At 70.5% G+C, this 57,671-nt stretch carries 46 protein-coding genes and 1 pseudogene (2 of these 47 cut by a window edge); 25 read left to right on the forward strand and 22 right to left on the reverse strand.

Features of this window, described 5'->3' with window-relative positions; genetic code table 11:
• Positions 1-2,751: the 5' portion of a carbohydrate-binding protein gene (locus AW272_RS05480; RefSeq protein WP_083958040.1), read on the reverse strand. It extends 468 nt beyond the left edge of the window; only the first 2,751 of its 3,219 coding nucleotides appear in the window; its start codon is at positions 2,749-2,751; the stop codon falls past the left edge of the window.
• A 361-nt stretch (positions 2,752-3,112) separates the two neighbouring features.
• Here AW272_RS05480 and AW272_RS05485 point away from each other — a divergent pair, with 361 nt between their 5' ends.
• The 5 genes from AW272_RS05485 to AW272_RS05505 all read left to right on the forward strand — a co-directional run bounded on the left by AW272_RS05485 (position 3,113) and on the right by AW272_RS05505 (position 8,312).
• Positions 3,113-4,396 carry an ROK family transcriptional regulator gene (locus AW272_RS05485; RefSeq protein ID WP_245657203.1) on the forward strand — a complete coding sequence of 428 codons (1,284 nt, stop codon included), beginning with the start codon at positions 3,113-3,115 and terminating at the stop codon, positions 4,394-4,396.
• Positions 4,397-4,535: 139 nt separating this feature from the next.
• On the forward strand, positions 4,536-5,984 hold the full coding sequence (locus tag AW272_RS05490) for a DUF2079 domain-containing protein (protein ID WP_245657204.1): 1,449 nt from the start codon (positions 4,536-4,538) through the stop codon (positions 5,982-5,984).
• Positions 5,985-6,148: 164 nt separating this feature from the next.
• On the forward strand, positions 6,149-7,510 hold the full coding sequence (locus AW272_RS05495) for a S8 family serine peptidase (protein WP_066361502.1): 1,362 nt from the start codon (positions 6,149-6,151) through the stop codon (positions 7,508-7,510).
• Entirely contained in the window at positions 7,510-7,758 is a 249-nt protein-coding gene (locus tag AW272_RS05500; RefSeq protein WP_066361503.1) for a hypothetical protein, read from the forward strand. The genes AW272_RS05495 and AW272_RS05500 overlap by 1 nt, the downstream gene beginning before the upstream one ends.
• Positions 7,755-8,312: a P-loop nucleotide/nucleoside kinase family protein gene (locus AW272_RS05505; protein WP_066361504.1), complete on the forward strand. Its 558-nt coding sequence runs from the start codon at positions 7,755-7,757 to the stop codon at positions 8,310-8,312. The genes AW272_RS05500 and AW272_RS05505 overlap by 4 nt, the downstream gene beginning before the upstream one ends.
• Before the next feature lie 29 nt (positions 8,313-8,341).
• On the opposite strand, the gene AW272_RS05510 is transcribed toward AW272_RS05505, so the two are convergent.
• The gene (locus tag AW272_RS05510; protein ID WP_066361505.1) at positions 8,342-9,256 is read right to left on the reverse strand and encodes an IS982 family transposase; all 915 of its coding nucleotides are present in this window, start codon (positions 9,254-9,256) and stop codon (positions 8,342-8,344) included.
• Between the two features lie 119 nt (positions 9,257-9,375).
• Between AW272_RS05510 and AW272_RS05515 the strand changes: the two genes are divergently transcribed.
• Positions 9,376-10,578: a low temperature requirement protein A gene (locus AW272_RS05515; protein ID WP_066361506.1), complete on the forward strand. Its 1,203-nt coding sequence runs from the start codon at positions 9,376-9,378 to the stop codon at positions 10,576-10,578.
• On the opposite strand, the gene AW272_RS05520 is transcribed toward AW272_RS05515, so the two are convergent.
• Positions 10,544-11,302, reverse strand: a complete 759-nt coding sequence (locus tag AW272_RS05520) for an ion transporter (RefSeq protein ID WP_066361508.1) — start codon at positions 11,300-11,302, stop codon at positions 10,544-10,546. The two genes, AW272_RS05515 and AW272_RS05520, sit on opposite strands and share 35 nt — an antisense overlap.
• A 104-nt stretch (positions 11,303-11,406) precedes the next feature.
• Positions 11,407-12,021, reverse strand: coding sequence for a 30S ribosomal protein S4 (rpsD, locus tag AW272_RS05525; protein ID WP_066362499.1), 615 nt, complete (start codon positions 12,019-12,021; stop codon positions 11,407-11,409).
• Between the two features lie 79 nt (positions 12,022-12,100).
• Between rpsD and AW272_RS05530 the strand changes: the two genes are divergently transcribed.
• Positions 12,101-12,826 carry a DUF2470 domain-containing protein gene (locus AW272_RS05530; protein WP_066361510.1) on the forward strand — a complete coding sequence of 242 codons (726 nt, stop codon included), beginning with the start codon at positions 12,101-12,103 and terminating at the stop codon, positions 12,824-12,826.
• Here the strand turns inward: AW272_RS05530 and AW272_RS05535 are convergent.
• Positions 12,747-13,418, reverse strand: coding sequence for a hypothetical protein (locus AW272_RS05535; RefSeq protein WP_066361511.1), 672 nt, complete (start codon positions 13,416-13,418; stop codon positions 12,747-12,749). The two genes, AW272_RS05530 and AW272_RS05535, sit on opposite strands and share 80 nt — an antisense overlap.
• A gap of 40 nt (positions 13,419-13,458) precedes the next feature.
• Between AW272_RS05535 and AW272_RS05540 the strand changes: the two genes are divergently transcribed.
• The gene (locus AW272_RS05540) at positions 13,459-14,142 is read left to right on the forward strand and encodes a MerR family transcriptional regulator (protein ID WP_066361512.1); all 684 of its coding nucleotides are present in this window, start codon (positions 13,459-13,461) and stop codon (positions 14,140-14,142) included.
• A 4-nt stretch (positions 14,143-14,146) separates the two neighbouring features.
• Here the strand turns inward: AW272_RS05540 and AW272_RS05545 are convergent, their stop codons facing one another.
• Entirely contained in the window at positions 14,147-14,809 is a 663-nt protein-coding gene (locus tag AW272_RS05545) for a neutral zinc metallopeptidase (RefSeq protein WP_083958043.1), read from the reverse strand.
• Between the two features lie 391 nt (positions 14,810-15,200).
• On the opposite strand from AW272_RS05545, the pseudogene AW272_RS45950 reads away from it, so the two are divergent.
• Positions 15,201-15,449, forward strand: a pseudogene (locus AW272_RS45950) (transposase); the annotation flags it as partial.
• A 131-nt stretch (positions 15,450-15,580) separates the two neighbouring features.
• Positions 15,581-15,838 carry a DUF6221 family protein gene (locus AW272_RS44835; protein ID WP_066361514.1) on the forward strand — a complete coding sequence of 86 codons (258 nt, stop codon included), beginning with the start codon at positions 15,581-15,583 and terminating at the stop codon, positions 15,836-15,838.
• A gap of 234 nt (positions 15,839-16,072) precedes the next feature.
• Here the strand turns inward: AW272_RS44835 and AW272_RS05555 are convergent, their stop codons facing one another.
• Positions 16,073-17,206, reverse strand: a complete 1,134-nt coding sequence (locus AW272_RS05555) for an ROK family transcriptional regulator (RefSeq protein WP_157518439.1) — start codon at positions 17,204-17,206, stop codon at positions 16,073-16,075.
• Between the two features lie 133 nt (positions 17,207-17,339).
• On the opposite strand from AW272_RS05555, the gene edd reads away from it, so the two are divergent.
• Genes edd through eda form a run of 3 tightly spaced genes read left to right on the forward strand, consistent with a single transcriptional unit; the run spans position 17,340 to position 20,734 of the window.
• Positions 17,340-19,163 (forward strand): phosphogluconate dehydratase, encoded by a 1,824-nt coding sequence (gene edd / locus AW272_RS05560; protein ID WP_066361516.1) that lies wholly within the window; start codon positions 17,340-17,342, stop codon positions 19,161-19,163.
• A complete protein-coding gene (locus AW272_RS05565) occupies positions 19,164-20,123 on the forward strand; it encodes a glucokinase (protein WP_066361518.1) in 960 nt (319 codons plus the stop codon). It begins immediately after the preceding gene.
• Complete coding sequence (eda, locus tag AW272_RS05570; protein ID WP_066361519.1) at positions 20,120-20,734, forward strand: bifunctional 4-hydroxy-2-oxoglutarate aldolase/2-dehydro-3-deoxy-phosphogluconate aldolase; 615 nt, start codon at positions 20,120-20,122, stop codon at positions 20,732-20,734. The genes AW272_RS05565 and eda overlap by 4 nt, the downstream gene beginning before the upstream one ends.
• Positions 20,735-20,846: 112 nt before the next feature.
• On the opposite strand, the gene AW272_RS05575 is transcribed toward eda, so the two are convergent.
• Positions 20,847-21,860: a LacI family DNA-binding transcriptional regulator gene (locus AW272_RS05575; RefSeq protein ID WP_066361520.1), complete on the reverse strand. Its 1,014-nt coding sequence runs from the start codon at positions 21,858-21,860 to the stop codon at positions 20,847-20,849.
• A 428-nt stretch (positions 21,861-22,288) separates the two neighbouring features.
• Between AW272_RS05575 and AW272_RS05580 the strand changes: the two genes are divergently transcribed.
• Positions 22,289-23,575 carry an ABC transporter ATP-binding protein gene (locus AW272_RS05580; RefSeq protein ID WP_066361521.1) on the forward strand — a complete coding sequence of 429 codons (1,287 nt, stop codon included), beginning with the start codon at positions 22,289-22,291 and terminating at the stop codon, positions 23,573-23,575.
• On the opposite strand, the gene AW272_RS05585 is transcribed toward AW272_RS05580, so the two are convergent.
• Positions 23,576-24,190 (reverse strand): ACT domain-containing protein, encoded by a 615-nt coding sequence (locus AW272_RS05585; RefSeq protein ID WP_066361522.1) that lies wholly within the window; start codon positions 24,188-24,190, stop codon positions 23,576-23,578.
• A 221-nt stretch (positions 24,191-24,411) separates the two neighbouring features.
• On the opposite strand from AW272_RS05585, the gene AW272_RS05590 reads away from it, so the two are divergent.
• Complete coding sequence (locus AW272_RS05590) at positions 24,412-25,773, forward strand: sensor histidine kinase (protein WP_066361524.1); 1,362 nt, start codon at positions 24,412-24,414, stop codon at positions 25,771-25,773.
• Here the strand turns inward: AW272_RS05590 and AW272_RS05595 are convergent.
• Positions 25,718-30,886: a non-ribosomal peptide synthetase/MFS transporter gene (locus AW272_RS05595; RefSeq protein WP_066361526.1), complete on the reverse strand. Its 5,169-nt coding sequence runs from the start codon at positions 30,884-30,886 to the stop codon at positions 25,718-25,720. The two genes, AW272_RS05590 and AW272_RS05595, sit on opposite strands and share 56 nt — an antisense overlap.
• A 207-nt stretch (positions 30,887-31,093) precedes the next feature.
• Here AW272_RS05595 and AW272_RS05600 point away from each other — a divergent pair, with 207 nt between their 5' ends.
• Entirely contained in the window at positions 31,094-36,892 is a 5,799-nt protein-coding gene (locus AW272_RS05600) for a non-ribosomal peptide synthetase (protein ID WP_066361527.1), read from the forward strand.
• Positions 36,889-38,361 carry a hypothetical protein gene (locus AW272_RS05605; RefSeq protein WP_066361528.1) on the forward strand — a complete coding sequence of 491 codons (1,473 nt, stop codon included), beginning with the start codon at positions 36,889-36,891 and terminating at the stop codon, positions 38,359-38,361. The genes AW272_RS05600 and AW272_RS05605 overlap by 4 nt, the downstream gene beginning before the upstream one ends.
• A 47-nt stretch (positions 38,362-38,408) precedes the next feature.
• Here AW272_RS05605 and AW272_RS05610 read toward each other — a convergent pair whose 3' ends face one another.
• Positions 38,409-39,254, reverse strand: coding sequence for an alpha/beta hydrolase (locus AW272_RS05610; protein WP_169807496.1), 846 nt, complete (start codon positions 39,252-39,254; stop codon positions 38,409-38,411).
• Positions 39,255-39,611: 357 nt separating this feature from the next.
• On the opposite strand from AW272_RS05610, the gene AW272_RS40385 reads away from it, so the two are divergent.
• Genes AW272_RS40385 through AW272_RS05625 form a run of 3 tightly spaced genes read left to right on the forward strand, consistent with a single transcriptional unit; the run spans position 39,612 to position 43,875 of the window.
• On the forward strand, positions 39,612-41,663 hold the full coding sequence (locus tag AW272_RS40385; RefSeq protein ID WP_083958045.1) for an N-acetylneuraminate synthase family protein: 2,052 nt from the start codon (positions 39,612-39,614) through the stop codon (positions 41,661-41,663).
• Positions 41,660-42,598 carry a glycosyltransferase family 2 protein gene (locus AW272_RS05620; RefSeq protein WP_066361531.1) on the forward strand — a complete coding sequence of 313 codons (939 nt, stop codon included), beginning with the start codon at positions 41,660-41,662 and terminating at the stop codon, positions 42,596-42,598. Before AW272_RS40385 ends, AW272_RS05620 begins: the two co-directional genes overlap by 4 nt.
• Positions 42,595-43,875, forward strand: coding sequence for a polysialyltransferase family glycosyltransferase (locus AW272_RS05625; RefSeq protein WP_066361532.1), 1,281 nt, complete (start codon positions 42,595-42,597; stop codon positions 43,873-43,875). The genes AW272_RS05620 and AW272_RS05625 overlap by 4 nt, the downstream gene beginning before the upstream one ends.
• 66 nt (positions 43,876-43,941) lie before the next feature.
• On the opposite strand, the gene AW272_RS05630 is transcribed toward AW272_RS05625, so the two are convergent.
• Both AW272_RS05630 and AW272_RS05635 read right to left on the reverse strand, forming a co-directional pair.
• Positions 43,942-44,568, reverse strand: coding sequence for a hypothetical protein (locus tag AW272_RS05630; protein ID WP_169807497.1), 627 nt, complete (start codon positions 44,566-44,568; stop codon positions 43,942-43,944).
• Positions 44,569-44,658: 90 nt separating this feature from the next.
• Positions 44,659-45,729 (reverse strand): cellulose binding domain-containing protein, encoded by a 1,071-nt coding sequence (locus tag AW272_RS05635; protein WP_157518358.1) that lies wholly within the window; start codon positions 45,727-45,729, stop codon positions 44,659-44,661.
• 229 nt (positions 45,730-45,958) lie between these two features.
• Here AW272_RS05635 and AW272_RS05640 point away from each other — a divergent pair, with 229 nt between their 5' ends.
• From AW272_RS05640 to AW272_RS05660, 5 genes are all read left to right on the forward strand, one after another.
• On the forward strand, positions 45,959-47,278 hold the full coding sequence (locus AW272_RS05640) for a CHAP domain-containing protein (RefSeq protein ID WP_066361537.1): 1,320 nt from the start codon (positions 45,959-45,961) through the stop codon (positions 47,276-47,278).
• Positions 47,279-47,348: 70 nt separating this feature from the next.
• Positions 47,349-47,576 (forward strand): ribbon-helix-helix domain-containing protein, encoded by a 228-nt coding sequence (locus tag AW272_RS05645; protein ID WP_066361538.1) that lies wholly within the window; start codon positions 47,349-47,351, stop codon positions 47,574-47,576.
• Complete coding sequence (locus tag AW272_RS05650; protein ID WP_066361540.1) at positions 47,573-48,007, forward strand: PIN domain-containing protein; 435 nt, start codon at positions 47,573-47,575, stop codon at positions 48,005-48,007. The genes AW272_RS05645 and AW272_RS05650 overlap by 4 nt, the downstream gene beginning before the upstream one ends.
• A 206-nt stretch (positions 48,008-48,213) precedes the next feature.
• Positions 48,214-49,095 carry an AMIN-like domain-containing (lipo)protein gene (locus tag AW272_RS05655; RefSeq protein WP_066361541.1) on the forward strand — a complete coding sequence of 294 codons (882 nt, stop codon included), beginning with the start codon at positions 48,214-48,216 and terminating at the stop codon, positions 49,093-49,095.
• A 74-nt stretch (positions 49,096-49,169) separates the two neighbouring features.
• Complete coding sequence (locus AW272_RS05660) at positions 49,170-49,676, forward strand: calcium-binding protein (protein ID WP_066361543.1); 507 nt, start codon at positions 49,170-49,172, stop codon at positions 49,674-49,676.
• 24 nt (positions 49,677-49,700) lie between these two features.
• On the opposite strand, the gene AW272_RS05665 is transcribed toward AW272_RS05660, so the two are convergent.
• From AW272_RS05665 to AW272_RS05705, 9 genes are all read right to left on the reverse strand, one after another.
• The gene (locus AW272_RS05665; RefSeq protein WP_066361545.1) at positions 49,701-50,744 is read right to left on the reverse strand and encodes an MSMEG_0565 family glycosyltransferase; all 1,044 of its coding nucleotides are present in this window, start codon (positions 50,742-50,744) and stop codon (positions 49,701-49,703) included.
• Positions 50,741-51,562 (reverse strand): carbon-nitrogen hydrolase family protein, encoded by an 822-nt coding sequence (locus AW272_RS05670; RefSeq protein ID WP_066361547.1) that lies wholly within the window; start codon positions 51,560-51,562, stop codon positions 50,741-50,743. The genes AW272_RS05665 and AW272_RS05670 overlap by 4 nt, the downstream gene beginning before the upstream one ends.
• Positions 51,563-51,565: 3 nt before the next feature.
• Positions 51,566-52,390, reverse strand: a complete 825-nt coding sequence (locus AW272_RS05675; RefSeq protein WP_066361549.1) for a carbon-nitrogen hydrolase family protein — start codon at positions 52,388-52,390, stop codon at positions 51,566-51,568.
• A gap of 9 nt (positions 52,391-52,399) precedes the next feature.
• Positions 52,400-53,809 (reverse strand): MSMEG_0567/sll0787 family protein, encoded by a 1,410-nt coding sequence (locus tag AW272_RS05680; RefSeq protein ID WP_083958047.1) that lies wholly within the window; start codon positions 53,807-53,809, stop codon positions 52,400-52,402.
• Between the two features lie 25 nt (positions 53,810-53,834).
• Positions 53,835-54,890 carry an MSMEG_0568 family radical SAM protein gene (locus AW272_RS05685; RefSeq protein ID WP_066361550.1) on the reverse strand — a complete coding sequence of 352 codons (1,056 nt, stop codon included), beginning with the start codon at positions 54,888-54,890 and terminating at the stop codon, positions 53,835-53,837.
• The gene (locus AW272_RS05690) at positions 54,890-55,411 is read right to left on the reverse strand and encodes an MSMEG_0572/Sll0783 family nitrogen starvation response protein (protein ID WP_066361552.1); all 522 of its coding nucleotides are present in this window, start codon (positions 55,409-55,411) and stop codon (positions 54,890-54,892) included. Before AW272_RS05690 ends, AW272_RS05685 begins: the two co-directional genes overlap by 1 nt.
• 9 nt (positions 55,412-55,420) lie before the next feature.
• Positions 55,421-56,236, reverse strand: coding sequence for an amidohydrolase family protein (locus AW272_RS05695; RefSeq protein WP_174551796.1), 816 nt, complete (start codon positions 56,234-56,236; stop codon positions 55,421-55,423).
• Positions 56,236-57,513, reverse strand: a complete 1,278-nt coding sequence (locus AW272_RS05700; protein ID WP_066361556.1) for an MSMEG_0569 family flavin-dependent oxidoreductase — start codon at positions 57,511-57,513, stop codon at positions 56,236-56,238. Before AW272_RS05700 ends, AW272_RS05695 begins: the two co-directional genes overlap by 1 nt.
• A 91-nt stretch (positions 57,514-57,604) precedes the next feature.
• Positions 57,605-57,671, reverse strand: the end of a protein-coding gene (locus tag AW272_RS05705; protein ID WP_245657206.1) for a DUF6716 putative glycosyltransferase. Its footprint extends 1,133 nt past the window's final position; only the last 67 of its 1,200 coding nucleotides appear in the window; its start codon lies off the right edge, out of view — the gene reads right to left on this strand; the stop codon is at positions 57,605-57,607.

The raw sequence follows: 57,671 nt of genomic DNA on the forward strand, positions 1-57,671 counted from the left end.
GGTGCCGTTGCCGTTGAGCGTGGTGGAGACGTTGGCGAAGGTGTCGAAGCTGCCGGTGTTCGCGACGGCGACCGTACCGAGGACCGTGCCGGTCTGGCTGCCGGAGCGGATGGTGATGGTGCCGCCGGGGCCGCCCGAGGAGACGCGCGCCGTGAAGGAGGTCTTCCCGGACGTGCTCACCTGGGAGTAGCCGGCCCAGTCGCCGTTGTCGATGTAGCCGACGGTCTGGCCACCGGAGGCGGCGGCGTGCCCGGCGGTCTGGACGCCGGAGTTCGACGTGAACGCCTCGCCCTCGATCGTCCCGGCGGGCGGCTGGCTGGTGCCGCCGTTGATGGTGAACGCGTCGAGGTCGAACAGGTTGCCCTGGCCGGTGGCGCCCTTGAAGACCAGGAACAGCGTGGTCGTCGCGGTCGGCACGTTGGTCAGGTTGGCGGTGACGTTGGTGAAGGTGTCCCAGCTGCCGGTGTTGGCGACCGTGGCGGTGCCCAGCAGGGTGCCGGTCGCCGAGCCCGCGCGCACTTCCAGGGTGCCGCCGACGCCACCGGAGGAGACCCGGGCGACGAAGGAGGTGGCGCCCGTCAGGTTGTACGGGGTGAAGGAGATCCAGTCGTTGTTGTCGACGAACCCGACCGTGGTGCCGCCTTCGGCCGCCGCGTGCGTGGCCACCTGGACGCCGTTCTGGGCGCCCCAGTGCTCGCCCTGGCGGTGCCGGGGCTGGAGGGTGCGGGTGACCGTGCTGGTCAGGCCGCCGTTGTCGGTGTACTCGGCGGTGAAGACGCCGTAGATGTTGGCGGCGGCGTCGTGCTCACCGTCGGACGGCACGGTGATGGTGCCCGAGCAGCCGTTCTTCGAGGTGATCTGGTGCGAGTGGCTGTCGTGGCCGAGGAAGTAGGTGAACTTCACCCGGGTGCAGTCGATCGAGCCGTCCTGCGGGTCGCTGACGGAGATCGAGTACGGGATCGTGTCGCCGAAGTTGAACAGGGCGCCGCTGACCGGCGTGTTCAGGGTGACCGTGGGGGCGGTGTTGCCGACCGTGATCGTCACGTTCGCGGTGCCCGTCAGGTTCCCGCTGTCGCGGACCGTCAGCGTCACGTTGTAAGTGCCGTTGGCGGTGTAGGTCTTGCTCGGGTTGGCCGCCGTGGAGGTGGTGCCGTCACCGAAGTTCCACGAGTAGGTCAGCGCCGAGCCCTCGGGGTCGGACGAGCCCGCCGAGGAGAAGGTCACCGCGAGCGGGGCCACACCGGAGGTCGGCGTCGCCGCGGCCTTGGCCACCGGGTTGCGGTTCGCGCCGCCGATGTACTCGATGCGGTACAGGGCCTGGTTGCCCGAGCCGGTGCCGTAGTCGAGGACGTACAGGGCGCCGTCGGGGCCGAAGGCCATGTCCATGACCTGGGTGCCGGTCCACGGGAAGCCGCTGATCTCGCCGACGCCGCCGGAGCTGGTGACCGCGATGGCCTTGATCCAGCGGCGGCCGTACTCACCGGCGAAGAAGCGGCCGTCGAGCGACTGCGGGAACTTGACCGTCGAGGTGCTGTTCGCGTCGTAGCGGTAGACGGGGCCGCCCATCGGGGACTCCGAGCCGCCGCCGAACTCCGCCGGGCCGCCGGCCTCGCCGCCGTAGCGGATCCAGGCCGCGCGGGGCGCGGGCAGGGTCTGCAGGCCGGTGTTGCGGAAGGAGTTGTTCGTCGGACCGGTGGCGCAGTTGTACTTGGCCTGCGACGGACCGCTCGGGAACGTGTACTCGTTGTAGGTCTCGGCCGTGGTGTTGTTGCCCGTGCAGTAGGGCCAGCCGTAGTTGCCCGCCGAGGTGATGCGGTTGAACTCGACCTGGCCGCCGGGGCCCCGGTTGGCGTCCGCGCCGCCGGCGTCCGGGCCGTAGTCGCCCAGGTAGACGATGCCGGTGGCCTTGTCGACGCTCATCCGGAACGGGTTGCGCAGGCCCATCGCGTAGATCTCGGGACGGGTGTTCGCCGTCCCCGGCGCGAAGAGGTTGCCCGACGGGATCGTGTACGTCCCGTTGGCGGCCGGCTTGATGCGCAGGACCTTGCCGCGCAGGTCGTTGGTGTTGCCGGAGGAGCGCTGCGCGTCGAACTGCGGGTTGCGGTTGGTGCGCTCGTCGAGCGGGCTGTAGCTGTTCGACTCGAACGGGTTGGTGTCGTCACCCGTGGTCAGGTAGAGGTTCCCGGCCGCGTCGAAGTCGATGTCACCGCCCGCGTGGCAGCACTGGCCGCGGTCGTTGTCCACCCGCAGGGTGATCACTTCGCTGGCCATGTTGAGGGTGTTGTTGGTGTTCAGGGTGAACCGCGACAGGTAGAACTGGCCCTTCCAGGTGTTCCAGGTGTTCTGGTCACCGGTGGTGGGGGCGTCGCCGTCCGGGGTGCTCAGCCGGGGCGAGTAGTAGAGCCAGATGTAGCGGTTGGTGGCGAAGCCGGGGTCGACCGCCACGCCCTGGAGGCCCTCCTCGTCGTGCGTGTACACGTTGAGGGTGCCCGCGAGGGAGGTGTTGCCGTTGACGTCGGTGATCCGCAGCTGCCCGCCACGGGCGGTGTGCAGCACCGAGCGGTTCGGCAGCACCGCCAGGGACATCGCCTCACCGAGCTCGCCAGGTCCGGTGGCAAGCGCGACTTGCTGATAGTCCGAGGCCGGGATGTCGGCCGCGTGGGCGCTCTGGGGCGTCGCGACGACGCCCGTTGTCACCATGAGCGCGGTCAGGGCGAATAACGCCCGCGACCGCAGGTGAGGTCGAGACATGTGGGGGGTGGTCCTTCCTGACCTGGGGATTCAGTCAGGCAAGGCGCGCGCCGTCGCGCTTGTGCCCGTAATGCCACTGCATGTTGACGAAAGACGAGACGGTGCCACGTCATCGAGATTCGTCGTTCCGTCTGGGTTTTGCGTTCCCGCTGACGGAATTTACCGATTTCTAACACACCTGTCATCCCGGTGTACACCCCCTGTGTACCACGGGCCGGGTGACTGTTCCACGTTACGAAACTGTAATGCAAGACGAAGCGGTTCGACACTTGTGGCACACCCGTCATAGACATTTAATTCGGCGAGGCATGCAAATTAATTCGAGACGAACGGCCGCGAGCAGAGTGACGGGGTGCGAGACGTGCGCTTAACATCTGGCCCCGCGCTGGGCAGGAACGGCTCCACGGGCGTCCCCGTCGACCAGACCATGATCCGCCGGTCCAACCTGTCGCTCGTGCTGCGCCACCTGAAGGAGCACGGCCCCCGGTCGCGTTCGGCCGTGGCCACCGAGACCGGTTTGAACAAGGCGACCGTGACGAGCCTCGTCGGCGAGCTGAGGGCCCGCGGTCTGATCCGCGAGATGGGCCCCCAGTACGCCGGCTCCGTCGGCCGCCCCGGCCTGGCGCTGGCCCTCGACGGCGCCGGTGTCGGCGCCCTCGGGCTGGAGATCAACGTCGACTACATCGCCGCCTTCGCCACCGATCTGGCCGGGCGCGTCCTGGTCGACCGCCGCGTGGGCTTCGACGCGATGGGCTGCGAACCGGAGGCCTCGCTCGACGAGCTGGCCCGGGTCGCCCGCGACGCGATAGCGGAGCTGCACATGCTCGGCGTCCGGGTCGCCGGGATAACGGTCGCGGTCCCCGGTCTCATAGACGGCACCAACGGGGTCGTCCACGTCGCCCCGAACCTCGGCTGGTACGGCGTCCCGGTGGCCGAGCGCCTCTGGGAGGTCGCCCCCGGCGTCCCCGTCACCGTCGCCAACGACGCGAACCTGGCGGCGCTGGCCGAATACACCAACGGCGTGGCGTCCGGATCGGCCGACATGGTCTACCTGACCGGTGAGGTCGGCGTCGGCGGCGGCATCATCGCCGGCGGACGCCTCCTCGGCGGCGCCGACGGCTTCGCCGGTGAAGTGGGCCACGTGATGGTCGACTCCTCGGGCGAGCGCTGCGGCTGCGGCCGGATCGGCTGCTGGGAGACCAAGGTCGGCCTGGCCGCGCTGGTCCGCATGGTCACCCCCGACCACGCCTACGGGGTGCGCGACGGCATCGTCCGCGACCCCGAGGAGCGGCTGAGCGAAATCGAACGCCGTCTGGCGCAGGGCGACCCCCAGGTCGACCACGCGTTGGCGGAGGTCGGCCGCTGGCTGGGCCGCGGCTCGGCCACCCTCGTCCGGCTCTTCAACCCCCGGGTCATCGTCGTCGGCGGCTTCTTCGCGCGGCTGGAAGGGCACATCCTCCCGCGCGCCCAGGCGGAACTCGCCCGCCTCGGGGTCACCGGCTCCGTCGCCCGCTGCACCTTCGTCGCCTCCGACCTGGGCTTCGGCGCCGCCTCGCGCGGCGCGGCCGGGGTCGTCGTCGACCGCGTCCTGGCCAATCCGACAACCGTGGAGATACCACCCACCACCCTCAGCACTCTGGCCTAGGACACCCCAGAACTCCCGTCCGCCTGGGCTTCCGGTTCTACGTGGCGCCGACCTCGCCGACCTCGGCGCCGCGTAGATGTGCCACCCGGAGGCCAGGCGGACGGGCTTTTTTATTGCGGAACTCTGGGACCATGTGAGGGTGTTCCTCCCGATTACCCGCCATCTGACCACCCACCGCCTCGGCGTCTGGTCACTGGCCTGGGTCTCGGCGGTGACCTACGGGGTGCTCGGCCTGGTCAAGTTCGGGACGTTCCGGACGACCATTTTCGACCTGGTGATCGTCGACCAGGCAGTGCGGGGCTACTCGACGCTCAGCGCGCCGTACGCGCCGTCGGTGGGGGTGCAGAAGGGCGCCGGGCTCGACTTCCTCCAGATCGCCGACCACTTCTCCCCGATCTACGCGCTGCTCGCACCTTTCTATGCGATCAACGACGACCCCCGGGTGCTGATCTTCTGTCAGGCCATCCTGTTCGCCGCCGCCATCCCGTTCCTGTGGCTGTACGTCCGGCGGCGGCTGGGGGTGGCGGCCGCCTATCTCGTCTCCGCCGCCTACGCGGTGTCGTGGCCGGTGGCGCAGGCGGTCAACTTCGACGTCCACGAGGTCATGTTCGTCCCGGTGCTGACCGCGATCATGATCGAGCGCTTCGACCGGGGCAAGCGGCTGCCCGCCTATCTGGCGGCGTTCGGGCTGCTGCTGGTCAAAGAGGACATGGGCCTGATGCTCATCGGCTTCGGCGCGGCGCTGGCCCTGACGCGGCGGCGGCTCGACGGCGCTCTCCTCGCGGGGATGGGGCTCGCCGGGCTGCTGCTGATCCGGGGGTTGCTGATCCCGTGGGCGGGCGGCCCGGAGGACAACCACTGGCGCTACACCCACCTCGGCGACTCGATGCCGGCCGCGCTGTGGAAGCTGATCAGCGATCCGCTCAACACCTTCCAGCTGGTGTTCATGGACGCCGGCAAGATCGACCTGCTGGTGCTGCTCTGCTGGCTGACCCTGTTCCTGTGCCTGTTCTCCCCGCTGATCCTGGCGGCGGCCCCGCTGGTGCTGGAGCGGCTCGTCTCGGAGAACAGCCTGTGGTGGTCGTGGGAGTACCACTACAACGCGTTCGTCGTGGTGATCGTCTTCTGCGCCGGGGTCGACGGGGCCGTCCGGCTGCGCAAGCGGCTGGCCAAGAGGCAGACCCCCGAGGTGGTCCGCGTGACGACCGTCGCCTGGGCCGTCGCGGTCGCGGTCGTCGCGGTGACCCAGCTGCCCCGGTTCGCGTTCGACCAACTCGCCGATCCCGGCTTCTACGACCCCTACGAGCGCACCGCGGCGGCCTACGAGGCGATGAGCAAGATCCCCGACGGGGCGGTGGTCGAGGCGGCCAACCACATCGGGCCCATGCTCACCGGCCGCACGACCGTCCTGCTCTGGGAGCGGACGCCCCGGAACGCGCCCTGGGTGCTGGCCGACGTCGCGCAGTGGGGCTGGCCGTGGGGATCGCCCGACGAGCAGAAGCAGTCGGTGGAGGAACGCCGGGCCCTGGGCTACATGGTCGTCTTCGAGAAGGACGGCTTCGTCGTCCTGCACAAGCCGCCGAACTAGACCTTCTCAGAGCTCCTCGGCAAGCCGGGAGGTTAGATCGTCGTACCGATCCTCTGGTTTCGATGGTTACGGACTGGATTGGTCTGTGTTGATCCGGTGGACCGGGGCGGGGACGTAGGCGAGATTGGTCAGCGTCGAGTTCCCTGACCGGATGGATCTGCCACATGCGCGTGCTCGTCCAGCTCCGCCTCTCCCCCGACGTGGTCGCCGCCGTCGCCGACCCGGCTGTGACGGCCACGGCCGCAGACGTGGTCAACGGGCTCCCCGGCGTGCTGCTCGACCCGACGTTCAACCCCGTCGCGGTCCCCCGGCCGCTCCCGGCCCGCGCGGGCGGCGACCCGCTGTCGCTGAACCAGCCGCTGATCTTCTCGATGGCGCCCCGCGACGCGTCGGTGCTGGTCCGGGGCGAGATCGCCGACGACGAGGTCTCCACGCGGCTGGCTCTACTGCCGGGCCGGGCCGGGGTGGTCGGCGTCTACGCCGATCCGGTCATCCAGACCTCCCTCACCTGCGGTGGTGACGGGCCCGTCGGCGACTGGCGCGACGTCGAGCGACTGCTCGCCGTCGAACGTCTCCAGGCCGAGGGGTACGACGGCGAGGGGGTCGCCCTGGCCGTCACCGACACCGGGGTGAACCAGCGCCACGTGACCGAAGCCCTCGGCCGCGACTTCATCCTCGACCTGGAGCGGAGCTGGAAACCCGAGGGCGTCCCCGGGCGGCCGGGCTCCTTCGAGGTCGACCACGGCTCGATGTGCGCGTTCGACGCGCTGATCGCCGCCCCGAAGGCGTCGGTGATCGACATCCCGGTGCTGTTGTCGCGCCGCCCCGGGGGTTCGGCGCTCGACGGCCTGCTGTCCGACGCGATGGCCGCCTTCGCCCACCTGCGGAACGTCCTCGACGCCCAGCCCGCTGAGTCCCGCGCCCTCGTGGTCACCAATTCCTGGGGCTCCTTCTCCCCCGAATGGGACTTCCCGCCCGGCCACCCCGGCAACTACTCCGACAACGCCGCCCACCCGTTCAACCTGATCGTCGGCTCGCTGGCCGCCGCCGGGGCCGACATCCTGTTCGCCGCCGGAAACTGCGGCCGCGACTGCCCCGACGGCCGCTGCGCCTACCCCGACCGGCCGATCACCGGCGCCAACTCCCACCCGGCGGTGCTGTCGGTGGCCGGGGTCGACGTGACCGGCGAGCGGGTCGGCTACTCCTCCCAGGGCCCCGGGCGCCTGACGGACATGAAGCCCGACCTGGCCGCCTACACCCATTTCTCGGGGTCAGGGGCGTTCGGTCCCGGCGAGCCCGACTCGGGCACCAGCGCGGCCTGCCCGGTCGCGGCCGGTGTGGTGGCGGCGATCCGGTCGCGGGTGCCGTCCACCGTCCTCCCGCCATCCCATTTGCGCACTTTGCTGATGAGAAGTGCCGATGATCGCGGTGTGCTGGGGTATGACTACGACTACGGATATGGAGTCGTGAACGTGCCCGGCATCGTCGAGGCCCTGCGGGCGAGGGCAAGCGGAGTTGTTGCGTGATGGTACTGATCACGGTACGGCTGCCGCGCGGCGCGACCATGGACATGGCGCTGCGCGACCTGCGGCTGAAGAACGAAGAAGTCGACGTCGGCTACGGCCTGATCGCGATCGATCCCGACCACGGCCTCTACGGCCTGCGGGTGAGCGCGATGGCCGCCAACCGGCTGACCGCCACCCCGGAGGCCATGGGCGGCCCCTGGGCCGACCCGAAGATCGAGCCGATGGGCCCGACCAGGAAAGATCGATGACCTGCTGGATCGTGGCGGGCCCTCCGGGGTCCGGCAAGAGCACGCTGTGCGAGGCCCTGCTGGCCCGCCTCGATCCTGTCCCGGCCCTGCTCGACAAGGACACTTTGTACGGGGGCATGGTCAGCGCCATCCTCGCGGCGGCCGGTCGTGACGACGGCGAGCGCGAGGGACCCTGGTACGACGTGCATATAAAGAGGTACGAATACGCCGGGATGACCGCCACCGCGCGCGAGATCCGCCGCCACGGCGCCCCGGTCCTGCTGAGCGCCCCCTTCACCGGCCAGGTCCACAGCAAGTCCCGCTGGGACGAGTGGGCCGAGGAACTGGGCGGCGGCGACATCAGGCTGCTCTGGGTCAGATCCGACGGCGCGACCCTGCGCGAGCGGCTGATAGCCCGGGGGCTGGAGCGAGACCGGGGGAAGCTGGCGGCCTTCGCCGAATACCTGCGAGCGATCAAGGTCGACGAGCCGCCGGTGGTCGACCACATCGAGATCGACAACCGGCCGGGGGCAGAACCGATGGCGCGGCAACTGGAGCGCTCGGGGATCGTCTAGATGATTGATTCCAAGCCGTTGGCGTTATGTCAGTGGTCGTAGGCGATCAGGGATCGTTTCACTGTCTGGCCGGTGTGGTCGTTGTGCCAGATCACCGCGGTGAGGGCGAGGACGCGGACGATCACCCGGATGGCGACGCCGGGGATGGTTCGCCCGCCGTGGCGTTCCAGGTCCAGCTGGGCTTTGAACGTCTGGTTGATCGATTCGATCGTCTGGCGTAAGGGCTTGATCAGGGCGGTTCCGGCCCGTGGGGGTTCGCCCTTGCGGGCTTTGCGCAGCAAGGTCAGGCCCTGGCCTGCAAGGGCTGTTTCGAAGTCCCGGCCGTAGTACTGCATGTCGGCCAGGATGGTCTGGCCGGGATGGCGGGTCATCAGGTCGGGGTCGGCGTCCAGTATGGCGAGCAGGGTGGTGCGCTCGTCGGCTTTGGCGCCGGTGAGGGCGAAGGCGACGGGCAGCCCGCCGGGGGTGCACAGCAGGTGCAGGCGCAGGCCCCAGAAGAAGCGGCTGTGGGAGGAGCAGTAGCCGTATTCGGCCCAGCCGGCCAGGGCGCTGCGGGTGGCGGTCTGGCGGGAGCGTCCGCATTCGACCGGGGTGGAGTCGGCCACCCATACGTCGTCGTTCCACAGGCTGGTGTCGCGGCCCAGGACGCGGATGATGTGCAGGACCAGCGCGGAGGCCGCACGCAGGCGCTTGTTGTAGCCGCTTTGGCCGGGCAGGTAGGGGAACATGCCGGACAGGTGGGTGCGGGCGTGGCGTAGCCAGCGGCGTTCACTGGTGAATCCCAGCAGTGCCGACAGGACGGCCAGGGTGACCAGCTCGGCATCGCTGATCAGGGGTTGGATACCTGTGCGGGGACGATGAGGGGCCAGGTCGGGAAAGGCGATCAGGTGATCGTCGATCTTCACGTACAGTGCGGTGGCGAGGGTGTTCAGGTCTTTCGTCACAAATCGATCTTGGACACCCTCGCCCCATGTCTGCAGGCGATCGGCCAGCCTCAGCCCTTGGAATCAATCATCTAGACGCCGGTTATGACATCCGGGGCCCCACGCGTACATTCCTGTGCGTGTCTGAGGTGGAATCCGGTGAACGCCATGCCAGCTGGCTTGAGCTGTTCTTCGATCTGATCATCGTCGTGGCCGTCGCGCAGCTGGCCCACATCCTGCATCCCACGCCCGAGCACTCCATCGATGGTCACCGGGTGCTGCTGTTCCTGGGGCTCTACTACGCGATCTGGAGCGTGTGGACGTCGTTCACGCTCTACGCCAACGTCGCGGGCCCGAAGACCCGCCAACGCGCCATGCTCGCGGCGATGTTCGGCATCGCGGTCATGGCCGCGAGCGTCCCGGAGGTGACGGGGGCGCACGGCACCGCGTTCGCCATCGCCTACGTCTACTGCCGCCTGCTGGCCACCTCGACCTGGGGCTCCACCAACACGTTCTTCGGGGGCTGGCCCGCCGCGCAGAACGGCGCCGGGCTGATCCCGTGGGTGATCTCGATCTGGGCGCACCACCCGCCCACCCGCTACTGGCTCTGGGGCATCGGCATCGCCCTCGACCTGGCCATCTCGTTCCTGCGCAGCGGTGACAGCGAGGAGCAGCTCAACCGGATCACGAAACGGTTCGAGGAGCATCGCCAGCGGGAGGAGGCACGCGGGCGCAGAAGAAGGCCGTTCACCCTGCCCGAACCGGCGCGCCTCAATGAACACCACCTGGCCGAGCGGCTCGGGCTATTCGTGATCATCGTGCTGGGTGAGGCGGTGATGCAGGTCGTGATGGCCACCTCGGAGGTCGAGTGGACCTGGGCGCTCATCGTGTCGGCACTGGCCGGGTTCGGGCTGCTGGTCGGATTCTGGTGGCTGACTCTCCAATATGGGGCGTCGGCGGCCCCCGTACACGATGTGAAGCCCAGGGTCACCATGCCGGGCCATTTCGCCATGACCGCCGGGATCGCCGCCATCGCCGCCGGGCTCGGCGCGCTGGTCGCCCACCCGGAGGGCCACCTGGAGGAGGCGGTGAAGTGGACCCTCTGCGGGGGGACGATCGTCTACTTCCTCACGTCGGGAATCATCGCCAAGGCGGCCGGAGCCAGGATCGGCTGGGTGCTCGCCTGGTCGCTGCCCGCGGTGATCGGCCCGGCGGCTCTGGGACTGTCGCCGCTCCCGGGCTGGGGTTTGGTGATCGGGCTGCTCGTGGTGGCCGGGTGGCAGGTCTGGTTCCCCCGGATCACCGGGGTCACGGGGAGGCCGCAGGCTCCCGCAGCTCCCTGACCTCCTTGCGGAGTTCGGCCAGTTCGGCCAGGATCCGCTCGCTGACCTCGACCTCCTCTTCGTCCATCGCGCTCACCACGACCGCGATGAAGAGGTTCACCACGACGAACGTGCAGATCAGCACGAAGATGACGAAGAAGACCCAGGCCGATGGGTAGACCGTCATGACCTGGCGGGTGATGTCGGACCAGCCGTCGCCGGTCATGATCTGGAACAGGGTGAACAGCGACGTCTGCAGGTTCCCGAAGTAGTCGGGGGCGACGTGGCCGTACATGCGGGTGCCCATCACCGCGGCGACGTACAGGACCAGACCGAGCAGTGCCGCGATCGAGGCGACGCCGGGAACGGCGGTGAGCAGCGCCCCGACCACCCGGCGCAGGCTCGGGATCGCCGAGACCAGCCGGAGCGCGCGCAGCACGCGCAGCGAGCGGAGCACGGTCAGGCCGCCCGCCGCCGGCATGAGCGAGACCGCGACGACGATGGAGTCGAAGACATTCCACGGGTCGCGGAGGAACCGGCCGCGCTGGACGTAGAGCCGCGCGGCCAGTTCCACCACGAAGATGGCCAGGGAGACACGGTCGATGAGGTGGAGGATGTCGCCGTAGCGGGCGACCGCCGCGGCGGAGGTCTCCACTCCGAGAGTGGCCGAGTTGATCAGGATGATGGCGATGATCGCCTGCTGGAAACGCTTGGCTTCGATGATGTACCGCACACGCTCGCGCACCGTTTTTGCCCCCGGGGGATGCGGAACAGGAACAGCGAGCGAGCGTAATCGCGGTCGCACGAATCCCCGGGGACCCTGGGAAATACGGCGATCCCCGGCCAAAGTTACCGAGAGTAGTGCTCCACTACGAGTTGCTCGTCGACCGGGACCGCGATCTGCTCGCGCAGCGGCTTCGACACCAGGGTCACCGTGAGCTCCTTCAGGTCCACCGACAGGAACGCCGCCGGGCGCTCGTCGGCGTAGATGCCCTCGGCCGCCGCGACGAACGGCTGCGTCGCCCGCGACCTGGCCCGCACGCCGATGACCTGGCCGGGCTTGACGAGGTAGCTGGGGATGTCGACCTTGCGGCCGTCGACGGTGATGTGGCCGTGGTTGACGTACTGCCGGGCGGCGTAGATCGACGGGGCCAGGCCCGAGCGCAGCACGACCGAGGCCAGGCGCATCTCCAGGATCGCCAGCAGCTCCTCGCCGGCGCGACCGGGCCGGCGCAGGGCCAGGTCCCAGTAGCGGCGGAGCTGACGCTCGGACAGGTCGTAGTACCAGCGGAGCTTCTGCTTCTCCATCAACCGCATGCCGTAGTCGCCGACGTTGCGACGGTTGGTCTTCCTGCCGTGCTCACCGGGCGGGTAGGGCCGCGCTTCGAAGTACTTCACGGCTTTGCGGGTCAGCGGGACGCCCGCCCGCCGAGACAACCGCACCTTCGGACCCGTGTAGCGCACGTGCACTCCTCTGTGGTTAGGTAACCCTTGCTAAGGTAAGCCTTACCTTAGCAGAGCCCGGCACCCCAAGGAGACCCCGATGACCCAGCCCATCTCGGCTCCCCCCATCACCGAACGCGTCCGCACACTGGCCGCCACCGCCGCCCCGACCCACGTCGCGGTGGCCGGCTCCGAGCTCAAGACGATGCCCGCCCGCGGCGGCGTCGACGCTCAGGGCCGCCCGGTCCTGCTGGTCAAACCCGATGAGGTCCTGTACGCCTGCCGCGACGACCTGGCCGTCACGGTCGACCTCGTCGCGACCCGGAATCTGGGCGACACCGAACGCGCCCGCGGCATGCTGAAGATCCGCGGCTGGGCCTCGACGGTCCCCGGCCACGAGGTGCGCGAGACGGCGGTCGCCATCGCCGAACGCTGCCCCGACGAAGACCTGTTCGCCGTCATCGAGAACGACGCCCGCGCCCCCAAGCTGCTGCGCATCGACGTGGCCGACGTCGTCTACCTGACCGGCACGGAGTCAGGCGTCCTCGACTCCGACGACTACCTCGACGCCGAGCCCGACCCGTTCCTCGACCAGGCCGAGCGCATGCTGCACCACGTCAACTCCTCGCACCGCATCCAGCTGGTGGCGGCGATCGAGAAGCTGATGGGCGAGCCCGCGCCCGACGCCTGGCTGTGGGAGCTCGACCGCTACGGCGCGACGGTCCGGGCAGGCCGCGACCGTCTGGTCAGGCTGCCGTGGCCGACTCCGGCCCAGACCCCGGAGGCCCTGGAGCAAGCCCTGGCCTGCCTGGTCTGCGCCCATTGACCTCGTAAGTGGGTCTTCCGGCCCTGACCCACCAGAGCATGACGGGCAGGTGCAGCGCGTAGCCTGCCTGCTCAAGTGCCGCCGACGATCCCGCGAGCCCGGTCGTCCACGGAAGCACGACGGCGGCCAGCCCCGACACCGCCGCGACGGCACCCGCCCACCGCACCCATCGAGGCAGCGGAAGCAGGACCACAGCGGCGGCGGTCGCCGTGACCCACAGCAGCCCGGCGAGGTTGACCGCCCATTTGGCGGTGAGCAGGACCGGCAGCGCCGCGCCGGGATCGGCCGTGAGCTGGGTGACCGCGAGATTGCCCGCGTCGTGCAGCAGCCCGGCCAGCCCGGCGGCGGCCAGCAGCCCGCCCGGCAGCCCGGCCAGCGCGAGCCCGGCGGCGCTCAGCGTGAGCCACCCGAGCACATCGAGCGCCAGGGCGACGAGGTGCAGCGCGGTCCGGTCGTGTACGGCCTGGAGCACGGCCCCCAGATCAGCGGGATTCAGGGTCAACCCCGATGGCACCGCCACCGCGACTCCGGCGAGCATTGCGGTCAGCGAGATCGGTAACAGGACACCGGCGAGCCTGGACGTGTCGGTCATGCCGGGACCGTAGAACCCTGACGCACGGACAAGGTCAAGCATGTGGCGAATCGGGCGGCTGGCCCGCATGGCGGGGGTGTCGGAGCGCACCCTGCGGCACTACGACAGAACCGGCCTGCTCAGGCCCGCCGCCGTCGACCACCTCACCGGCTACCGCTGGTACGGCGTGGCCGAACTGTCCCGCCTCGAACGCATCCGCGCCCTGCAACGCCTCGGCCTGCCCCTGCGTGAGATCGCCGACCTGCTCGACGCCCCGGAGACCGAGACCCGCCGGGCCGTCGCGGCGGCCCTCACCCGCGTCCAGGCGGAACTCTCGGCCCTGACCGCGACCGCGGCCGAGGCCGAGCACTACCTCGCCGAACCCCTGACCGTGGTCCCCCGGACCACGACCCTGGCAGCGCGGCACCTCAAGGTGCGGCACCTGACCGTGACCCACCCCTCGGAACTGGCCGCCCTGTGCCCGGCGACCCTGCTGACCTGGCTGGACGGCCCCTTCGCCGCCGCCGTGGCCGACGAGGGCGGCGAACGGCTCACCCTTCCCGCCCGGGAAGTGGTCAGGGCGGTGGTCCCCGCGCCGGAGGGCGTGGTGCGGGCGGGTCACGACCTGTTCACCTGGCTGACCCGCCACGACCTGAAGGCCGGCGGCCCTGCGTTGGAGGAGCACCTGGTCGACGCCGAGGGCGGCCACGCTGTGGTGCTGGACGTCCCGATCCGGGCAACGTGATCGTCTACCTCGACTGCCGGGACGCCGTGGGCAGGCAGGCGCGGACGCCTCCCTCTGCGCCGCGGGTGAAGAAGGAGATCCGCTGCTCGGCGGAGCCGTGGTCGCCGACGTCGGTCCACGGGGTGCGGTCGCCCATCCGGCGCAGGGCGGCGCGGAGCTCGGCGACGTCTCCGTCCTCGAACAGGAGCGTCTTCTGTGCCGCGGCGCCGAACAGCGCGGCCCCGGCGAAACAGTCGGCCTGTAACTCCTGGGCGCGGAGCACCAGGGACCGCTGGATCCTGGTCTGGACGGCGTGCCCCCACTCGTGGGCGATGACGAGGTAGACCCAGGCGTCACCGGACCGGTAGCCGCTGGCCATGAGGTCGAAGTCCCAGGCGATGAAGTCGCCGGGCACACAGTAGAAGGCGTTGCCGAACCCGGTGCGGCTACCGCCGCAGGCCGGCGGCTGCCGCTGGCCCCGCCGGAAGGAGCCGAAGACCTTGGGGGGCTGATAGGTGCCGGTGAAGAACGTGGTCCAATTGCGGGCCCAGTAGGCGTTCGTCGCGTTCGCCGCGGTGGTCATGTCGGCGTTGATGTCGTCGGGAACGCGCGGCGCCGCGCTCGCTGGAGTGGCTATGAACAGGGACGATGTCAGGAGTGCGGCAAGGGCCGCCGATCGGATGCGCATGGAGATCCCGGTGTCCGTGGGGGATGGGACTCCATTGGAAACGACCTCACACAAAGGGGAATGTGGCGTTTTTCATAGATGCGGGAATGATGATGGATCCGCATCAATGGTTTCAACGGTCGAGTGGCTGGCTAGAGCATGTCTCTTTGATTGGACGTGTCTGTCCGATTAGTAATCACAGACGCGATATAGGACCCGATCGAGCCGCTGATGCCGACACTGGCTGGACCGTCTCGGTGGACTCCACCGTCTGCCGGGCTCACCAGCACGCAGCCGGTGCCAGAAAAAGGGGGCGCCAGGCCGGGCCGAACCTGACGACCACGCCCTCGGACGCTCCCGCGGCGGCCTGTGCACGAGGGTTCACCGGTCCGGCGAAAGCCCGGCACGGCCCTTGACCCTTCGCGTCACCGCAGGCCAGGCGGGCGACGCCCCGGCCTTCCAGACCGTCATGGCAGGCATCCGCGTTCTGCGAAGCGGACCCGGTCGACCGAGAACCCGACCCGATGCCGTCCTGGCGGACCGGGCGTATTCATCCCTCGCGATCCGCAATCACCTCAGGCGACGGGGAATCCAAGCTACCATCCCCCAGCCGTCCGACCAGGCCGACCACCGGCTTCGACACCGAGGCGCACAAGCAGCGCAAAGCTGTCGAACGGTGCATCAACCGACTCAAGCAATGCCATCGCCTACCAGGCCGCACTTCACCTCGCCGCCATCCTCATCTGGACAGCCGACTGACCGCCGAAGCACTGTGCCCGTGAGGATGGCCCCATGGACGATCTTGCGGAGTTCCTCGTCGCACGCATCATGGACGACAACCATGCCTACGCCTACGTGGCCGACACCCTGGGCGGCGAGGCTCTCCTCGACAGCCACCTCCCCATGCTCGATCTGATCGAGCAACTGGCGAACGACTACAAAGCCATGGATGCCACGGACTCCCGCTCGGCCGGCCTGGAATACGCGCTGCGAGTCCTTGGCCAGTCATACGCCGAACACCCCGCCTACCAGCAGGAATGGCGCCCATAGCCTTCAAGGAGACAGTCCCTGGGCGGAGCCGTACGAAAGAAAGGTATTTCGAGCGAAGCGAGCAGCCTCCCGAGCGAAGCGAGGCCTTTCCAGGGAGCGCGAGGGGCGGAGCCCTTCGCCCGGGAGCGGAAGCGACCCCGGAGCAGAGCGACGCCGGGACCGCGAAGCGGGCCGGGGGGAGCGTGAGGGGGCGAAGCCCCCTGACAGCGGGGGGTTCGGGGGGTCGTCCCCCCGTCAGATCAAGTCGGGGTCCAGGATCCGGTCGATGACCAGCAGGGCGCAGCCGGTGATGCCCGCGCCCGGGCCGAGGCGGCTGCGTTCGATCTTCAGGCTGCGGGTCGCGAGCTGGGTGGAGCGCTGGTGGACGACCTCGCGCACCCCCGACACGAGCGGCTGGAACATCTCGGCGACGTCGCCGCCGAGCACCACCACCGACGGGTTGAGCAGGTTGACCGCGCTCGCGATGACCTCGCCGAGGCGGCGGCCGGCCTGGCGGACGACGGCCATCGTCTCGGCGTCGCCGGAGCGGACCAGCGCGGTCACGTCGGCGAGTGAGAGCACGTCGCGGCCGCTTTCGCGCAGGGTGCGCAGGATGGCGGTGCCGCTGGCGACCGAGTCGACGCAGTCGAGGTTGCCGCAGCGGCACAGCACGCCGCCGCCGTCGCGGACCGGGATGTGGCCGATCTCCCCGGCCGCGCCGAGCGCGCCGCGCAGGATGGCGCCGTTGGAGATGACGCCGGCGCCGATACGGGTGGAGACCTTCACGAAGAGCAGGTCGCGTTCGTCGGGGTAGACGGTCCGGTATTCGCCCATCGCGATCACGTTCACGTCGTTGTCGACCAGCACCGGGACCGGGAACCGGGCGGCGATCAGGGGCGGGATCTCCACACCGGTCCACGAGGCCATCACCCGGGCCGACTCGGTGCGCCCCCTGGCGTATTCGACGGTGGCGGGCACGCCCAGGCCGATGCCGACGACGGGAGGGCGGTCGTCGAGCAGTTTCTCCCACGTGTCCATGATCAGTCCGAGGACCGTGCCGGGGCCCTCCTCGACGTCGATGACCAGCTCTGTGCGTTCGATCACACTGCCGGTCAGGTCGCACAGGGCGATCTGGGTGCGGCTGGCGCCCAGTGACGCCACCGCCACGACTCCCCCGGCGGCGTTGAACCGCAGCCGCACCGGTGGGCGTCCGCCGGTCGACGGGCCTTCGGCGTCTTCCACGATGAGGCCGCGTTGCAGCAGCTCGTTGACCCGATGGGTGACCGCGGGGCGGGACAGGGCGGTGACGCGGCCTATCTCGGCGCGGGTCGTGGCCTCACCGCTGCGGATGAGCTGGAGCACCTCACCGGTGGTGGCAATCCGTGACATACGTGGCATCGCCTCGAGCATACAGGTTGACTGAAGTTCACCTACTTATTCATTCTAGGTTACAAAAGTCAGCTTGAAGAATGCCTAAGGTTCGAGCTAATGTCCTGCTTGTCCGTATTGAGGAGGGGACGTTATGACACACCCGGCCGTCGCCGAGGTCACCGAGCGCATCGCCGAACGCAGCCGGGAGTCCCGCACCGCCTACCTGTCCCGTGTGGACGCCGACGCGGCGGAGCTGCGTCGACGGGGGCCCGCACGGGGCCATCTGGGGTGCGCCAACCTGGCTCACGGATTCGCCGCCGCCGAAGACGACAAGCCGCTGCTGCGGGCCACGACCCGGCCCGGGGTGGCGATCGTGACGTCGTACAACGACATGCTGTCGGCGCACCAGCCCTACGAGAGCTACCCGCCGGAACTCAAGAAGGCGGTGCGCGCGGCCGGGGGTGTCGCGCAGGTCGCCGGGGGTGTGCCGGCCATGTGTGACGGGGTCACCCAGGGCCGGGCGGGGATGGAGCTGTCGCTCTACAGCCGCGACGTCATCGCGATGTCGACGGCGATCGCGCTCTCGCACGACATGTTCGACGCCTCGCTGCTGCTGGGGGTCTGCGACAAGATCGTGCCGGGGCTGTTCATCGGGGCGCTGCGGTTCGGGCACCTGCCGGCGATCTTCGTGCCGGCCGGGCCGATGCGGTCGGGGCTGCCGAACAAGACCAAGGCGCGGGCCCGGCAGTCGTTCGCCGAGGGCAAGATCGACCGCGCGGAGATGCTCGACGCCGAGGCGCGCAGCTACCACTCCCCCGGCACCTGCACCTTCTACGGCACCGCCAACTCCAACCAGCTCCTGATGGAGGTCATGGGCCTGCACCTGCCGGGCTCGACCTTCGTCAACCCGCGCACCGAGATGCGCCAGGCGCTCACCGCCGCCGCCGCGAAGCGGGTGGTGGAGCTGACCGCGCACGGCGACGAGTACACCCCGATCGGGCACGTCGTCGACGAGAAGTCGATCGTCAACGCGGTCGTCGCGCTGCTGGCCTCGGGCGGCTCGACCAACCACACCATGCACCTGGTCGCCATGGCGAACGCCGCCGGAATCACGCTGACCTGGGACGACATGGCGGCGCTTTCGAAGGTCGTACCGCTGCTGACCCGGATGTACCCCAACGGGGAAGCCGATGTGAACCACTTCCACGACGCCGGCGGCATGCAGGTGTTCATCGGCACGCTGCTGGACGCCGGGCTGCTGCACGCCGACGTGCTCACCGTGGCCGGGCGGGGGCTGGACCTCTACCGGTCGGCGCCGGAGTTCAAGGAGGGCGAACTCGTCTGGGCCGAGCGCGCCGAGGGCAGCGGCGACCTGTCGGTGCTGCGCCCCGCCGATGAACCTTTCTCGCCCGACGGCGGGATTCACATGCTCGGCGGCAACCTCGGCCGGGCCGTCTCGAAGGTGTCGGCGGTCAAGCCCGAGCACCTGGTGATCGAGGCGCCCGCGAAGGTCTTCGACGACCAGCTCGACCTGCTGCGCGCCTTCGAGCAGGGTGACCTCGACGGACAGGACTTCGTCGCGGTGGTCCGCTACCAGGGGCCGAGCGCCAACGGCATGCCCGAACTGCACAAGCTCACCCCGCCGCTGGCCGTGCTGCTGGACCGTGGACAGAAGGTGGCGATCGTGACGGACGGCCGCATGTCGGGCGCCTCCGGCAAGGTCCCCGCCGCCATCCACCTGTCACCGGAAGCCGCCAACGGAGGCGCGATCGCGCTGATCAGGGACGGTGACCCCATCAGGCTCGACTCGACCGCGGGGACCCTGGACGTGCTGGCCGACCTGACCGGCCGGACCCCCGACGGGGCTGCCAAATCAGATGACAAATGGGTGGGAACCGGACGCGAGCTTTTTGCCGCCTTCCGTCGTACGGTTGGACCCGCAGAACGCGGTGCCAGCATCTTCGGAGGGTTCTAAGTGAGCTACCCCTGGCTCGTCGCCGACATCGGCGGCACCAACGCACGTTTTGGAATCGTCTCCGGGCCGGGTGCGGCGCCGGAGTCGGTAGCGGTCCTCAACGTGGCCGAGCACCCCGGTTTGCCGGACGCCGTCACCGCCTATCTGGCCGATCACGCCGACGGCGCGCGGCCGGAGGCCGTGTGCGTGGCCATCGCCGGACCGGTCAAGGGTGACCACTACACGCTGACCAACGGCTCCTGGTCCGGGTCGATCACCGACCTGGGCATCCCGCAGGCGAGCGTGCTGAACGACTTCGAGGCGCTGGCGATCTCGCTGCCCCACCTGGCGGGCGACGACCTGGTGCCGCTGGGCGGCCCCTCTCCGGCCGCCGGGATGGTGAAGGCGGTGCTCGGCCCCGGCACGGGGCTGGGCGTGGCCGGGCTGGTGCCGGCCGGCGACGGCTGGGTGCCGGTGCCGGGCGAGGGCGGGCACGTGTCCGTCCCGGCGGTGACCGACCTGGAGTTCGAGATCGTCAAGGCCCTGCGCGGTGACGGCCTGCCCTACGTCGACGCCGAGCACCTGCTCTCGGGGTCGGGCCTGCCCCGGCTGCACCGGGGGCTCTCGCTCGTACGCGGCATCAAGGCCACCCGCAAGAGCGCCTCGGAGATCGTGGCGGGCGACGACGCCGTGTGCCGCGAGACGATCGAGGTCTTCCTCGCCCTGCTGGGCGGGTTCGCCGGGAACGTCGCCCTCACGCTGGGCGCGCGCGGCGGCGTCTACCTGGGCGGCGGGGTGCTGCCCCGGATCGTCGACCGCGTCCGCGACAGCGACTTCCGGGCCCGGTTCGAACTGACCGGCCCCGCCCTGTCCGACTACCTGACCGCCATCGCCACCTCGCTGATCGTCGCCGAGCAGCCCGCCCTGACGGGTGCGGCCGCCTGGCTCCAGCAGCGGGCCACTAGTGTGGAGTACGTATGACTTCCCTCCTCGACATCGCCCCCGTGGTCCCCGTCGTCGTGATCGACGACGCCGCGACCGCCGTGCCGATGGCGCGCGCCCTCGTGGCGGGCGGGCTGCCCGTCATCGAGGTCACCCTGCGCACCGAGGCCGGGCTCGAGTCGATCCGCCGCATCGCCGCCGAGGTCGAGGGCGCGATCGTGGGCGCCGGCACGGTCCGCCGCCCCGCCGACGTCGAGGCCGCGGTCGAGGCCGGGTCGAAGTTCCTGGTCTCCCCGGGCTCCCCGGCGAAACTGATCGACGCGATGCTCGCCTCCGGGGTGCCGTTCCTGCCCGGCGTGGCGACCGCGACCGAGGTCATGGAGCTGTTCGAGCTGGGCCTGCGGGAGATGAAGTTCTTCCCGGCCGAGCAGGCCGGGGGCCTGCCCTATCTCAAGGCGCTGGGCGGCCCGCTGCCCGAGGTGCGCTTCTGTCCCACCGGCGGGATCCGCCTGGCGACCGCGCCCGACTACCTCGCGCTGCCCAACGTCGGCTGCGTCGGCGGCACCTGGCTCACGCCCGCCGACGCGCTGGCCGCCGGCGACTACGCCGCCATCGAGAAACTCGCCGCGGAGGCAGCCACGCTCCGTTGACAGCCTCGCCGGCCAGGCCATCCTCCCTCGGCTGAAACCGGCGACCATGCCCGCGTCCGCAACCCGGAAGAACGGTCATGGATACCCGGGCCCGTGACACCCAACCAGGACGTCACGGGCCCTTTCCATGCCTGCCGCCGGTCGACCGGCGGACCACCAGCTCCGGCTGGAAGACCAGCTCCAGGTTCTTGGACGGGGCGCCGTCGACGATCTCCAGCAGGGTCTCCACCGCCGCCGAGGCCATCGCCCCGACGGGTTTGCGCACCGTCGTCAGCGGCGGATCGGTGAACGCGATCAGCGGCGAGTCGTCGAACCCGACGACCGAGACGTGACCGGGCACGCTGAGCCCCCGCGCGCGGGCGGCCCTGATCGCGCCGAGCGCCATCAGGTCGCTGGCGCAGAAGACGGCCGTGCAGCCCCGGTCGAACAGGGCGCCGGCCGCCGCCTGGCCTCCTTCGACGGTGGCCAGGCTGTGTTCGATGAGGTCGTCGACGTCGGCGACCCGGGTCATCGCCTGGCGGAAGGCCTCGATCTTGCGCAGCGCCGGCACGAAGCGCTTCTGGCCCAGAGCCAGGCCGATGCGTTCGTGGCCGAGGTCGACGAGGTGGCGCACCGCCAGCCGGGTGGCCAGGCGGTCGTCCGGGGAGATGAAAGGCGCCTGGATGCTGTCGTTGTAACCGTCGACCAGGACGATCGGCAGGCCCCGGTCGGTCATCCGGGTGTAGCGGTCCATCCTGGCGGTGGCGTCGGCGTGCAGACCGGAGATGAAGACGATGCCGCTGACGCCCCGGTCGATGAGCATCTCGGTGAACTCGTCTTCGGGGGCGCCGCCGGAGAGCTGCGTACAGAGAACAGGTGTGTAGCCGTGCTGGCTGAGGGCCTTCTCCACCGCCTGGGCGAACGCGGGGAAGATCGGGTTGTCCAGCTCGGGGGTGACCAGGCCGATCAGGCCGTTGCTGCGCTGGCGTAATCGGAGCGGACGTTCGTACCCCATGAAGTCGAGGGCGGTGAGGACGGCCTGCCGGGTCGACGGGGAGACCCCCGCCTTCCCGTTGAGCACACGGCTCACGGTGGCCTCACTGACCCCTGCCTGCACCGCTATGTCGGCGAGCCGGGCGTTGTTCATGCGCGTATCCTCACCGCCGGGCGGCGAATGGGCCAGGAACGCTACTTAACCTTCGCTGCATATTGCAGAAAGTAGGCCGCTCACCTTTGATCCGCCCTTGTCAGGGCCGGAAGTCAAATGAACCTTTCATGGCGGAGTTACGGGAAATGTCATCTGGTGGCCGACAAAGCCATGAAAAGCTGCAGGAAGTTCCACAATCCTCCCGCGCGAGGACCGACGGAACGCCCGGGTTTTCGGGCATCCCAGAACACACGGGTACCCCCGTCTCATTAGGTCACCTCAGGTCCCGGCAACACCCCGGTAACCCCAGGGCCTCCCGTTTTTCACGACATGTATGGACATGGACCGTGCCCACGCGATGTACTACCTCATCAATCACCCAGATGGCGGGCTCCGGGCACTGCGCGCCCGGAAGGGAACGAGAACCTATGAGCCAAGTCGTCCTCGACAACGTCAGCAAGGTCTACCCAGGCGGGTTCCTCGCCGTTGATCGGATGAACCTCCGCGCCGAGGACGGCGAGCTGCTGGTGTTACTGGGCCCGTCCGGCTGCGGGAAGTCGACGCTTCTTCGCATGATCGCCGGGCTGGAGGACATCACCGACGGCGATCTCTGGCTGGGCGGCAAGATCGCCAATCACCTGGCGCCCCGCGACCGCGACGTGGCGATGGTCTTCCAGAACGGCGCCCTCTATCCGCACCGGACCGTCCGCGGCAACCTGTCCTTCCCGCTGGAGATCGCCAAGGCCGACCCTCAGATGGTCCGCGACCGCGTCATCGAGCTGTCGAAGGCGCTGCACATCGACGAGACACTGGACCGCCGGCCTGGAACGCTCTCGGGTGGCCAGCGCCAGCGGGTGGCGATGGGCCGGGCGATAGTGCGTCAGCCGTCGCTCTTCCTGATGGACGAGCCCCTCTCGAACCTCGACGCGGGCATGCGCACCGAACTCCGCATGGAGATCTCCTCTCTTGTACGGGCTCTCGGCGTCACCACCGTCTATGTGACCCACGACCAGATCGAGGCCCTCACGCTGGCCGACCGGATCGCGATCATGAACCGGGGCGTGCTGCAGGACATCGGCACCCCGGCCCAGGTCTACAACGACCCGGCGACCGCGTTCACCGCGGCGTTCCTCAGCTCGCAGCAGCTCAACCTGCTGGCGGCCACGGTGCGTACACCTCAGAACCAGTTCATCCTCCTGGACTTCGGAACACACCAGATCACGATCCCGTGGACCGATCCACGCGCTTACGCTATGTCACAGCACACGGGCAGCCAGATCATCGTGGGCATCCGCCCCGACGCGCTGGCGCCCATGCCCGAGGGCATGGACGGGCCGATGTTCATGGGCCGGGTGCGCACGCTCGAATATCACGGCCACGAGTGGCTGGCCTATGTGGAGGCCGGCATCCCGTCGGTGCCCGTGCCGGAGCCCCCGGACCCGAGATTCGCGATCGCCAACGGCACGAACGGCCACGGCAAGGCCCGTTCGATGATGCGGCGCCTGTTCAACAGCGACGTCGAGGCCGACGACACCCCGTCGGGCCCGCAGCCCGCCGCGGTCGGGCTCGGGTCGCACCGCCGGGCCGACCTGGTCGTCCGGCTGGGCGCGCGGCCGTCGTGGCGGGCGGGCGAGCACGCCCGGGTCGCCGTGGACGTGTCGCGGCTGATGCTGTTCACCCATACAGGCGCCCGGATCGACCCACCACGCCGTTGATCATCGGGTCACTCCGGCGTGGGCCAGCACCGAGACCACGCCGACCAGCCGGGTGACCTTGTCGAGTTCGGCCTTGTGGAACGCCGGGCCCTGGCGCCGCGCCACGATCAGGTGCAGGTCGCCTATCGGGACGCTGAGCAGGTGGAGCGAGCCCTCGCTGAAGGCCGTCGCGCGGGGCGCGGTGATCCGGGTGGCGTTCAGGGTCTCGGGAGCCTGCCAGCTCCCGTGCACGACGTCACCCGACTGGGCGTCGACCGCGACCGCCCATTCCGCGCTGATCAGATCGGGCACCGCGTCGACCAGCGTCAGCACGGCCCGCGCCGGTTCGGCCGCGACGTGGCCGAGCAGGTCGTAGTCGGGATTGGCGCCGGGCACCTCCCTGGTGGGCCAGGCCGCCTCGACCTTGACGCCGGGCACGACGCCGATCCGGTCGCGCAGTTCGTCGGGGCTGAACACGGCCGACCACGACACGGTGAAGTCGTCGATCGCCCGGCCCGCCTCGCGTTCGAGCACGGTCACCTGGAGGATGTCGGCTCCCAGTACGCCGAAGGCCCTGGCCACCTGGCCGAGCACTCCCGGCCGATCGGGCAGCGACACCCGCAGACGCAGCAGCATGACCAGCCTCCTCTCTCACGACCCACATCGGCCCAGGCACATGGCGGAGCCGGCGACAGGTGTAGTTTCCCCGCTGAATCACCACACTGGCCCAGGCACGTTTCGTACTTGTTCCAGCAGGGTGTCCAGCATAAGGCGATGTCCGATTCGGAAACCGGGCTTGGCCTACCTTTGGTGTTGTCGGGGCGGCGCGATGAGATCACGGTGAGTAGCCTCAAGGGATGTCCCTCCCCTGGCTGCGGACCCGCTCGATACGCGCGCGCCTCACGTTCGTCGCGGTGGCCGTGGCGCTGCTGATCCTTATCCCGGTCGGCATCGGCGGCAACATGATCACCCGCAGGCTGGTGATCGACGGCATCTTCGAGGCGAGTCAGGACGTCGCCTCCGTGGTCTCGGCGGAGATCCGGATGGGCAACGTCCCCGCGCCCATCCCGATCCGCGACGGGATCACCTACGTGCAGGTCGTCGCCCCCGGCGGCCGGGTGATCGAGTCGAGCAACCCGGCCCGCGACCTGCCCCCGGTCACCGCCGTCTGGCCGGCCCCCGACAACCGGATCATCCGTTTCACCTCCTGCCCGCTGCCGGACAAGAACTGCGTCTACGGCGTCGGAATAAGAGCCACCCCCGACCCCAACAGCGAGGTCGTGTACGCCGCCCGCGAGGCCCCCAACTTCCTCACCACCCGCAGCCTGGCTCTGGCGATCACACTGCAGGTGGCGCTGCTGACCGCGCTGATCGGCTGGCTGGCCTGGCGCATCACCGGCCGCACCCTCCAGCCGGTGGAGGACATCACCAACGAGCTGGCCGAGATCACCGCCCGCGACCTGTCCCGGCGGGTGCCGATCCCGCCGGGCAACGACGAGATCGCCAAGCTGGCCCGGACCGCCAACGCCACCCTGGGCCGGATGGAGCGGGCGATCGAGCAGCAGCGCCAGTTCGCCGCCGACGCCTCCCACGAGCTTCGCACCCCCATCGCCGGGATCAGGGCCCAGCTGGAGAGCGGCCGGCTCCACGTCGAGGACATGCCGGAGGCGATCGAGGCGGCGCTGCGCGACACCGACCGGCTGGAGGCGATCATCACCGACCTGCTGTTCCTGGCCCGGGTGGGCTCGGCCGACGCCCACGTCAGCGAGCGGGTCGACCTGGCCGGGCTGGTCGGCGCCCGGCTCAAGCCCAGCTCCGAGCGCATGCCGAGGAAGCTGCGCCTGGAGCCGGGCGTGGTCGTCGAGGCGATCGAACCGCAGCTCGCGCGGGCCTTCGGCGAACTGCTCGACAACGCCGACCGGCACGCCGCGAGCGAGGTCACGGTCAGCCTGGTGGCCGAGGGCGACCAGGCCGTGCTGACCGTGCACAACGACGGCGAGACCATCCCCGAGGCCGACCGCGAGCGCATCTTCGAGCGGTTCACCCGTCTCGACACGGCCCGCAGCCGTCAGCGCGGCGGCAGCGGCCTGGGCCTGGCCATCGCCCGTGAGGTCGTCGAGGCCCACCGCGGCACGGTCACGGTGGAGTCCGATCCGGGCGGCGTCAGGTTCGTGATGCGGCTGCCACTCGCCGGTCCGCCACCGCCTGAAGACCGATGAGGTCGTCCGGCGGCGCGTCGGGCACGTCGGCGTCGAACCGGGCCAGCAGCGGCACCCGGAGCGCCACGAGGGCGATGAGGGCGATGGCGGCGGCGAAGATGACGTACAGGAGCCCGATCCCCCGTCCCGCCGGGCCGCCGACGAGGTCCTCCATCAGTTCCGCGCCGAACGGCGCGACCACGCCGAAGGCCAGCGGCAGGGTCGACCAGGCGACCAGCGTGTTCAGCGCGATGACGCGGCCGTGGAACCGCTGCGGGATCTTGACCTGGATGATCGTCGCGTAGACGCCGTTGACGACGGTCAGCGCGAACGACATGCCGAACGCGCCGACCGCGATGATCAGGAGGCTCTGGTCGAGGCCGGTGACCGCGCAGAAGACCGCCAGGCCGAGGGTGGCCAGGAGCATGCCGCGCATCCGGTGGCGGCGCGGGCCGCCCCACAGGGCGACCAGCAGACCGCCGAGCAGCACGCCGACACCGCCCGCGAACGACACCCTGGCGACGTCGCTGACATCCCTGGTGACGTCGGCCAGCACGAGCGGGCTGAGCAGCAGGAACAACGGCGACAGGAAGATGTTGAGCCCGGCGAAGAACAGCAGCATGGCGCGGAAGTTCAGGTTGAACCAGGTGTAGCGGAACCCGCCCACCATCTCGGCCCAGATGGTCTCCCGGCGGCGCAGGCCCATCACCCGGGGGAACTTCACCAGCAGCACCGAGACGATCGCGAAGGTGTAGCTGACGACGTCGATGATCAGGATGCCCTCGAGCCCGATCGTGCCCATCAGCCCGGCGGCGATCAGCGGCACGATGAGCTGGGACGACCCGGTGACCATCTGCACGATGCCGTTGGCGTGGCCGAGCAGCCGTTTCGGCACGAGCTGCGGGATCGACGCGCCGTAGGCGAGGCGCTGGAAGGTCAGCGCTATCGACAGGATCGCGAGCAGCGGGTAGATCGTCCAGAGGTGCAGGTTCCCGGTCCACAGCAGGATGCCCAGGGCGAGCTGGGTCGACCAGGCGCCCACGTCTCCGGCGAGCATGACCTTGCGGCGGTCGTACCGGTCGACGATCACGCCCGCGAACGGGGCGATCAGCATGCCGGGCAGCAGGCCGATGACGGAGAACAGCGCGAAGTTGACCAGTGAGCCGGTGGTGATGTAGATCCACAGCGGCACGGCGAACTCGGTCAGGGCCGAGCCGATGATCGAGACGAGCTGCCCGGCGGCGACCGCGCCGAACCGCTTCATGCTCGGCTTCGGGCCCTCGTCGGTGACGGGCTCCTCAGAGGTGGCCTGGGTCCACCAGGTGCTCTCGGCGGTCCGGGGCACCACCTCGCGGGTGGTGACGATCTCGGCGAGCTCCTCGGCGCGGTGCTTGAGGAAGAAGTGGCCGGCCTCGTCGAGGACCACGCACGAGCTGGCCGGGGCCAGCCGGAGCCATTCGCGGAAGCGCTCCTGGTAGAACTCGGTGGCCGGGTCGCGTTCGCCGACGACCGCCACGATCGGGGCGTTGATCACCGGGCCGCCCGACTCCGACCAGAGCTTGGTGAAGTAGCCCTCGGCCTCGCGGGTGCCCTCGCGCCGGTTCTGGATGATCGCCTTGAGCTGGTCGTCGTCGAGCTCCTCGACGTCGAGACCGGCCGCGATGAGGCCGTTGGCCCACATCCGGTCCGAGCGCATCTTCTCGGCCATGGTGCGGATCTTCCCCACCACCGAGCTGGGCCTGGAGAAGGGGAAGACGCCGCCGAGGTGCAGGACCTCGACCTCACGCCCGGCCGCCTCCAGACGGCGGACGATCTCCACCGCGAGCATCACGCCCAGGCCGCAGTGACCGTAGAGGGCGATCGGGCCGGGGACCCGCTCCAGGATCTCCTTGGCGCACTCGTCGGCGACCTCGGGGATCGGCCGCCCCACCTCGTCGAGGCCCCACTCCTGGCCGGGGACGGCGACGGAGTAGAGGGCGACGTGGTCGGGCAGCGCGTCGGCGAGGGGCTGGTAGATCGCGGCGCTGCCGCCGCCGTAGGGGACGCAGACGAGGTTGGTGGTCGTGCGTCTCGGTGGGGTGAGGCGATGCAGGAACTTTCTCGGCCCGTCGTCCTTTCTCGACGCCAGGGCTCTGACCGTGCGGTACTTGAAGATGTCCATGATCGTCACCGGGCGTTCGGTGACGCGGCGGAGCTTGGCCACAACCTGGGCCGCGAGCAGGGAGTGGCCGCCGAGGGCGAAGAAGTCGTCTTCGGCGCCGACCTGGTCAACGCCCAATACGGCGGCCCAGACGTCGGCGATGGCCTGTTCCAGCTCGTTCGCCGGAGGGACGAAGACCGATTCGGCCTGGCGGTCGGTGCCCGGGTCGGGCAGCGCCGCGCGGTCGACCTTGCCGTGGGACTTCAGCGGGAGGGCGTCGAGCCAGACGTACCGCGACGGGATCATGTAGTCGGGCAGCAGGTCGGCCAGTTCGGTGCGCAGGTCGCGGGCCTCGCCGACCAGGTAGGCGACCAGGCGGTCGTCACGCAGTTCGACGACGGCCTGGCCGACTCCCTCGCGGTCGGCCAGGACGATCTCGATCTCGGCGAGTTCCACCCGGTAGCCGCGGACCTTCACCTGGAGGTCGCGGCGGCCGAGGAACTGGAGCTCGCCGGAGGGCAGCCAGCGGCCGAGGTCGCCGGTGCGGTACATGCGGGCGCCGGGTTCGCCGAACGGGTCGGGCACGAACTTCTCGGCGGTGAGGGCCGGCCGGTTCAGATAGCCCCGGGCCAGCCGGTCGCCGCCGAGGTGGACCTCGCCGGGGACGCCGACCGGGCAGGGGTTCCCGGCCGGGTCGAGCACGTAGACGCGGGCGCCCGGCAGCGGGCGGCCGATCGGGAGCAGGCCCTTCTCGTCGTCGTGGACGTCGTGGGTGGTGACGCCGACGGTGGCCTCGGTGGGACCGTAGTGGTTGACCACCCGCAGCCCCGGCCTGCGCAGGCTCGCGGCCCACTCCGCCGGCGACGCCTCGCCGCCGAGGAGGAGCAGTTCCTTCGGCAGGACGTCGGCCTCGGGCAGCAGCGACGCCAGGTGCGACGGGGTGATCTTCAGGTAGTCGCTGTCCGCCATCGTCACGGCGAGTTCTTCGGCCGGGAGGCGCGGGTTGAGCAGCGTCAGCGTGCCGCCGGTCATCAGCGACAGGTAGAAGACCGTGATGCCGAAGTCGAAGCTCAGCGACTGGAGGAGGGCGTAGGAGCCGCCTTCCCTGGGCTCCAGGCGCTCGCGGACGCCCGAGAGATAGGTGAGGATCTGCCGGTGCTGCACCGCCACGCCCTTGGGGCGGCCGGTGGTGCCGGAGGTGTAGATGACGTAGGCGAGGTCGTCTTCCGAGACCTCCGGAAGTGCTCCGGAGCCGCGTTCGTCCGGGGTGACCGTGTGCGAGATGCCGGGCAGCTCGCGCCGGGTCACGGCGATGTCGATGCCGGCGTCCTCGACCAGGTAGGCGAGGCGGTCGTCGGGTTGCGCCGGGTCAAGCGGCACATAGGCGGCGCCCGCCTTCAGGACCCCCAGGATGGCGACCGCGATCTCGGCCGACTGCTCCAGGCAGACGGCGATCCGGGAGTCGCGTCCGGCGCCCAGGTCGCGTAATCGGGCGGCGAGGGCGGCGGAACGTTCCGCCAGTTCGCCGTAAGTGAGGTCGACGCCGTCGCACCTGATGGCCACGCGGTCGGCGGGCCCGTCGACCACCTCGTGCAGGAGCGTTCCGGCCCTGTCGGCGACGACACCGCCGTCGGAGAAGGTCAGCACCTCCCCGGCGGGGAGGGGGTAGGACGAAATCGGGTGGTTCGGGTCGGCGACGACCTGGGCCAGCAGCGCCGAGAAGTGGCCGGCGAAGCGTTCGATCGTGGTCAGATCGAAGAGATCGGTGTTGTACGCGAACTGGGCCCAGTAGCCGCCGGGACGCTCGTACAGGTAGAGCGACAGGTCGAAGCGGCTCACCCCGGCCTCGACCCGGAACGGGGTCAGCGTCAGGCCGTGACCGTCGAGGCCCTGGCGCCAGTTCTGCAGCGCCATCGTCACCTGGGCGATCGGCGAGCGGGAGACGTCGCGCTCGACCTCCAGCTCCTGGACCAGGCGGTCGAACGGGAGTTCCTGGTGGGCGAAGGCGTCGAGGGCGCGGTCGCGGACCCTGGCCACCAAATCGGTGAACGTCGGGTCGCCCGCGAGGTCGGCCCGCATGGCGAGGGTGTTGATGAACATCCCGGCCACGTCGTCGAGTTCGGGAACGCTCCGGCCCGCGCTCGGGGAGGCGACGGCGAAGTCGTCCTGGCCGGTGCAGCGGCCCAGCAGCACCTGGAAGGTCGCCAGCAGGACCATGTACGGCGTCACGGTGCCGTCGCGGGCGATGGCGACGTCCACCGGGACCTCGTACACCGCCCCGGCGTGGCCCATCTCGGGCGGGCGCGGGCGGTCGGTGGGCAGGTCGAGCACCGGGACGTCCGCCAGGTGCTCGCGCCAGTGCGCGATGTCCTTCGCGTGGTCGCGGTCGCGCTGCCAGACGGCGTAGTCGGCGTAGGCGACCTTCGGCGGCGGCTTCAGCGCGTCGCCGCGGGCCAGCGAGAGCAGCTCCGACAACAGGATGTCGTGCGACCAGCCGTCGGTGACCAGGTGGTGGGCGGCCAGCAGCAGGATCCGGTCGGCGGGCGAGAGCCGGACCACCAGGGCGCGCAGCAGCGGGCCGTGCTCCAGGTCGAACGGGCGCTTCAGCGCGGTCTCGATGATCTGCCGGGCCTCGTCCTCGGTGCCGGCCTCCCGCAGGAGGAACTCGGCCCCGGCCTCGGGCCGCAGGGTCACCACCGGGACGCCGTCGTCGTCGCCGGCGAACCGGGTGCGGAACACCTCGTGCCGGGCCGCGACCTGGTGGAACGCGTCTTCCAGCACCGCGTCGTCGAGGTCGCCCTCAAGACGGATGGTGAGCGGGACGGTGTATGTAGTGGTGCCCGGCCGATACTGCTCCAGGAACCACAATCGCTCCTGGGCCGGTGAGAGCACGAGCGGCGCGGCCGGATCGCGCGGGGGGATGACCCTGGTCTCCTCCCTGCGTCGTAACCGCTGGGCGAGGAGGGCCTTCTTGTCGGCCGACAGTGTGCTCACTGGAAACGTCTCCCGACGACGGTTTGTCAATTTCCCTTACTGTAAATAGTCTTTACAGATAAGCGGAGATCGTCAGTCTCGCACGGCCTTCACGTGCGGGCAATCACTGAAACGAGGGCTTGTCGGCCCCTCCATCGGCGTGGTTCACTGACGCCGATCGCGCTAACTGTAAGCAAACTTTCCAGTTTTAGTTTGGCGGTTCTCCCCTTGGCTCGCGCGCTTTCCCCCGGGCAGGAACGCCTGTGGTTCCTGCACCAGCTCGACCCCGCCGACCCGTCCTACACGACGTGCCACGCCTACCGGCTGCGCGGCCCCCTCGACCCGGCGCGACTGGCGCGGGCGTTCGAGACCGCGGCGTCCCGGCAGGAGAGTCTGCGCACCCGGTTCCCGACCGCGGCGGCCGAGGTGCTGCCACCGGGACCGGTGCCCATGACGCAGGTCACGGCGGCGGACACGGACGAGGCCCAGGAGGTGGTGCGGGAGCTGGCCAACTCGCCGATGGACCTGTCGCAGCCGCCGATCAAGGTCGTGCTGATCCGGCTGGCCGCCGACGACCACGTGCTGGCGATCGCCCTGCACCACATCATCGCCGACGGCCTGTCGGTGGGGATCCTGGCCCGCGAGCTGGCCGACGCCTACAGCGGATCTGGAGCGCTCCCACCACCGAACCCGCAGGTCGCCGGCGCTGCGGAGACCGACGCGGGCTGGTGGGTCGAACGGCTCAGGGGCGTGCCGGTGCTGGACCTGCCCACCGACCTGCCCCGCCCGGCGCGGCGGAGCGGCCTGGGCGGCGAGGTGGTCGTCACGATCGACGCGGCGACCTCCGCGAAAGCCGCCGAGACGGCGCGGAACATGCGGGCGACCCCGTTCATGCTCTATCTGACGGCGTTCGCGGTGTTCCTGTCGCGGCACTCGGGCCAGGACGACTTCTGCGTCGGCACCCCGGTCTCCCGCCGCGACGACGTGCGCCAGGAGAACGTCATCGGCCACCTGACCAGCATGCTTCCCCTGCGATTAACGCCGGCGGGCACCTTCGCCGAGGCCGTCAAGGCCACCCGGCGGACGGTGATCGAGGCCATGTCGCACGCCGACGTGCCGCTGGAGAAGGTCATCGCCGACCTCGGCCTCCCCCGCGACCTGAGCCGCACCCCGGTCTTCCAGACCATGTTCGCCCTGCACAGCTACACCGCCGACGCGATAGCGAGCCCCCTGCCCGGTCTCGACGCGGAGGCCTTCGCCACCGGCTACACCGGCGCCCGATGCGACCTGTCGCTCGACCTGTGGCCCCACAGCGACGGCTCGATGACGGGCTCGCTCATCTACAGCGACGAACTGTTCACCGAGGCCACGGCCGGGAACATGGGCGCCCGGTTCCTGACCCTCCTGGACGCCCTCCTCGACGACCCCACGCAGCCGCTGGACACGGCCGACCTGCTGCCCGCCGGCGAGCGGGCCTGGCTGACCGAGCAGGGCGCGGGCGCACCCGGCTACGAGGTCGCCACGTGGACCTCCCTGTTCGTCGAGCAGGCCGCCAGGACCCCCGACGCGCTCGCCGTCGACGACGTCACCTACGACGAACTGCTCCGCTGGGCGAAGTCGGTGGCGGCGTCGCTGCCCCCGGCGGCGCTGGTCGCGATCAGGACCTCGCGGGGCGTCCAGACGATCGTGGCGATGCTCGCGGCGCATTTCGCCGGGGCCGCCTATCTGCCGGTCGACCCGGCCTATCCGCAGGCGCGCGTTGAATACATTCTGAAAGATTCAGGCGCCGAGGTCGTTCTACGCGACGAGGACCTCGTCGTCCCCGAGAGCGAATTCACTCCGACCAGCCCTGACACCTTCGCTTACATTCTCTACACCTCCGGGTCAACAGGCCGGCCGAAAGGCGTCGTCGTCAGCCACCCCGCGCTGGCGAACCTGCTCCTCGGCATGCGGGACATCGTCGGGTCGACGCCGCACGACGTCTGGCTCGCGCTGACCAGCACCGCGTTCGACATCTCGGCGGTGGAACTGTTCCTGCCGCTCATCACGGGCGGCCGGGTCGTGTTCGCCGAAGACGCCAGAGACGCCCAGGTCGTCGCCGACCTGATCCGCGACAACGGGGTCACCCACGTGCAGGCCACGCCGTCGGGCTGGCGCGTGCTGCTCACCGCCGACTTCCCGCCGGTCACCGCGATCACCGCCGGCGAACCCCTGCCGCCCAAGCTGGCCAGGGAGCTGACCGGCCGCACCCGGCGGCTGATCAACGGATACGGCCCCACCGAGACGACCATCTACTCGACCACCTGGGACGTCCCCCGCGACGCCGAGGCCATCAGCATCGGCCGCCCGACGCCCGGCACGGTGATCCGCGTGGTCGCCGGAAACGGCGACCTGGCCCCGATAGGGGTGCCCGGCGAGCTGCGCATCGGCGGGCTCGGGCTGGCCCTGGGCTACCACGACCGGCCCGACCTGACCGCCGAGAAGTTCACGCCCGACGGGTTCTACCGGACCGGCGACCTGGTCCGGATGCTCGGCGACGGGACCCTGGAGTTCCTCGGACGGACCGACAACCAGGTCAAACTCCGGGGGCACCGCATCGAGCTCGGCGAGATCGAGACCGTGCTGGAGTCGATCGACGGGGTCGGCCAGGCGGTGGTGGCGCTCCAGGACGACACCATCGTCGCCTTCGTCACCGGCGACGACGCCAACGTCCGGGACGAGACCCGGCGGGTGCTGCCGGCGTACATGGTGCCGAGCCGGGTCGTCGTGCTGGACGCGCTGCCGCTGACGCCCAACGGGAAGGTCGACCGGAAGGCGCTGCCGAAGGCCGAGGTGACCACCGCGCCGTCCCGGATGCTGAAGTCGCGGTCCGAGCGGCTGGTCGCCAAGGTGTTCTCGGACGTGCTGAAGACCGCCATGCCGGGGGCCGACGACGACTTCTTCGCGCTGGGCGGGCACTCGCTGCTGGCCACCCGGGTCATCGCGCGGCTGCCGGTCCGGCTGCCGGTGAGCGCGGTGTTCCTGCACCCGACGGTCGCCGGGCTGGCCGCCCAGGTCGACGGGGCCCGGCCGCCGGTCGAGCACGTGCCGTCGCCGCGCCCCGCCGGGACGACGCCGCCGCTGTCGGCCGGGCAGGAGCGTCTCTGGTTCCTCAACCGGCTCCACCCGGACACCGACGCCGGGTTCAACATGTGGCTGGTCCGCCATCTCGACGGCGAGCTCGACCGGTCACGGCTCCAGGACGCGCTCACGACGGTCGCCTCGCGGCACGAGATCCTGCGGACCGCCTTCCCCGCCGTCGACGGCGAGCCCGTCGTGGAGATCCAGGACGTCACGCCCGTCATCGAGTGGATCACCGCCGACGACGCCGCGCGGCCGGTCGCCGACCGGGTGAACACGCCGTTCGACCTCACCGCTGGCCCGGCGATCAGGGTCACCGTGGCCGAGGTTCCGGACGGCCACGTGCTCTGCGTCGTCGCCCACCACATCACCGGCGACGGGGTGTCGCTGAACATCCTGCTCGACGAGCTCGCCGACGCCTACTCGGGCGTCGAACTGCCGCCGGTGCCGCTCCAGTTCGGCGACGTCGCCGTCTGGCAGCGGGCCCGCGACAGCGGCAAGGCGGTCGACTACTGGCGGCGGCAGCTCGCCGAGCCGACACCGCTCGACCTGCACCCCGACCGGCCGCGCACCGGCGGCGCCGGGCCGAGCGCGCTCGTGACGTTCCGGCTCAGCCTGGCCGAGACCGAACGGCTGATCACGCTGGCGCGGGACAACCGGGTGACGCTGTTCATGGCGCTGCTGGCCGCCTACCAGACCACGCTGGCGCGGCACACCGGGCGTACCGACATCCTCGTCGGCACCTCCAACGCCGGACGCGACACCGTCGCGCTCGAATCGGTGATCGGCTATCTGACCGACATCCTGGTGCTGCGCGGCGATCTGTCGGGCGACCCGCTGTTCTCCGAGGTGCTGCTGAAGACCAGGATGGCCGTCCTGGACGCCTTCCAGCACCGGGGCGTGCCGTTCGAGAAGCTGGTCAGCGAGCTGCGGCTGGAGCGCGACCTGACCAGGACGCCGGTGTTCCAGACGATGGCGATCCTGCACACCCACGAGACCGGCCGGGTGCCGCGCCCGTTCGCCGGGCTGACGGTGACCGACCTGCCGAGCGGGCACGCCCAGGCCAAGTTCGACCTCCTGCTGGAGGCCTGGCAGGACCCCGAGGGCCTGCACGTCCAGCTCGAGTACGACACGCTCCTCTACGACGCCTCGACGGCGCGTGGCCTGGCCGCGCGGCTGGAGACGCTGCTGCGCGGCGTCATCGCCGACCCGGCGCGGCGGCTGTCCGAGCTGCCGCTGCTCACGTCGGCCGACGGGGAGTTCCTCGACCAGGTCATGCACGGCCCCGCGCTCCCCGACCCCGAACGGGTCCCCGCGATGATCGCCCGGCAGATCGCCGAGCGGCCCGACGCGGTGGCCATCCGGACCGACGGGCGCACCGTCGCCTACGGGGAGCTCCCGATCGCCGTGCACGCCCCCGGACGCACCATCCGGGAGGTCGGGCTGGACCGCACCCCCGAGGGCATCGGCGCGCTCCTGGGCGCCTGGGCGTCGGGCGCCGCCTATCTGCCGATCGACCCGGCGCTGCCCGAGTCGCGGAAGGCGTTCCTGCGCGAGGAGGCCGCCGGAGGGAGTCACGAGGACGCGGCCTATGTGCTGTTCACCTCGGGCTCGACCGGGATGCCGAAGGGCGTCGTGGTCGGGCACCAGGCGCTGGCCGCGCGGGTGGCGTGGATGCGGGAGGCCTACGAGCTCACCCCCGACGACCACGTGGTGCAGTTCGCGGCCTACTCGTTCGACACGCACGCCGAGGAGATCTATCCGGCGCTGGCCGCCGGGGCGACCCTCGAACTGCTGCCCGACGGGCCGCTGACGCTGCCGTCGTTCCTGGCCTCGCCGCGTGGGCGGGACGTGACGGTGCTCGACCTGCCGACCGCCTACTTCCACGAGCTGGTCACGCTCGACGTGGACATGCCGCCCCGGCTGCGGCTGGTCATCCTCGGTGGCGAGGAGCTGAGCGGGGCCGCCGTGGCGCGATGGCGGGCGCGGTTCGGTGATTCGGTACGGCTGGTCAACACCTACGGGCCGACCGAGGGCACCATCATCGCGACCGCCGGAGACGTCACCGGCGAGGAGCGGCCGCCGATCGGGCGGCCCGTCGGCGGGGTGATCGCGCTGGTCCTCGACGGCCACGGGCACCCGGTGCCGCCGGGGATGCCGGGCGAGCTGTGCCTGGGCGGTTCGGGGCTGGCCGACGGCTACCTGAACCGGCCCTCGCTGACCGCCGAGCGGTTCCAGCCGACCCCCCACGGGCGGGTCTACCGGACCGGCGACCGGGCCCGCTTCCTGGCCGACGGGCGGCTGGAGTTCCTCGGCCGGGTCGACGACCAGGTCAAGGTGCGCGGGCACCGGGTCGAACCGGCGGAGGTCGAGCTGCGGCTGGCCGCGCATCCGTCGGTCACCGGAGCCGTCGTGATCGCCGACGAGGGCCGCCTGGTCGCCTACCTCACCGGCACCCGGACCGACCTCGCCGAGTGGGTGGGGGGCGCGCTGCCGTCGTACATGATCCCCTCGGTCTGGATGTGGCTGGACGCGCTGCCGCTGACCCCCCACGGCAAGGTGGACAGACGCGGCCTGCCCGCCCCCGACGCCGGCGCCTCGCTCGGGCACGTCGAACCGCGCGGCGACGCCGAGACCCTCGTCGCCGAGGTGTACGGGGAGGTCCTCGGCCTCACCGGGGTCGGCGCCCTGGACGACTTCTTCGCCATCGGCGGCCACTCGCTGCTCGCGGCCCGCGCGCTGGCCCGGATCCGGGCGATGACCGGCGTCGAGGTGCCGATCCGGGTCATCTTCGACGCGCCCACCGTCGAACAGCTGGCCGCCGCGGTCGAGGACCTGATCGTCGCCGAACTGGACGAGCTCTCCGACGAGGAGGCCGCCGCCCTCGTCCACGGGAGGCCCCAATGAAGTTCTCCGGGCTGCCGTCCCGTGAGGCCCCGCTCACGATGGGCCAGGCCAACATGGTCCGGTGTGTGCTCACCGACCCGCCGGAGCACATGAACTACCGGGTGGTCCGTCCGCTGCCGCCCGGGGTGTCGGTGGCGGAGGCGGTGCTCAAGCTGGTGGCCCGGCACGAGTCGCTGCGCACGACCTTCCACGGCGACGTGCAGCGGGTGCACGGCTCCGGCGAGGTCGCGGTCGGCCCCGAGGCCGATCACACGGTGCGGTTCGACCTGGAGAACGAACTGCCACTGCGGGTGGGGGTGTCCGGCGACCAGGTGACCCTGGTGACCACCCACAGCGCGGCCGACGCCGCCGGGCTCGCCGTGCTGCTGGCCGACTGGGACGACATCGTCGTCGGCAAACCGCTCGAAGCGGTCATCGCGCCGCAACCCGTCGACGTCGCGCTGGCCGAGACGTCGACCGCCGGCCGGCGGCGGGCCGAGGCGGCGCTGCGGTACTGGGACGGGGCGCTGTCCCGGGTGCCTCGCTCCACCCTGGCCGTCTCCGTCGACGACACCGGGCACGAGTGGCGGCTGCCCCGGCTCCGGGTGCGGTCCGCCGGGGCCGCCCGCGCGCTGGCGCGTATCACCGCGCGGACCGGGGTGACCGGGTCGACGGCCGTGCTCGCCGCCTACGCCGCGCTGGCCGGGGTGCGGGGCGGGGTGCCGCTGACGGGCGTGCTGTCGATCTCGGCCAACCGCTTCCAGCCCGATCTGCGGTCGTATGTGGGGCCGCTCGCGCAGGACGCGCTGGTCCCGGTGCCTGTGGCCTCCTCTTTCGAGGAGGTGCTCGCGGGGATGCGGGGGGCGGCGCTGGGGGCGTACCAGAACAGCAGGTTCGACGCGGACGCGCTGATCTCGATCATGGAGCGGGTGCAGCGGGAACGGGGTGTGTTCTTCGCCCGTGACCTGGTGTTCAACGACATGAGCGGCACCGGGCGGACCGGCCGTCCGGCCACCTCCGGTGACGAGGTGCGGGCGGTCTGGCTGCCGGAGGCGACCCTGCCGTGCCGGACGGCGCTGTGGGTGCACCGGCTGCACGGGGAGCTGGATCTGACGTTGTGGGCCGACCCCCGGGTGCTGCCGCGGCAGGACGCGCTTCTGCTCGGCGAGGGCATCGCGAAGCTGTTGATCGCGGCCGGGAATGGCAATGCAAGTGACATTTCCGAAATTTCAGGAATTGCACCGATTAGCCGAGATGAATCCTGGGTGTTCACCGACGGACAATGGGTTTCCCTGCCCGAAGTGACGCGATTGGTCATCGATGCCTGCGGGGCGACGGCATCAATTGATCGCGAACTGGTCTGCCGCGTGGATACGGCACTGACGCCCCGGGAATTGCACACGGAATGCCTGCGCCTGCTGCCCGGACGAATGGCGGCCATCACCCCCCGCCACTATTTCGTGGCGGGGTCGGACGGGCCGGGCCGCTGACGGCATGAGCGTCCTGCCCGCGATGTGATCACCAGGCGCGGGCCAGGTCACGGCAGCAATGTCGGAAGTGCCCGTTCGAGGGCTCGGGTCCAGTAGGGCCAGTCGTGGGTGCCGTTGCCGTAGAGGTCGGTCTCGACGGTCAGCCCCGCCATCTTGGCCGCGCGGATGAAGCGCTGGCTCTGCCGCAGGATCGACTGTTCGCCGGAGTCGGTGCCGCCACCGGAGTCGAGTTCGCCCGGTTCGCCGTTGCCCGCCGACACGTAGAGGCGCAGGCCCTTGAGCTTGGGCGCGAGGTCGGCGGGGTTGTGGGCGCGCCAGTTGTCCTCCCGGCCCGGGAGCGGGCCCCAGAGTTTGTCGGGGTCGGCGCCGTTGTCGCGGAGGAACGAGGAGAAACCCGGCACGTCCATCCGGATGTCGAGCACCCCGGAGAAGGACGCCACCGCCTCGAACACCCCGGGGTTGCGGGCGGCGTACCCGAGAGCGCCGTGGCCGCCCATCGACAGGCCGGCGATGGCGCGGCGCTCCCCGACGCCGTAGAGGTCCTCGACGAGGGTGCGGACCTCCTTCATGTGGAAGGTCTCCCAGGCAGGGCCGTCGAGCCAGTCGGCGTACCAGCCGTCGCTGCCGCCTTCGGGGACCACCACGACGGCCGAAAGGTTCGCGGTCACCTTCGCGGCGTCGCCCTTGGACAGCCAGGTGTCACCGGTCGGCTCGCAGCAGCCGTGCAGCAGGTAGAGGACCGGCCAGCCGGTCGAACCCTCGGTCCAGCCCGCCGGTTTGAGCACGCGCACCTGCGCGTCGCGCCCGAGCGCCGCCGAGGCGATCGTCAGGGCGTCCTGACGGTCGTCCACCGCCGTCCTCTCGGCGATGCGGGGGGTGAGGGCGGTCGTCAAAGGGGCCTGCCTTTCCTGAGGGGCGTCGGTGCAAGCGGCCGACAGAAGAACCATAGGTAAACACACAACCAGCAAAAGTCGTCGCATATGTGACTTCTATCTGAAGTTTGATCATTTGGATAGATGCCCGGATTGCTGGGTAAACGAGTTACTCAGTCATGCGATAGCCTCCAAATCGTCATGCGAAATCCGCAGGTCAGAGCGCTCAAAAATGATCAAAGCCGGGCGTATGGCACACAAAGTTAACGTGCGCGACCATAACCGTTAAGCTCACCAACCCCATTCTGGTCACACTCGTGACTAAGTTTCCTGGGACCCCCCAACCTGGGGGTTACCACCCTTTGAGGAGTTGACCCCGTGCGAGTCCTGGCCGTTGTCCCCGCCCGTGGTGGTTCGGTGGGCGTGCCGCTGAAGAACCTGGAGCGCGTCGGGGGGATTCCCCTGGTCTCCCGGGCCGTCAGCGCGCTCGTTCGCGCCGAGTCCATCGACACCGTGGTCGTGAGCACCGACCATGAGGGGATCGCCGCCGCCGCCGAGGCCGCGGGTGCCCAGATCGTCGACCGTCCGGCCGAGATCGCCGGCTCGACCGCCTCGAGCGAGTCGGCCGTCCTCCACGCCCTGGCCGCGCTCGGCCAGACGCCGGAGATCGTGCTGCTCGTGCAGGCCACCAGCGCGTTCATCGACCCGGCCGACGTCGACGCCGCCGTCGCGAAGGTGCTGTCCGGCGAGGCCGACGTCGTGTTCTCCGGTCTGGAGACCTACGAGTTCCTCTGGACGGAGGGCGGCGCCGGCATCAACCACGACCCGGCCACCCGCCCGCGCCGCCAGGACCGTGAGCCTCACTACCGCGAGACCGGCGCCTTCTACGTGATGCGCGCCGACGGCTTCAAGGAGGCGGGTCACCGCTTCTTCGGCACCGTCGCCGTGCAGCCGGTCAAGAGCGTGACCGCCCACGAGATCGACACCCCCGAAGACCTCGACATCGTGCGCGCACTGGCCCACGTGGTCGACCAGCCGCTGCCGATCGACGTCGACGCCGTGGTCACCGACTTCGACGGCGTCCACACCGACGACCGCGCGTTCGTCGACTCCGAGGGCCGCGAGATGGTCGCCGTCTCGCGCGCCGACGGCATGGGCGTCTCGCTGCTGCTGCGCGCCGGGATCAAGGTGCTGGTGCTGTCGACCGAGCAGAACCCGGTCGTGGCCGCCCGCGCCCGCAAGCTCGGCGTGCCGGTGCTGCAGGGCCTGTCGGCCAAGGCCAACGCGCTGGCCGACTGGCTGGCCATCGAGGGCCTCGACCCCGAGCGGGTCGCCTACGTCGGCAACGACGTCAACGACCTCGGTTGCATGTCGCTCGTCGGCTGGCCGGTCGCGGTGCCCGGGTCCCACTCCCAGGTGCTCAAGGCCGCCCGGGTCGTGCTGACCCAGCAGGGCGGCGCCGGCGCCGTCCGCGAACTGGCCGACCGGGTGCTCGCCGCCCAGCCCGTGCCCTCCGTCGAGACGCCCGCCCCGCGCGTGCGCCCCAGCCTGGCCGAGCCGAGGGCGGTGCGCATCGGCGAGAGCCTGCTGGGCACCGGCCACCCGGTCTACGTGATCGGCGAGATCGGCATCAACCACAACGGTGACGTCGAGATCGCCAAGCGGCTGATCGACGTGGCCGTCGAGGCCGGTTGCGACGCGGTCAAGTTCCAGAAGCGCACGCCGGAGATCTGCGTGCCGATGGAGCAGCGCTCGCAGATCCGGCAGACTCCGTGGGGCGAGATGACCTACATGGAGTACAAGATCCGCACGGAGTTCGGCAAGGACGAATACCAGCAGATCGCGCTCTACTGCGCCGAGAAGGGCATCGACTGGTTCGCCTCCCCGTGGGACGTGCCGTCGGTGGAGTTCCTGGAGAACATGAACGTTCTCACCCACAAGGTCGCCTCCGCGTCGATCACCGACCACGAGCTGCTGCGCGCGCTGGCCGAGACCGGCAAGCCGATTCTGCTCTCGACCGGTATGTCGACTCTTGAGGAGATCGACGCGGCTGTCGATATCCTGGGCACCCAGAACCTGGTCATGATGCACGCCACGTCGACCTACCCGCTGCCTCCCGAGGAGGCCAACCTGCGCACGATCATCACCCTCCGGGAGCGCTACGGCGTGCCGGTCGGCTACTCGGGCCACGAGCGCGGCCTGCAGATCTCGCTGGCGGCCGTCACCCTCGGCGCCGTCACGGTCGAGCGTCACATCACCCTCGATCGCACGATGTGGGGCTCCGACCACGCCGCCTCGCTCGAGCCGAGCGGCCTGGAGCATCTGGTCCGGGACATCCGCATCATCGAAAAGGCTCTGGGCGACGGCGTCAAGCGCGTCTTCCCGGGTGAGGAGGCCCCCCGGGCCCGCCTGCGCAGGGTGACCGTGTGATAACCCTCTCGGTGATCGTCCCGGTCCGCGACGGCGCCGCCTACATCGCCGACGCGCTCACGTCCCTGGTCCGCAACCAGCGGGCCGACTTCGAGGTCATCGTCGTCGACGACGGTTCGGCCGACGACACGGGCGCGATCACCGACGAGTTCCGCAAGGAGCTCCCCGGCCTGCACCTGATCCGCAATCAGGTGCCGGTCGGGCTGGCCGACGCCCGCAACGTCGGCCTGAAGCTGGCCTCCGGCAAGTACGTGACCTTCCTCGACGCCGACGACTGGCTCGGCCGGGGTTACCTGGCCGACCTGGTCGGCGCGATCGACGGCCTCGGCTGCGACTTCGTCCGGGTCGACCACGTACAGGTCAACGGCCTGAAGAGAGAGACCCACCGCGCGCCGGCCTCCCGGCGCGGGGTGGTCCTCGACCCGCGCGAGGCGATCCTGCCCGCGGGCGCCAAGACGATGGTCGACTACCCCTACGCGTGGGCCGGCGTCTACCGCCGCGAGACGCTGGGCGACCTGCTCACCTTCCCCGGCGGCCTGCACACCGCCGAGGATCGGCCGTGGATCTGGCGGCTGCACCAGCGGGCCCGCTCGTTCGCGGCCGTCTCGATCGCCGGGGTCTTCTACCGCCGGGGCGTCCCGCAGTCGCTGACCCAGATCGGCGACGAGCGCCAGCTCCACTTCTTCGACGCCTTCGACCTGGTCTTCGAGGAGGTCGAGGACCGGTTCCTGCCGAAGGCCGCGCGCACCTTCTGCGCCCTGCTGGCCCACCACCTGTCCACCGGCGAGCGGTTCACCCCGGAGATACTGGCGAAGTTCGAGGCGCGCGGCGCCGAACGCGTCCGCCGCCTGCCGGAGGAGCTGGTGCGCGAGAGCGTGGAGGCGCTCGAGCCCGAGCAGCGAATCCACCTCACCCGCTTCCTGGAGGTCCCGTGACGCAGGTCTTCTACGCCTCACGGTTCTTCGGCGCGATGACGCTGGCGGCGGGCATCGACGCCGGGGTCTTCGGCCCGGCCTCGCGCGAGCGGGTCCTGATCGTCAGCGGCAACGACCCGATCCCGGAGATCGCGCTCCCGCTCCACGAGACCCCCGGTTACGCCGCCCTGCGCGAGCGCTTCTCGCGGGTGCTCGTGTGGAACGACGTCATCGCGCCGCTCCACCCGGCCGACTGGAAGCCGCGCGCGATCGAGACCCCGCTGCTGTCGCGGATGTTCCACGAGACGCTCGGCCTGCCCCACATCGAGGAGCTGATCCTCGAGTCGATCGTCGTGCCGCCCGCGCGCGTGCTCGCCGGGCTCTTCAAGGACTATCCGATCACCGTCTACTCCGACGGCCTGATGGCCCACAGCCCCACCCGCGACCCGCTCCCCCGCGAGATCATCGGCCGCGTCGAGCGCCTGCTCCACCTCGATCTGGTGCCCGGCGTCGACCCGCTCCTGCTGACCGAATACGACGTGCCGTCGCAGCCCCTGCCGCCGGGCACCTTCGCCGACGTGGTCGGCCGGGTCGCGGTCGCCTGCGGCCCGCAGCCCGAGGGCGAGGCCGTCATCCTCGGCCAGTACCTCTCGGCCCTGGGCATCCTGACGCCCGACGACGAGTTCCGCCTGCACGCCGACATGGTCAAGGCCGTCGTCGCGCGGGGCCACCGCACGATCGTCTTCAAGCCCCACCCGGCCTGCGGCAAGCACCAGGGCCGCGAGCTGACCCGCTTGGCCACCGGTCTGGGCGCGACCCTGGTGACCGCGCCGGAAGACGTCCCGGCGGAGGTCCTGTTCGCCACCCGCCGCGTCAGCCTGGTGGTGAGCTGCTTCTCCACGGGCCTGATGACCGCCCGCCGCTTCTTCGGCCTGCCGGTCGCCACGGTGGGCACGCAACTGCTGCTGGAGCGCCTGGCCCCGTACGAGAACAGCAATCGGGTCCCCGTCACGATCGTCGACGCGACGGTCCCCCGCCTGGAGGCCGACGGCTCGCTGACCGACCCGATCGTCTCCGACGTGAAGGGCCTGGTCGACGCGGTCGCCTACTGCATGCAGAGCGCGGCCCACCCCGAGCTGCGCGACGCGGCCCAGGCCTACGTGAAGGCCCACGGGCCGGTGCGCTACTTCAAGAAGAAGCGCCTGGAGGTGCTGGGCCTCATCGAGAAGCCCGCGTCCCCTCCCCCGCCGCCCCCCAAAACCGGCCTCGCCCGGCTGAAGCAGATCGTCAAAGGCTGATCCGGCTCACGAAAGCCATCTCCGGGAGAACTCTCCGGCCGTTCTCCCGAGCCAGGCGTCGCCTGCTCAGAGCTGGCGCAAGACGTGTTCCGAGCCGGGGCCGGATGCCCGCTCGTGGGCGCCGCCGGCCGGGCAGACTCCCTGGGGCGTGTTTCCGGCGAAGAACAATCCCGCGCACTTCCGGCAGGTAAACCACTGGGCCTGCCCGCCGGGTCCGTTGGTCATGTTCGGAAGCGTCTCCAGCTTGTACATGCCGGACCCGGAGTTGACATGCACGCCGTTCAGGTATTGCGGGTTCGGGCACTTGGGCACAAACACGCCCAGAAGCACCGTCCAAAGCCCCGCACAACGGTTGCACCACCACCAATCGGTCTGTCCGGCGCCCGGTTCGTCGTGGAGCGTGAGCACGTAGTCGCCACTGCCGGCACTCCGGTGGGGATGCTCCCAGCCGAACAGGCCGGTGCCGAGAGGGCAGTGACCGTTGGTGTTGTTACCGGAGAACCAGAGGCCGCTGCACTGGAAGCACCAGCGCCACAGATGCTGCGACGCCTGCGCGGGGGTGGCGGTCGCCAGCGGCGCGGCGACCGCCACGAGGCCGGCGCCGGCCACCATGGTCAGGAGCCGGCGTCGCGATGGTGTCGAGAAACCGTCCGATGGCATGCGAAGACTCCCCGTGTGGACGAAGCCCGTCATCCCCAGAATGGGCGCACATCACCGAATGACAAGACCCGGATTCATCGCGTGATCCAGGGCCGCCGGACGTGCGTTTCGCCGGCCTCGGGCCTACGTGACCGTGCAAGCGCCCCCGTTGAGCGTGAAGGCGGCCGGCTTCGGGTTCGTCCCGGTATGCGCTCCGGTGAAGCCGAGGTGCAGGGTCGCGCCAGGCCTGATCTCGGCATTCCACGGCAGGTTCACCGCCGTGACCACTGCCCCTGCCTGGGTCCAGGTGGCGCTGTATCCCTGGGTCGCCCGCTGGCCCGCGTCCGGGAAGGTGAAGGCCAGCGTCCAGGCGCCGACGGGCGTCGTGCCGGTGTTCTTCACCGTCATCCACGTGCTCATGCCGGTGTTCCAGGCGCTCGTGTTGTACGTCACCTCGCACGACGGCGTCGGGGTCGGGGTCGGGGTCGGCGTGGGGAAGCCGGGCCTGGCCAGTACCGGGGTGACCGCCGAGGGCCTGCTGACGTTGCCGGCGGCGTCTCTGGCCACGACCGTGTAGTTGTAGTACTGGCCGGTCACCAGGCCGGTCTCGATGAAGAAGGTCTGCGCGGTGGTCCCGGCTTTGACCCATCCCTGCTGCGGGGACTCGCGGTAGACGTCGTAGGCGGTCACTCCGACGTCGTCGGTGGAGGCGTTCCAGCAGAAACCGGTGCCCGGGAAGTCGAACACGCAGCCGTCGCGCACGTTCGCCGGCTGCGACGGCGGCGTCTCGTCCGGGATCGGCGACGGCGACGGAGTGGGGGTCGGCGAGGGTTGCATGCCCGTCGTCGCGGTGACCGTGATGAACGCCGACGGCGCGCTGCGGTTGCCGGAGGCGTCGACGGCCATGACGTACAGGGTGTAGGCGCGGCCCATGACGCCCGTCGTTCCGGCGAGGGTGCCCGTCGTCGTGGTGGCCAGCCTGAAGCCTGTGGCCTCCAGGACGTACAGCTCGTACTCGGCGACAGGGCCGGCGTCGTCGGTGGCGGGCTGCCAGCAGATGCTGGCGTAGCCGTACTGCTGACCTGGCGCGCTGGGCGGCGGGCACGAGATGAGCCCCGTCGGTCGCGTCGGCGGTGTGGTGTCCGCGGCGTACGCGGGGAGGGAGGTGGTGATCGCGAGCAGGGCTCCAGTGACCAGCGCCAGTCGGGCCTTCATGACCAGGATGCTGGGCGTCGAGGGTGCCTGGGACAACGTTCGGTCGCACGATCTGGTGTTCGCGCACGTCAGCCGGTCGAATCGGTGAACCTTTCAGACACCGCCCATCGGGGCTGTTCGGCGTCGGCGGACTCCCAGGTGATACCAAAGGGGTATTCCGGGCAACCTGTGACGTAAGGTTTCGGCAGTCTGTCGTCCCGTCGTGTCATCCACGGAAGGACGCGGGACGTTGTCCACACCTCTCCAACAGATCATCTTCACCGGCCTGGCCGCCGGCCTGCTGGCCACCACCACACCGGCCGAGGCCACGGCGGCGGGGGCCCCGCTGAGGCTCGCGGGCTCGGGGTGGTTCGCCGGCAGCGGCGTGCCGATCTGCGGTTCCAGCACCGCGACCAGCTGCGCCGGCCAGAGACACGTCGGCGGAGTCTCCTACAACTGGTGGCAGTGCGTCGAGTTACCGCAGCGCTTCTACCTGAAGCGCGGCTGGCACTCGGGCGTCTTCTCGGGCGTGGGGATCGCCTCGCAGATCTTCACCCGCGCGGCGGCCCTGGGCATGGAACGCCAGGCCAACGGTTCGATCAAGTCGATCGTCCCCGGCGACATGGTCGTCATGAACCGCAGCGGCGCGGCCGGTCACGTGGTCGTGGTGGAGCGTGTGACCGTCAACAAGGACGGCACCCGCAACGTCGTGACGATCGGCCAGAACTCGCAGGTGGTGCGCAACCCGATGCGCTGGCACGGGGGGCGGCTGGACTCGTTCTGGGCCTCGTACAGCGTGGCCGGGGTCGTCCACGCGACCAAGAACATGGGCATCCTGTCGACCGGCGGCGGGCCGGTCGACTACCCGGCGCTGGTGAACGGCGGGGGTGCGCGTCCGTTCGGGACCGGCTTCCTGTCGGTGACCTCGACGGGCCAGGTGTTCGGCGGTCTGCCCGGGGCGGCCCCTGCCGTCTCCGGGCGCGTCACGGACGCGGCGGTGACGCCGTCCGGCGCGGGGTACTGGCTCCTCTCGTCGTCGGGTCAGATCTTTCCGTACGGGGACGCGGCGGCCCCCGTCGCGCGCCCTGCCACCGCGGTGGGTGAGCTGGTGGCGATCGACGCGGCTCCGAACGGGTATCTGGTGACGACCTCGACAGGCCAGGTCTACGGGCCGGGCGTGTGGATCACGTCGTCGCCGGAGGGGTATTCGGGGGACTTCGTCGACATCGAGGTGACGACGGGTGGCTACTGGCTGCTGACGTCGGCGGGGCAGGTGCATCCGTTCGGCGCGGCGAAGTGGTACGGCAACGCGACGACGTTCGACCGCGCGATCGTGGCCATGTCCGGCACCGCGTCCGGGAAGGGGTACGTGATGGTGGACGTGGCGGGCGGCGTCCACGCCTTCGGCGACGCCAAGCACCTGGGCGACCTGCCCGACGGCTCCGCCGAAGCGGCCGACATCGCCACGACGGCGACCGGCTACGTCATCACGACGAAGACCGGGGTCCGGCACACGTTCGGGCCGGGCGCGGGCGTGACGCACCCGGGCGCCTTCACCGGAACGTTCTAGCCTCCGGAGTCCAGGCCGCCCGGTTCCGGGCGGCCTGATTCGTTTCCTGTACGTGTGTTAGCGTTGGTACATGTCGATGAAGCGGACCAACGTCTACGCCGACCCCGAAGACCTGGCACTGATCAAAGAGGCCGCCAGGCGTCGCGGCATTCCCGAGGCGGAGATCATCCGTGAGGGCATCCACCTCGCCGCCATGGCCAACCGCGTGTGGGACGACCCTCTCGACTGGCCCGTCTTCGACGGCGACGGAACCCCCGCGACCAGCGACGAAGTCACGAAAGCGATGACCCGGGAGTGATCCTCATCGCGGACACTTCCGGGCTGATCGCGGCCTCCGACGCGAATGCGCCGGAGTCGGCAGACTGCCGGAAGCTCCTCGGAGAGGCCGGTACGGTCATCGTCTCGCCCCTCGTCCTCGCCGAGGTCGACCATATGGCGAAGGTGCGCTTCGGCCACGCCGGCAGGCGAGAACTCCTGGCCTTCGTCCTCGCGAACGTCCGTCGCATGCGGTTCCAGATACCGGAAATCGGCTGCGAGTCCCTGGAACAGGCCACGACCGTCCAGGCACGCTACGCCGCGCTCAATCTCGACCTGGCCGATGCCGTGAATGTGGTGCTCGCGGCGTCGTACGCGACCGACGCGGTTCTCACCCTCGACCGGCGCGATTTCCGGGCCGTCCGGCCACTCACCCGGCACCAGGCCTTCAGAGTTCTCCCCGACGACATCTGACCGCAGACGACAGCCGGGACGTTCTGAGCCGGTCCGGCGGCGCACCGGCCTCCGACTCCGAGGCCGGAGAAGATGGCCGGTGCGCCACACTTCCATACGGTCTGCGGACTCGCCAAACTTCTGGGCGGTTCGCCACGTCTTAAAGGTCAGCCTGTCCCCTTCGGGGAGGCTCCTTTCTTGGAACGTGACAAACCTCTGGAGAAAAGATGATCGCCCTACGTTCCACCCTCGCCAGAACCGCTCTCGCCGCCGGGCTGGCCGGCCTGCTGGCCCCCATGGCGGTGACGCCCGCCGCGACGGCCAAGGCGGTGCCCCAGCTGGTCGCGATCCGGGCCGACCGGCATCCCGGTATCGACCGTCTCGTCTTCGAGTTCCGCAACGGGCTGCCGCCCACCCGGATCGCGGAGTACGTGCCCAAGCTGATCGCCGACGGGTCGGGGCACACCGTTCCCGTCCCCGGGAGCGCGAAGCTGGCCTTACGGTTCTTCGACGCCCGCGGCCACAGCGACCAGGGCGGCTCCACCTACGGCGCGGCCCGCCGGACGTACGCGCTGCCGGGTGTCATCCAGGTCGTCAACACGGGCGACTGGGAGGCGACGTTGTCGTTCGGGGTGGGGCTGGCCAAGAAGGCGTCCTACCGGATGTACACGCTGACCAATCCGAGCCGGGTCGTCGTCGACTTCACCGTGAACTACCGCACCGTCCCGGTGAAGGTCCATTTCCTCGACCTCCCGCGCGAGCCGAAGCTCAAGGCCGTGTCGCGTCAGGTCATCCCGCCGAGCACGGCCAACGGGGCGCTGCAGCGGCTGTTCGCCGGGCCGACGGCGGCCGAGCAGAAGGCGGGACTGCGGTTCGTGGCCTCCGGGGCGACCGGGTTCAGCAAGCTGACCGTCAAGAACAAGGTCGCGCGGGTCTACCTCACCGGGAACGTGCGCAGCGGCGGCTCGACCTTCACCGTCGCCAACCACATCAACGCGACCCTCAAGGGCTTCACCTCGATCAAGTGGGTGAAGATCTACGACGCGGCCGGGCACACCGAGCGGCCCAACGGCAACAGCGACTCGATCCCCGAGTCCTTGGAGCCGTGAGGATTTCTGCACAGACAGTCACCTGACTTCACGATTTCCTGAACCCCGTCAGCACACACGATGGGGGAACTCAGATGTCTTTCGTACACCGTGTCCTCGCCACTCTCGCGCTCGTCGCGGCGGGTCTGGCGATGGTCACCACTCCCGCGCAGGCGGCGACGGACACGTCCGTGCACGTCTCGGGGAAGACCTTGTTCATCGTCGGCACCGGCGTCGGGGAGGCCGTCAACGTCGGCTTCCAGTTCGGGACGCTGACCGTCGACTCCACGTCGGGGATCGTGGCCGGCGCCGGGTGCGTCCAGTCGGGGGCGGTGGCCCAGTGCTCCGGCGCGATCCAGTTCCTGGACGTCGCCCTGCTCGGGGGCGACGACACGTTCTCCAACGGCACGTCGTTCCAGTCGAGCGTGCTGGGCGGCGCGGGGATCGACGTCCTGAACGGGGGTTCGGGGCGGGACGGGCTCAACGGGGGTTCCGGCGACGACACCCTCAAGGGCAACGGCGGAGTCGACGTCGCGAACGGGGTCGCCGGGTTCGACAGGTGCACGGCCGAGACCGAGACGGGCTGCGAGGCCGACGCCTGATCCCGCTCAACGCGGCACCACGCGTCACTGAGATCGGTAGAAGTCGCGATGCGCGAGAGCCGCCCGGTGCCAAGTGTGCCGGGCGGCCAGCGCCTTCCCCGCCGCCGCTCGCTCCGCCGACGGGACGGTCACCGCCTCGCGCAGACGCGCCGCCAACGTGCCCGCGTCGGCGGCGAACAACGCGGCACCGGTGAAGATGTCGCGGAAGACCGCCAGGTCACGCACCACCAGCGGCACCCCGGCCGCCAGGGCCTCCATCGCGGCCAGGCCGAAGCCCTCTTTCGTCGACGGGAACGCGAACGCCGACGCCCCCGCCACCAGGCCGGGCAGGTCGTCGTGCGGCACCGGGCCGAGCACGACCGGCGCGACGCCCAGCTCAAGAGCCCTGGCCTCCCACGCCGCTCGATAGTCGCGGTAGTCGAACAGCGTCTCCCCGCCCGCGATGACCAGCGGATACTCCGGCAATAGGGCGTGCGCTTCGAGCAGGTCGAGGGAGCCCTTGCGGGGTTCGATGCCGCCGACCGTCAGGACATACGTACCGAAACGAGCACGCCACGAAGATCCGTCGGCCGATGCGAACCGCGCGGCGTCCACGCCGTTCGGGATGACCTGGGCGGAGATGCCCCACCCGTCAACAAGCTCCGAAGCCACCGCCGACGAGACGCAGACGTGGGCGAAGGGCTCGACCAGTGCGCGTTCGTGGCAGGCCGCCAGCTCGGGCGTCGTGAAGTGGTCGAGGTGGTGGACGGTCCGGACGCACGGGCCGACCGCGTTGGCGGTGATGCAGTCCTGGGCGTGCACGATGTCGTACAGAGAGGGCGTGAAAGCCCGCCCCAGCAGGTCGATCGACCGCAGGACCCGCTCCCCCACGGTCTCGCCCGGCACGTCGGGGCAGTCGATGATGTGGACGGGCACCGTCACCGGCCGGTAGAACCGCCGGTCGCCCCCGCGCCCCAGCGCCCACACCTCGACGTCCTCCCCGAGGGCCGCCAGCGCCTCGGCGAGGGCGAGGGTGTGCACGACCCCGCCCCGGGGTTTCGTCGAGTAGGTCAGCAGCGCGATCCTCATCCCCGGTAGGCCCCCGGCCGCCGTTCCCCGATGTGCCGCAGCACCCGCCGCGCCTGCCCGATCTCGGCCGCCACGTCCACCTCGGCCACCGCGAGGCCGGCCTTCGACCACGTGCGGGCCAGGATGTCCCCGCCGGGACCGACCACCTTGGCCTGGCCGAGGAACCGCATCCCGCCCATCGCGCCGGTCTGGTTCGAGGAGGCCAGCACCACTTGGTTCTCGGCGGCGCGCGCGCAGTCGTACAGATCGAAAAGACGCGACTGCCGGTCCTGAGCCATGCGCGGGGCCCGGTTGGTGATGCTGGTCGGCCAGGCGGACAGGCAGGCGATGATCTCCGCGCCGTCGAGGGCCAGAGATCGGGCCGACTCGGGGAAGGTCTTGTCGTAGTCGATCAGCATGCCGACCCGCCCGGCCGGGGTGTCGAAGGCGTCGAACCGGTCGCCGGGTGAGTAGGCCGCGATCTCCCCGGCCGGAAGGTGCACCTTGCGGTGGCGGCCGAGCACGCCGTCGCCGGTCACGCAGACGGCCGAGTTGTAGCGCAGGTCGCCCTCGGCCTCGCAGTAGCCGACGCAGACGACCATCTCGGCGGCCAGTTCCGCGACCCGCTTGATCAGGGGGTCGTCGGGATCGAGGGCGGGCGGCAGGGCCGAGGGGTCGGGGTGCCGGAGGTCGGCGAGGTAGCCGCCCAGGGTCGCGTCGGGCAGCACGAGCAGCCCGGCCCCCTCCAGGCGCGCGTCGGCGATGAGCTTGGCGACCCGCTGGAGGTCGAATTCCAGGTCACGGCCGAAGTGCGCGGAGGCGGCGGCGATGCGGAGCACGGATCAGAATCCTGCCGCATACGCCTCGGGACGGCGATCCCGCAGATGCCCCATCGACCGCCGGGCGGTCGCCAGGGTCTCCTCAAGATCCAGGGAGGCGACCGCGACACCGGCGGAGACGCCCGTGGCGGCCAGGATCTCGCCGCCCGGACCGACGATCTTGGCGCGGCCGACGAAGCGCAGGTCGCCGAAGGTGCCCGACTGGTTGGACGACACCCACACCACCTGGTTCTCCAGCGCCCGCGCCTGATCGAACAGGTCGAACCGGCGGGTCCAGCGGTCGTCGGCCAGGTCGGGCGCGGGATCGGTGCGGCTGGCCGGCCAGGCCGAGACGCAGACGACGATCTGCGCGCCGTCCAGGGCCAGCGATCGGGCCGACTCGGGGAACGCCTTGTCGTAGCAGATCATCATGCCCATCCGGCCGGCCGGGGTGTCGAAGGCGGTGAAGCCGTCACCGGCCGCGTAGCTCTGGTTCTCGCGCAGCGGCTGGTGGACCTTGCGGTGGTGTCCCAGGATGCCGTCGCCGGTCACGCAGACGACGGAGTTGAACCGCAGGTCCCCCTCCGCCTCGCAGTATCCGGCGCAGATCACCATGTCTCCGGCGATGCCGGCCAGCCGGGCGAGCTCCGGCCCGTCCCGGCGCAGCGCCGGAGGTCCGGCCGCCTCGCCACCCAGATTCGCCAGATATCCGCCCAGGCACGCCTCGGGAAGCGCCAATACCGACGCGCCCTCCGACCGAGCTCTGAAAGCCAGGCGCTCGATCGTGGCGAAACACTCGTCGAGGTCCCGGCCGAAGGGGGCGGCGACGGCCGCCAGCCGAATGGTCATGTGTCCTCCTCAGGCCGTTCCGAGACCGGTCACCGACCGCGGTACGGCCTCCGTCTCCACCCCATCGGGCCAGCGCAACCGCACTCCGCCCCCGACCACGAGCTCACCGCACTCGGCCCCTGCCGCCGGTCCTGCCGCCAGCGCGGGGCCGCCCGCCGTGAGCATGGCGAACCCGGGGAAGCACGTCAGCCAGTCGCCCGTCGTCACCCCGGCGGGCCTGGGCACCTTCGCGGGTTCGAGCACCGCGCCGCAGCCACTGGCCTCGGCCAGCATCCCCAGCGTGCCGGCGATCCCGGCCATGGACACGTCCTTGGCCGCCGCGGGCTGAGCCTGCCCGACCGCGCCGAGCATGGCGCGCAGTTCCTCGGTCGTCCGCGTCGAGGTGGAGTCCCACTGCCGCCCGGTGTAGCCGGTACGCCACCGGCCGCCGAGGTCGGCGGTCAGCCGCACCGCCTGACCCGGCCGCCCGCCCCCGCCCGGCACCGGCTTCGAGGTCCGCCCGAGGGCGGTGACGGCGAGCGCGGCGGGCACCCCGAGCTGGGTGTGCCCACCGAGGACCGGCACGTCATAGGCCATCGACGCGCGCCGCAGCCCGGTGAGCACCCGCGCCGCGAACGAGGCGTCCCGCGCGCCCAGCGCGTCGAGCAGCCCGACGGGCGTCGCGCCCATGGCGGCGAGGTCGTTCAGGTTGACCAGCACCGAACACCATCCGGCCCAGTCGGGGTCGCGTTCGACCATCGACGGCAGGATCGCGTCACACGCCGCGACCACGTCGCTGCCGGGCACCGGCGCGCCGTCGTCGCCGACCCAGCCGCGCCCGCCGGGCGAGAGCCCGCGCAGCAGCGGCCCGAGGACCGCCTTCCCCGCCGCCGCCTGGGCGAGCCTCCCGATGGGCCACCGCATCGTCAGATGCGGCCGCCCGGCCACCTTCGCGGCCTTGACCGCCTGCCACCCGAGCCTGCTGAAAACCGGAACGGCCCGTTCCTGTACGTCGGCCTCGAACCGCAGCACCCCCGCGTCCTCCGCGAAGGCGCACGCCGCCCGGATCAGCGCGGGCCCCACGCCGGGAGCCCCGCGCAGCCCCGGGTCGACCACGAGCCGGGAACCGCGCCACCACCCGATGTCGGGCCCGTCGCCCACCGGCCCGAGCCGCACCCCGCCGATGACGACCCCGGCCGGGTCCCGCGCCACCAGCACGACGGTGCGCGGATCCTCGTCCCGGAAGTCCAGGTCGTCGCCCTCGAAAAGCCCCTGCTCCTCGACGAAGACCCGCCGCCGGAGGAGCCGGTAGGCGTACAGGCAACCCCGGTCGGCGCTCGCCTCGATGACGAACCGAGGCGGGACCTGGCGGGATCCGAGCAGCGCCGGAACATGAAGCGGGCCCGGGGCGGCGAGCTCCGGCGCGTCAGTCAGCAACACATCGCAGACCGAGGAAGTCACCGGATCACCCGCCCGCCGTCGCCAGGGCGCTGCACGCGCCGCACGCCGCGCACCCCGCGCCCTGCTCGGCGCCGGTCATCCCGGCGCCGCGCAGCATCGCGGCCACGCGTTCGGTCACGTCGTGGACCAGTTCCCTCGACGGCGCCGGTACGCCGTCACGCCGCCCCAGCGTCCCCGCGAGCGGCCGGTAGGGCACCACGAACGGATAGACGCCGTGCGCGATCAGCCGGGAGGCCCCCGCGACGAGTTCGTCCGGCGACTCCCCCAGCCCGATCAGCAGGTAGGTCGACACCCGGTTCCGCCCGAACACCCGGACCGCCTCGTCCCAGGCGGCCCAGTACGCGGACAGCGGGGTCCGCGCCTTCCCGGGCGTCCACCGCCGCCGGACCTCGTCGTCGAGCGACTCGACGTGGATCCCGATGGCATGCGCCCCGGCCCGCTTCAGCTCCGAGATCCAGGCCAGATCGCCGGGCGGCTCGCACTGCACCTGGATCGGCAACCCGGGCACCGCGCCCAGCACGGCCGTGACCGACCGTGCCAGCACCTTGGCCCCACGATCGGCCCCGGACGTCGTCCCGGTCGTCATGACCATCTGCCGCACCCCGTCGAGCCGGACCGCCGCAGCGGCCACCTCGGCGAGCTGCGCGGGGGTCTTGGCCGCCACGGTCGCGCCGTTCGTAAGGGACTCCTCCACGGCGCAGAACCGGCACCGGTCCTCTTCGGCGTACCGCACGCAGGTCTGCACCACGGTCGTGGCCAGCACGTCGGCCCCGTGAAGCTTCGCGATCTTCTCGTACGGCACTCCGTCGGCCGTCGACAGGTCGTAGAACCGGGGCCTTCTCACGGGCCGGACGGCCACGCCCATGTCGGTGCCGCCCAGGAAGAGCCGCCCGTCGCGGACGACGTAGGGGCTGGAGGGGTCGAGCGGCAGCGCGGCGTTCCGGCCGTCGACGAGCAGGTGGCCGTCGTCCGACGGACCGGCGCCGCCGGTCCGCCGCACGGGCGCGTCGAGCCGGACCCCTCGGATGGCCACGTCGACGCGGGTCGAGACGCGGTCCATCAGAACATGTACGTCGAGTTGATGATGGCGCCCTTGCGGGAGTAATGGATCAGCGCGTCCTGCACGTCGAGCGGGTGCGTCGGGATCACCCCTTCGATGAGGTCCTCCTCGCGCGCGCCGTGCAGGGAGAGCCCGAAGCGGCAGCAGTAGACCTTGCCGCCCTCGGCGATGAACGTCTTGAGCGAGTTGTTGATGTTGTGCTCACCGGGGAACGCCGAGTTCCCCGTCGTCGGGAAACCCCGGGTGGCCAGGCAGTTCAGCGAGCCCGGCCCGTAGAAGTAGATCGCCGACTCGAAGCCCTTCCGCAGGGCCCTGGTCGCCTGGAGGATGGCCACGAAGCTGACCGACGACTCGTGCGCGATGCCGTGGACGAGCGTGAAGTACGACTCGCCGTCTTCGGCCTTGTAGTCGGGGAAGACCTTCGTCTCGCCGTACAGGCTCGACCCGTCGGGCAGCGACGGGTGGGGGATCTCGGTGAGGCTGGCCTGCTCAAGCTCGGTCAGTTCGGTCACTTCGGCCATGACGGCTCCTTATCCATAGAGCTTCTCGAAGGTGTCGTGGAATACCAGCCGGGCCAGCTCGCCGTCCCCCACGGCGGCACTGAGCCGGGCGTGCTCCCCGGGGTGGTCGCCCCAGGGTTCGTCGCTGGCGAACAGCAGCCGGTCGTGGCCGAGGCCGCGCCGGTCGATCTCCTGGGCCAGCCAGCGGGGCGCGAACCCGATGGCCCAGGAGAGGTCGGTGTAGACGCGCTTGCCGGCCGCGATCCAGTCGAAGAACCGGGAGCCGGCGAGCTTGATGTGCCCGGAGGCGCCACCGCCGAAGTGGACGAGGTGGACGGCGACCTGCTCGCCGTACCTCTCGACCAGATGCCCGATCGAGTCGATGTCCGAGGCCGCGCCGGGCGAGGTGTGGACGTGCACGACCAGGTCCCGCTCCCTGGCGACGGCGAAGATCCGGTCGAGCATCGGCTCGCAGGCGGGGTCGTCCGGACGTCCACCCAGCAGGAAGCTCAGCTTCAGCGCCCGCACCCCGGGCTCACCGGCGAGGGCGAGCGCGGCCAGTGTGCGCGGCTCGTCGGCGGGCAGCGGCGAGACCCACAGCCCTGCCCTGATCCGGTCGTCCCGGGCCGCGGCCTCGACGCAGAGCTCGTTGAAGGAGAACGCGACGGCCGGGTCGGGCACGCCGTAGTTGGGGATCACCAGCGCCCGCTCGGTGCCCTCGCGGTCGAGGTCGCGCAGCAGTTCGGCGATGGTGGCGCGGGCGCCGACGTCCGGCCGGACCGGCGGGCCGCCGTAGAAGGGATAGGCGGGCAGCACGCCCAGATGGCGGTGCGCGTCTCGGATCATCACGTCCCCAGCAGTTCGGGGTGGATGTAGTAGCCGGAGCCGGCGGCGGTCTGCCCGGCGAGGTGGGCCGAGACGTGCCCGGCGAGATGCTCGGCGTCGCGGCCGACGCCCGAGAAGCGACCCGATCCCCAGGTGTGCTGCCAGGGCAGCCCGAGGAAGTAGAGACCGGGGCAGCGCGTCACCCCGCGCGTATGGGCGGGGTAGCCGGTCCCGTCGAACACGGGGACCCTGATCCAGGAGTGGTCGCGCCGGAAGCCCGTACACCAGATGACGGCCGCGATGTCGGCGGCGCTCAGCTGGGAACCCGCCAAGGGCGGATGCCAGACCGGGACATAGCGCTCCTCGAATGGCGCGGAGATCCCATTCGAGGTGATGTACGCGTCGATGGAGTCCTTGACGCCCTCGGATACGGCGTCGGCGTGGTCGAGGTTGGCGGTCAGGTCGCCGGCGAACTGCAGCTGTCCTTCGTTGATCGCGGTCAGCCGTCCGTGCAGGCGCATGCCTTGGAGTGCGAAGGCCCGTAAGTCGATGTCGCGGCCGCCGTCCCGCCCGGTCACGTAGTGGTTGGCCCGCGAACGCACGGCGTCGGGGTCGTCGAACTCGGTGATCGGCCGGTCGTAGTAGCCCATCAGGTCGAGCCACTCGACCACGTCGCGCCCGCGATAGCGCCGCGCGACCCGGGGAGCCGACCCGACGGCGAGATGGACGGTCCGCCCGGCCAGGAACAGGTCTTCGGCGATCTGACACCCCGACTGCCCGCTCCCCACGACGAGCACCGGCCCGTCGGGCAGGTCGGCCGGCCCGCGATAGGCGTCGGAGTGGATCGACGGCACGGTCAGCCGCTCGGCCACCCGGGGCACGACCGGCGTCTGGTAGGGCCCGGTCGCCACCACGACCTGCCCGGCGGTCAGCACGCCCCGGTCCGTGGTGACGGCGAACCCGCCCTCCAGGGCGGTCAGCCGGGAGGCCGTCACGCGTTCGACGACGGGCGGCGCGAACGAGGCGGCGTACCCCTCCAGATAGGAGACGATCTCGTCCCGCACCATGAAGCCGTCGGGCTCGCCGCCCGAGTAGGGGTATCCGGGCAGGTCACACTGCCAGTTCGGGGTGACGAGGCAGAAGGAGTCCCAGCGCCGGGAGCGCCACGACTCGCCGACCCGGCCACGCTCCAGCACGACGTGGCCGATGCCCAGCCGGGTCAGGCAGTGACTCATCGACAACCCGGCCTGGCCACCGCCGATCACGACCACGGGGTGGGCGGAACCGTCGACTCTCATGCCCCTTAGTGCAAGAGCGGGCCGTTGCCGATCGATGTCATCCGGAACAAATCCCCGTCAACGGAAGCTCACCGAGCGTGAGCGTCCCCGGTTACTTGAGGAGCTTCCGGATCTTCTTCTTGGCGCGGTAGCCGTACCGGAGAACCTTGGGCGGCACC

Origin of the sequence: Herbidospora mongoliensis (genome assembly GCF_001570545.1) — a bacterium.
GTDB lineage: Bacteria > Actinomycetota > Actinomycetes > Streptosporangiales > Streptosporangiaceae > Herbidospora > Herbidospora mongoliensis.

Coding starts and splice junctions, on each gene's coding strand:
- AW272_RS05495 (WP_066361502.1), top strand. CDS start 6,149: ATGCGCGTGCTCGTCCAGCTCCGCCTCTCCCCCGACGTGGTCGCCGCC.
- AW272_RS05500 (WP_066361503.1), top strand. CDS start 7,510: ATGGTACTGATCACGGTACGGCTGCCGCGCGGCGCGACCATGGACATG.
- AW272_RS05505 (WP_066361504.1), top strand. CDS start 7,755: ATGACCTGCTGGATCGTGGCGGGCCCTCCGGGGTCCGGCAAGAGCACG.
- AW272_RS05530 (WP_066361510.1), top strand. CDS start 12,101: ATGACCCAGCCCATCTCGGCTCCCCCCATCACCGAACGCGTCCGCACA.
- AW272_RS05535 (WP_066361511.1), bottom strand. CDS start 13,418: ATGACCGACACGTCCAGGCTCGCCGGTGTCCTGTTACCGATCTCGCTG.
- AW272_RS05540 (WP_066361512.1), top strand. CDS start 13,459: ATGTGGCGAATCGGGCGGCTGGCCCGCATGGCGGGGGTGTCGGAGCGC.
- AW272_RS05545 (WP_083958043.1), bottom strand. CDS start 14,809: ATGCGCATCCGATCGGCGGCCCTTGCCGCACTCCTGACATCGTCCCTG.
- AW272_RS44835 (WP_066361514.1), top strand. CDS start 15,581: ATGGACGATCTTGCGGAGTTCCTCGTCGCACGCATCATGGACGACAAC.
- AW272_RS05555 (WP_157518439.1), bottom strand. CDS start 17,206: ATGTCACGGATTGCCACCACCGGTGAGGTGCTCCAGCTCATCCGCAGC.
- edd (WP_066361516.1), top strand. CDS start 17,340: ATGACACACCCGGCCGTCGCCGAGGTCACCGAGCGCATCGCCGAACGC.
- eda (WP_066361519.1), top strand. CDS start 20,120: ATGACTTCCCTCCTCGACATCGCCCCCGTGGTCCCCGTCGTCGTGATC.
- AW272_RS05575 (WP_066361520.1), bottom strand. CDS start 21,860: ATGAACAACGCCCGGCTCGCCGACATAGCGGTGCAGGCAGGGGTCAGT.
- AW272_RS05580 (WP_066361521.1), top strand. CDS start 22,289: ATGAGCCAAGTCGTCCTCGACAACGTCAGCAAGGTCTACCCAGGCGGG.
- AW272_RS05585 (WP_066361522.1), bottom strand. CDS start 24,190: ATGCTGCTGCGTCTGCGGGTGTCGCTGCCCGATCGGCCGGGAGTGCTC.
- AW272_RS05590 (WP_066361524.1), top strand. CDS start 24,412: ATGTCCCTCCCCTGGCTGCGGACCCGCTCGATACGCGCGCGCCTCACG.
- AW272_RS05605 (WP_066361528.1), top strand. CDS start 36,889: ATGAAGTTCTCCGGGCTGCCGTCCCGTGAGGCCCCGCTCACGATGGGC.
- AW272_RS05630 (WP_169807497.1), bottom strand. CDS start 44,568: ATGACGGGCTTCGTCCACACGGGGAGTCTTCGCATGCCATCGGACGGT.
- AW272_RS05635 (WP_157518358.1), bottom strand. CDS start 45,729: ATGAAGGCCCGACTGGCGCTGGTCACTGGAGCCCTGCTCGCGATCACC.
- AW272_RS05645 (WP_066361538.1), top strand. CDS start 47,349: ATGTCGATGAAGCGGACCAACGTCTACGCCGACCCCGAAGACCTGGCA.
- AW272_RS05655 (WP_066361541.1), top strand. CDS start 48,214: ATGATCGCCCTACGTTCCACCCTCGCCAGAACCGCTCTCGCCGCCGGG.
- AW272_RS05660 (WP_066361543.1), top strand. CDS start 49,170: ATGTCTTTCGTACACCGTGTCCTCGCCACTCTCGCGCTCGTCGCGGCG.
- AW272_RS05665 (WP_066361545.1), bottom strand. CDS start 50,744: ATGAGGATCGCGCTGCTGACCTACTCGACGAAACCCCGGGGCGGGGTC.
- AW272_RS05675 (WP_066361549.1), bottom strand. CDS start 52,390: ATGACCATTCGGCTGGCGGCCGTCGCCGCCCCCTTCGGCCGGGACCTC.
- AW272_RS05685 (WP_066361550.1), bottom strand. CDS start 54,890: ATGGACCGCGTCTCGACCCGCGTCGACGTGGCCATCCGAGGGGTCCGG.
- AW272_RS05690 (WP_066361552.1), bottom strand. CDS start 55,411: ATGGCCGAAGTGACCGAACTGACCGAGCTTGAGCAGGCCAGCCTCACC.
- AW272_RS05695 (WP_174551796.1), bottom strand. CDS start 56,236: ATGATCCGAGACGCGCACCGCCATCTGGGCGTGCTGCCCGCCTATCCC.
- AW272_RS05700 (WP_066361556.1), bottom strand. CDS start 57,513: ATGAGAGTCGACGGTTCCGCCCACCCCGTGGTCGTGATCGGCGGTGGC.